This is a genomic window from Terriglobales bacterium, assembly GCA_035573675.1.
GTDB lineage: Bacteria > Acidobacteriota > Terriglobia > Terriglobales > Acidobacteriaceae > DATMAB01.
This window is the reverse complement of sequence record DATMAB010000011.1, coordinates 1-54,922: the sequence shown is the minus strand read 5'-3', so window position 1 is coordinate 54,922 and position 54,922 is coordinate 1. Positions and strand designations below refer to the sequence as shown.

Genomic DNA, 54,922 nt, shown 5'->3' with positions numbered 1-54,922 from the left:
TGGGGCAGGTCACGCGGGCAACTTTATTGCTGCTGTTTCTTCCACTCGTTGACTTCCTTGTGTGCATTCAGGCGCTTGAAGAACGTCGGATAAAACTCGCGCAGACTCTTTTTGCTCCGTTCGTATTGCTCCAGTTCGTCATAAAAGAAGCGCTCCATGGTATAACCGGCGCGATATTCCTGCATCATCGCGTTTCGCAGCTCCAGCCTTCTCTTATCGTCGCCCCTCAGGTATCGCAGCGAAATGGCTCGCACTAAGTTCTCGTCCAGGAATGACTGCAGGCTCTTGAGATCCTTGCCAGTTTTGGTCTGTTTGGACAGCTCGTAAAGCGGCCGAGCCTTTTCTTGCATGCGGGAGTATTGAGAAGAATAGCTTGAGGGATTCGTGATCGCGTGAATGAACTCATGTGGGTTGTAGCCGACGCTATATTGCGGACCTTCGACCGAGTGGAACGCGCCACCCCAGATGAAGGAGGTCGCTGTCTCGTAGGAGTCGAGGAGATTAGGAATGATGACCGCTTCTTTGGTCTCGCCGGAGCCGGCGAGTTCGGCCGTCGTTCGGACCCGGCAATAGTCCATTGCGCGCCGCGCTTCGCGATATACAGCATCTCGATATTCGTCGGCTGTGCGTTCATATTCGGGCCTCTGCTCGGCCCAGATCCGCTCCACTGGTACAGCTCCATAGAATTCGCGCAACATGACCGGAAGGTCGTCGATTTGCCGGAAAGGTTCCTGATTCTTGACTTCGTTCCATTCCGGACCGTACTCGAAGCTCGGAGGCGGCCCCATCGCAACGGCAGCGATGGCGTAGGTCCAATTCGCTGGAGACACTTGCCGCTCTCGAAAATAAGTCCGCATTCTTTCCCGAAGCGCTGCGGGAAGTGAGGCATCGACCTCCTTGCGCACAGCTACCCTCACCGGATGCATGTGCTCGGTATTTTCGAAGTCGTAGCCAGCAGCATTGAGGAACGCAAATACGATGAAGATGTTCTTATGAACATCTGCGTGAACGCGTTGTTTCAGGAATTGCTCGATCGGGATGGCAGCCTGGCCCGGTTGTTTCGAGGCCGCCGTTAGAGCACAAAGGCCGAGGAACAGCGGAACGAATAAAATGGCTCGGTTACGGGTCTTCGTAGTCGCCAAACTGACCTCCGCACACCGTGAAACTACCCACAGTAAATCCGGGGTGACAGTCCAGGCAGATCTTCCATCCTGCACGGGTGGCCCAGTCTTCCGCCGCAGGCTCGGCCCGCCGCCATCACGTCTTACTCCAGCCTCTTTTTCTGAATGATACTGTGCAAGATATCGTTTGACAATTTTGCAATAATTTGATATTCTCCGAAATGTCTGGTTAGCCGGATAGAATACCCGGTGGCGCTCGGCCCCGGAATTTCCCCAGGTTCTTTGAAAAACAAGGCTCGCGACCGAAACCGGTGGATTTCACTCGCAACCCGCCGGGCAGCGAGCTAAGTCCTTTATCCGAGAGACTTTGCCCCTAAGTCCTTTGGATCCCGAGACCCGCCGGGATCTCGGCCCGTAACCTGATGATTCCATTAGAGGGCTATAGGGGGAGGGGTAACGCGTTTGGGGTAAACTCCGACGCCAGTCCCTTCCTCGGAAGGCGCTATTGCCTTGTTCAGCCGCCCGGTGGAGCGAACAGCAGTTCGCGAAGGGAGCCCCCGGCGAAGGGTGCGGGGATGAACGTCAGCAACAGGATGAGCAGGCCAAAGCGGGCGAGCAGCTTGCGTCCTGGGGAGAGTTCGGGAACCGGCGGCACCGCGGGATGGCGCGTGCCGGTGATGAGCAGGATGAAGGCCCACATCAGCCACCCGGACCACCAGAAGTAGGCCATCGGCACCAGGGCTGCGGCCATCAGGCGGGAGAGGCTCCGGTGAAGCCTCGGCGACAGGGCGTAGACGATGTGGCCGCCATCGAGTTGGCCGCCGGGAATCAGGTTCAGCGCGGTGGCGAACATGCCCACCCAGGCGGCGATGGCGATGGGGTGGAAGTAAATGTCGCGCAGCATCGAAGATCCGCCCTGCAAATCGCCAAGAGGCAGCACCGCCCACAGCAGGTCGAAGATGGCGGGATATCCGAACTGCAGCTCGGACCGGCTCACCACGAGCGGGGCGTCGCGCGAGAGCATCATGCCCAGCGCCAGGGCCGGCACCGCGACCAGGAAGCCGGCGATGGGTCCGGCGATGCCGATATCAAAGAGCGCAGTTCGCGAGCGGATGGGCGAGCGGATCCGGATGAAGGCCCCAAAGGTCCCGATGAGCGTAGGCGCGGGAATGAAAAAGGGAAGCGTGGCGTAGACGCCGTTACGCACGCAGAAGGCGAAGTGGCCCATCTCGTGCGCCAGCAGGATGAGCAGCAGCGTGACCGAGAAAGGCGTTCCCAGCAACAGCCGCGACGGCTCGCTCAGCGCCCAGGCAACCGGGAAGAAGTCTTCTTCCTCATAGTAGGCCGGCCGGTTGTGAAGGAAATTGAACTCCAGGCGCGCTCCCACGACCAGCGTGGTGAAGACGGTGGCGAGGAAGAGCAGGATGTGCAGCCAGACGCGGCGGCGGGGCCGTGGCGGCGGAATGACAATGACCTCACGGGGAAAGAGTTCCGGGAGTGAGATCGTAGGCGGAAGCGGCTCAGACATTCGAACAGTCCGTGGAGGGACGGCAGCCGCCGGGCCTCAATCGATGGACTGCAGCTCCTTGCCGGGCTTGAAGCGCACCGCCTTGCCCGGCGGGATGCTGACTTCGGCGCCGGTGCGCGGATTGCGCCCGATCCCGGTCTTGCGCGGACGGACGCTGAAGACCCCGAAGCCGCGCAGCTCGATGCGCTCGCTGTTGGACAGCGCCTTCTTCATGGCATCGAAGACCGTTTCCACCGCCAGTTCCGCCTTGGTCTTGGTGATGCCCGTCTTGGCGACGACTTCGTTGATGATGTCGAGTTTGATCACGAGCGGCTCCCCGGCGCCCCAGAGGTGCGCTTGATCGTTTTCTACAGCGGTCGTCCTAAGGCGCGGATAGTAAAGGAGATAGCGGCCATTGTCAACGCCCGTTTTCACGCATAAGATGGCCGGGCGATCAGGAGAGCGAATGGCAATCAAGAGCGACCGCTGGATCCGCAAGATGGCGCTGGAGCAGGACATGATCAATCCCTTCGCCGAAAAGCAGGTGCGCGACGGGGTGGTGTCTTACGGCCTGTCGTCCTACGGCTACGATCTGCGCGTGGCGGACGAGTTCAAGATCTTCACCAACGTCATGTGCACGATGGTCGATCCGAAGAATTTCGACGAGCGCTCGTTCGTGACGGTGCGCGCCGATTGCGCCATCATCCCGCCCAACTCATTCGCGCTGGCGCGCTCGGTGGAGTATTTCAAGATACCGCGCGATATCCTGACCGTGTGCGTGGGCAAGAGCACTTACGCGCGCTGCGGCATCATCGTGAACGTCACCCCGTTCGAGCCGGAATGGGAAGGCTTCGTGACGCTGGAGATCTCCAATACCACGCCGCTGCCCGCCAAGATCTACGCCAACGAGGGACTGTGCCAGATCCTTTTCTTCCAGTCCGACGAAGTCTGCGAAGTGAGCTACAAGGACAAGAAAGGTAAGTACCAGGCACAAAGCGGCATCATGCTGCCCCGGTTGTGAGCCGCACTACCTGGGCTCGTTGTTCTCCGGGCCTTCCGACTGCTTGTACAGGTACTTGATGGCGGGCTTGTAGATGAGCAGGTTGGACTGGCCATTGCCGCGATGCAGCTTGATGCAACGCTTGTCGTACCACTCGATGACGCCCTGCAGCCGCTCGCCGTCACGCAGCACCACGACGATGGGCGTGCGCGTCTGCATCTGCTTCTGATAGTAGAAATTCTCCGCGTGGGTCTGCTCGGGCGGCGCCTTGCGCGGCCCGGGAGTGGAACGCGCGGCCGCCGCGGGACGCTCGTGGCGCGGGACGATGGGCAAGTCCCGGCGGGCAAGCGGCGGGCGGATGAGCCTGCGATTGGCGAACTCGGATTCGGCTGCGATGCGGGCCGCGGTGTGATCCACTGGGTCCTTGCTCATGGAACGCTCCAAATCCGGTGAACCGGCATTGGCTGCCTGAACCGGTCGCCGGAGGCTGGCCTGGAACACGACACCGCTATCGCTGGGCTGCAAGTCGGCAATGAAGGCGGAAGGTCGGGTTCCGGGAGTTTCGTCTACCGTAGCACAGCGCGGCGGAGGCTGACAATCGCCGCGACGCGGGACCTACTCACGCTCGAGGGCAGTGGCGAAGGCGTCGAGGGAAAGCGAGCGCAGCAGGTTGCGCCGCATGCCGGCCTCCACCTGGCCGAGCTCCTGGGCGGCTGCCTCGAGCCAGGGGAAATCCGCAGGTGCCGCCAGGCGCTCCAGCCGCACGGCGATATCGGTGTTGCGTACGAGATCCGGCGTGCCCGACTTGAGATAGAGCATGTCCTCCAGCAGGGAATAGAGGGTACGAACCAGTTGGACCGTTTTCTCGCGCCCATCGGCGCCGCCACGGTAGGAGTCCGTCACCTTGAAGAGCGCGCTATGGTCGTGGCTCTCGAGGGCGCAAGCCAGAAGGGCCAGGGCGTCGTTGCGGGCTTCCACGTAGGCAGCCAGGTTGAAGGTGCGGGCGCGGCCCACCGCGCCTTCCGAGAGCCGCGCCACCAGGGCTCGCTGCTTGCCCGTCCACTGGGGCTGCGCCCGGCTGAGGAACGTCTCCAACTCAGCCACCGACAGGGGCGCCAGCCGCACGGAAAAACAGCGCGACCGAAGCGTCGGCAACAACTCGCCGGGATTCTCCGCCAGCAGGATGAGCGTGGCGAATTCGGGCGGCTCTTCCAGGACTTTGAGCAGGGCGTTGGCGGCCTCGCGCATGAAGGCGGAGGACGTGAAGACGTACACGCGCTCCTTGCCCGCGGCTGGACGGAAGTACACGGTCTCGGTGACGCGGCGCACCTGGTCCACCTTGATCATCATCTGCGGCGGGTCGGGTGGGACGATGGTGACATCGGGGTGGGTCTGCAAGAGAAGGCGGGCCTCGCGCTTATCGGCTTCGCGCAAGCCCTCACGCGCCTCCACCGCTTCGGCGAAGCGGGCGTCGAAATCGTCGGCTTGGCCGATGCGCCGGCAGGAGGAGCACTGGCCGCAGAAATCAGGCAGGCCGCCGGCCTGCGGCGCGCGCTCGCAGTTCATGGCCTTGGCCAGCATCTGGGCGAGCATGTATTTCCCCGAGCCCGCCGGACCGTGAAGGATGATGCTGTGCGGGAAGCGATTGCGGGCGAGCATCTCGCGCAGCGTGCGTACCGTTTCCGCGTTGCCGTAAAAGTCCTGGAAGCCCATGTGGCTCACGCCGACTTGGCGGCCAGCAGGCGCTGGCGCACGGTCTGGACGATCTCCGCATGCACGGTTTCGACGGGACGCCGCGCATCCAGCAGGACCACGCGGCCGGCCTCACGCCGAGCGATGGCCAGATACGCGTCACGAACCCGCTGGAAGAAAGCGCGGCTCTCCTGCTCGAAGCGGTTCTCGTCGAGCGCGGTGGCGTCCGCGGCGGCATCCGCCACCCGGCGGTTGCGCCGGCGCGCGCGCTCCACGCTGGCGGCCACGTCGGAGTCCATCAGGATGGTGAGGTCAGGTTGCAGATCGCCGCAAAGGATGCGATGCAGGGCGAGCACCGGCTCGCTGCCCAGGCGGCGGCCGCCGCCCTGGTAGGCCTCGGTCGAGTCGGTAAAGCGGTCGCAGACGACGAAGCGGCCGGCTTCGAGCGCAGGGCGGATCACTTCCTCAACGTGCTGCGTGCGGGCGGCGAACATCAGCGTCATCTCCGCCCAGGCGGAAAGCCCGGCGGTGCGGGAGTCGAGCAGAACGCCGCGGATGCGCTCTCCGATGGCCGTGCCGCCCGGCTCGCGGGTTTCCACCACGTCATATCCCTCGGCGCGCAGGGCTTGCGCGAGCTTGGCCAGTTGCGTGCTCTTGCCGCAGCCGTCAAGCCCCTCAATGGTGATGAATTTTCCGCGCGCGCGTTTGCGGGCCACGCCGGAATCATAGCATTCAGGCGCGTGGAGGCCCGAACCACCGGAAGAGCCTACGGGCCTTCCGCTTCCAACGCGGACGCCTTGAAATAAGCAACTTTCCCCAAGCCGAAGAGAATAGTCCGGCGCCCGACTACCTTTGCGTCCGAAAGCCCGGCGCTGGACATCAGCGCGAGGATGCGGTCCTCCGAGTTGTCCTTCAGGCGCCCGTGCGAGTGAAACATACGGGGCAGGACACCGGCGCCGCTGCATTCCGGCGCGCTGAAGTCGAGCAGGTGAAGCTGGCCGCCGGGCCTGAGCACGCGGCGGATCTCGCGCAGCGTCCGCTGCTTCTGCTCCGTCTCCAGGTGATGGAACATGAGCGACGAGAATACGTGATCGAAAATGCCTGCGGCGTACGGCAGTGAATCCGAAAAGCCCTGATCCAGTTGGACCGAGACCAGCGAGCGATCCGCCTTGCGCCGGGCGCGAGCCAGCGCCTTCGGGTCCGGGTCGAGTCCGATGACCTCAACCTGAGGATGCTGTTGCTTCAGCAGAACCGCCAGGCTTCCCGTACCGCAGCCGATGTCGAGAACGCGCTGGCCCGGCTTCAAATCGGCCTGACCCAGCAGCGCCTTCCGAGCCTGATCGGCGCCGATCAGGATCGTGATGACATCGTAAAAGGGCAGGAACCAGTCATGTCCCGCAGCTGGAAGATAGGTTCGCCTACGTTCTTCCATAAGTACCGATTGTGTCATTTTTCTCCTCCGTCACGCCGTCATGGCGGGTTGGTTATGAATCTTCTTGCTGTCTCATCAGTCGCCGGACTGGCGGTGAAACACATCCCTCAGCAGGTCCGGCTTTACGGCATTCGGCTCGTCATGGCGAGCGCTTTCCCAGGCGCTTGCCTGAGCAATGGAAATCACGTGAAAGATCAGGAGCAGTGGCACGACGAATGTCGGAATCAGGCTCAAAGGGAGCACCGTCATGACCGCTGTCGAAGGTCCCAGCGGGCTGAGCAAACTGGCGGTTGTACCCAGGCTCACTGCCACCACGAGATCTACGATTCCAAGTACATGCCAAAGCACGAATGAATTGCGATGATCACGATGGGCGAGCTTCCATGCCACCAGGGGAGCTGTGACCCCGATGAACATGTCGCCGTAGCCCGCCGGCAGGGCAAACACGGCCGGAAGAATCCCGCGAGCTTCCAGAAGGATGAATACGAACCCGAAGATCCGCCAGGAGTGCGCCAGGGTCAAAGCACGCGGGTTCAGAGACAACGCAAAGTGCCGCATTCGTTCCGAGGCCGCGAACCACAAGAGAAAAGCGACGACCGGCGTGAGGGCGGTCAGCCCAACCACAAGTCCGACGCGGTTCGAATCGTTCTTGAACAGGTGCAAAGCCGAAGCGGACAGCACGGTGACGAACCAGCCCGCCAGTAGCCCCAACATGATTCTCCTGTAGCTCTTCATATCCAGTCTCCTCGAGCCGTGATCCGGTCCGCTGCTTCGTGCGATAGTTGCATCAGGCTCCGCCACCGTTGCTCCCCGAACTGGCGTCGCAGGCGCATCTGCACCTTCTCCCAAGGCGGCTCAGCGCGACGAAGCTGGCGTTTGCCGGCTTCGGTCAGGTACAGCCATCGCTGACGCCGGTCCTGGCCGCGGCGATCTGCGATCCATCCGCGCCGCGCCATCAACTCCAGCGTTCGAGTAAGGGTGGTACTGTCCATGGCCAGCATCTGGCCCAACCGTCCCTGCGACACCTCGCCAACCCGCGAGAGCACCTGGAGCACGGTGAACTGAGTGGCCCGTAACCCCAGGGGACGGAACGCGCGGTCATAAAGCTGCGTGAATGCGCGTGACGCGCGGCGCAGGCTGCTGCACATGCACGGAAGCATGGGTAAGGTCGATCGGCTCATACGAACATTAGATGCATATACATATGATGCGTTGCAGAAAGATGCAGTAGAAAAACACGTCGGGCGTGGCTACCAGAAGGTTCGCTGGGCGTCGCGCCTTGTTTACGGTCAGCAGTCGGGCGAAAGCTGGGCAGCGTCGAGCGCTGCTCCTAGGTCGTCGTCCTCCACCATGAAGGCCAGCGGCTCCTGGGCGCAATTCCAGACGGGAGCGAAGGAACGGCGATGCAGCGGAGAAGGCCCGACGCGTCGCAGACTGTCGAGATGCTGTGGCGTGCTGTATCCCTTGTTGGAGGCCAGGCCGTAGGCTGGGAACTGCGCGTCGAGTTCGCGCAGGATGCGGTCGCGCTCCACCTTGGCGAGGATGGAAGCCGCGGCGATGGAAGCGCAGCGGGCGTCGCCGTGGATGATGGAGGTCTGCGGGCAGTCGCAGTCGAGCCGCATGGCATCCACCAGCAGGAAATCCGGCGCAGGGGAGACTTGCAGAACGGCGTCGCGCATGGCGAGACGCGAAGCCTGATAGATGTTGATTTCGTCGATGCGGGCGGCATCCACAGCCGCCACGGCAAAGCCAAGGGCGCGACGCCGAATGCTTTCTGCCAGTTCCTCGCGGCGGTCTTCGGCAATCAGTTTGGAATCGCGCAGGCCGCGGATAGGACGGCGCGGGTCGAGGATGACCGCAGCCGCCACCACTGGACCAAACAGCGCGCCGCGTCCAGCTTCATCCACGCCCGCCACGAGTTGCGCGCCCGCAGTCCACGCCTGGCGCTCGAAACGCAGCGTGCAGCGCAGCTTCTTCAACATGCGAAGCTTGCGTGCGGCAGAAGAAAGTTCTCCTTCGGCGACGGAGGTCGTGCGGGGCCGCATTGAGCAGGAGTGTGGCGCGGATCGTTAAGGCGTGCAAGCAGAAAAAAGGGAAAGATTTCCTCAGGAGGGAGCTTCCACAGTGAAGGCGGGCAGGAAGCCCGCCCTCGGACCGGCGTTACTCGACTTCGCGCAGGCGGGCGGATTTGCCCTTGAGGTCGCGCAGATAGAAGAGCTTGGCGCGGCGGACCTTCGACGAGCGCACCACGTCAATGCGGTCGATGACCTTGGAGTTGAGCGGGAAAATGCGTTCCACGCCCTGGCCGAAGCTGACCTTGCGCACGGTGAAGCTGGCCTGCGGTCCGCGGCTGCGTGCGATCACGATGCCCTCGAAGGCCTGCAGGCGCTCCTTGTCGCCTTCCTTGATCCTCACCTGCACGCGCACGGTGTCGCCGGGAACAAAAGCCGGGAGGTCGGTGCGCTGCGTCTTGGCTACAAAGCGGTCCAGCACAGGATTGTTCGACATGTCGTTCCTTCCGTTCTCGAGGCAGCCGGTTACGGCCGCATCCTAAGATTTTTCAGCCCGGATCTCAGCCAGCAGATCGCGGTCCTCGTCGCTCAACGCCGCCGACTCCAGCAGTTCCGGCCGGTTGCGCCAGGTTTTCTCCAGCGCCTTGCGACGCCGCCAGCGGCGAATCTCTTCGTGGTGTCCGGAGATCAGGATCTCCGGCACCGCCCATCCCTGGTACTCCGCCGGCCGCGTGTAATGCGGGTAGTCCAGCAGCCCGCCTGAGCCACAGGTGGAACTCGGACCGGCGGAAGCCGCACGTTCGCCGGCAGTAAAGCTCTCCTGGCGCGCCGAGGCTTCGTTACCCAGCGCGCCGGGGAGCAGGCGCGTCACCGCGTCCATCACCACAGCGGCCGCCAGCTCGCCGCCGCTGAGCACATAGTCACCGACGGAAAGCTCGTAATCCGCCAGGTGCTCGGCCACGCGCTCGTCCACGCCCTCGTACCGGCCGCACAGAAGCACCACACGTTCCAGCCCGGCCAGCTTCGCGGCGACGGCCTGATGGAACAAGCGGCCCTGGGCCGAGAGCAGCACCACCGATTCTCTCACGCGGCCGGCCACACGCTCGGCTCGCGGCGCAATGCCTAGCGACTCGGCGCATTCGAACAGCGGCTCCGGCTTGAGCACCATGCCTTCGCCGCCGCCGAAGGGCCGGTCATCCACGGTGCGGTGCCGGTCGTGCGTGAAGTTCCGCAGGTCGTGGATCGCGATCTCCACCCGTCCGGCCTCGCGAGCCCGGCGCACGATGCCATAATCCAGCGGCCCGCGAAAAAAGTCCGGAAAGATGGTCAGGATATCGAACTTCATTATGCATCTTCCCGCACTTTTACCGCTTATTGCTCGCTTTCTCTCTCTTCCTGCGAGGGCGGTCTCTCCAGGTTCAGCAACCCCTCGGGCAGCGCCACCTCTAGACGCCGCGACTTGAGATCCATCGTCCGCACGTACTCGGCAGCAAACGGGATCAGGAATTCCTTATCCGCAGCTCGCACGACCAGGAGCGGCGCATCGCCGGCTCCGAACCGGATCTCGGCAATCGTGCCGATGGGCACGTTCCGGTCCACGTCGAACACGCTGCAGCCCATCAGGTCGCTGACGTAGGCTGCGCCGTCGGGCAGCGGAGTACGCTCTTCGAGCGGCACCTGCAGCTCGCAGCCTCTGAGCCGCTCCGCGTCACCGATGGAATCAACGCCGCGGAACTTCAGCACCAGGCGGCCCTTGTGCGGCCAGACCGCTTCGATCTCCAGCTCGCGCTGCGAACCATCGGGTGCGAGCACGTGCAGGCTCTTGCGCCCGGCCAGCCGCTCCGGGAAGTCGGTCCACAACTCGGCGGCGACTTCACCCTTCCTGCCCTGTGCGCGGACCACGCGGGCCACGGTGACGTAGGCGCGGCCTATTCCAGAATCTCCAGCGTGTAGCGCTTGTGCAGCTTCATACCAGCGGCGCCCAGGATGGTGCGCATGGAACGCGCCGTTCGCCCCTGCTTGCCGATCACCTTACCGAGGTCGTTGGGGGCGACCTTGAGCTCCAATACGATCACCTGCTCGCCGTCAACTTCGCGGACGGAGACCTGTTCGGGTTCGTCGACCAGAGCCTTGGCGATCTGTTCGACCAACACTCGCATGTCCCCACCAGGATCGCTCGTCATAGGCGACTCCTTGACAGCCGTGGGGCCGAACCCTGGTTGCATTGTGACGGTGAACTCACCCCGGGACGCTCACGCGTCGGAAAGGCGATCCTCACCAGGACAATCAGGCCGCGTTGCCCGCGCCCGCCGCAGCGGGCTGGGAATAAAGCTTGTTCACGGTGTCCGAGAGCCGGGCGCCCTTGGACACCCAGTGCGCGATCCGCTCGCGCTTCAGGTCCACGGTGGCCGGGCTGGTGCGGGGATTGTACGTTCCCACGATCTCCAGGAAGCGGCCATCGCGGCGGCGCGCTTTTTCAATCACCACCACCCGGTAATACGGTTGTTTACGCGCACCGGTGCGCGCCAGACGGATCATCAGCACAGAAAACTCTTTCCTTTCTAGCGATTGCCGAGCAGATGAAACAAACTTTAATTATCGCGTAGGGACCGACTTTTGGCAACTGCGCGTGCTCACGCGCGCAGCGCAGCCAGGACGGCCACAGGATCGGGCCGGCGGCGGAAGTCGGCCTCAGCCGCGGCATAGAGGACCGTGCCGTCGCGGTCCAGGACATAGGCGGCCGGCAGGGGCAACTCCCAACTGGAGTCGCCATTGCTGTTCAGAAGGTTGATGAAGGAGCGCTGGAAGACGGCCCGGAGGTCGTCCGGCAGGCGGTACACCAGGCCGAACTTCCGGGCAACGGCGTTGCCGGCATCGGACAGGACCGGGTAGCGCAACTCGTGCTGGTCCGCCAGGAAAAACGTCTGACGCACGGTTTGGGGCGAGATAGCCACCAATGCGGCTCCGGCGGCTTCGATTTCCGGCAGAAGCCGGTTGTAGGTTTCCAGCTCGGCGATGCAGTACGGGCACCAGCGTCCGCGGAAGAACTTGAGAACCAGGCGTCCGCGGGTCAGCAGGTCTTCCGAGCGAACGATTTTTCCGTCCTTGTCCGGGAGCGCGAAAGCGGGAGCCGTCGCGCCGATGGGCAGAATGCGTGCGGCGACGCCCGACAGTCGCAGCTCATCCACCGCGCGTTCGTGCACGGCGACCGTAGCGGCAGGAATCATGGAGTGGACGCGCGCCTTCAGGGCGTCGAGCCTCTCCTGCAGGCTTCCGCCCTCAACGGCTTCGTACTCCGGGTTGGCGCCGCGCCAGCGCATGAACATCGTTTCTCGTTTCCAGTTTCGCGTTTCTCGACAGAGCCGCCCCGACACCCGGGAAGGGCTGCAACCTACCACCGACGTGAGAGACGAGAAACCAGAAACGGGAAACGGTCTCTTACGTACCCGGCAGCTTCACGCCGGCCAGGCGCTTCTGCAGGAAGCCGGACTTGCCCATGCTCTTGAACATCTTGCGCATCTGGGCGTACTGGCGCAAAAGCTGGTTCACTTCCTGCACGCTGGTTCCGGAGCCGCGGGCGATGCGCCTGCGGCGGCTGCCGTTGATGACTTCGTGGTGGGCGCGCTCGTACGCGGTCATGGAGTTGATGATGGCCTCGACCCGCACGAGTTGCCGCTCTTCCACTTCGGCATTGCCTTTCAGCGCAGCGAATGGGCCGATTTTGGGCATGAGGTTCATCAGGCTTTCAAGCGAGCCCATCTTCTTCACCTGGCGGAGCTGTTCGCGGAAGTCCTCGAGCGTGAAGCCGTCGCCGCTCAGCGCCTTGACGGCCAGGTCCTGGGCCTTCTGCTTGTCGAGTTTCTCCTCCGCTTTTTCGATGAGCGAGAGGATGTCGCCCATGCCCAGGATGCGCGACACCATGCGGTCGGGGTGAAACGCCTCAAGCGCGTCGTACTTTTCCCCCACGCCCACGAACTTGATGGGCGCGCCGGTGACGCTGCGGATGGAGATGGCCGCGCCGCCGCGGGCGTCGCCATCCATCTTGGTGAGCACCACACCGGTGAGGGAAAGCTTCTTATGGAACTCGTCGGCGGAGCGCACGGCGTCCTGTCCGGTCATGGCGTCGGCCACGAACAGGATCTCCTGCGGGTTGAGCAGCCGCTTCAGCGACTGCATCTCTTCCATCAACTGATCGTCGATGTGCAGGCGCCCGGCGGTGTCCACGATGAGCACGTCGCAGCCGGAGAGCATGGCTTCGCGGCGAGCCTCGCGCGCCAGCCGCTCGACGGTCGCGGTGTTCTCCTCGCCGGGAGCGACCTTGCCTTCGTAGAGATGAGCGCCCACCGCCTGAGCCACGATTTTTAACTGCTCACGCGCCGCCGGACGATAGACGTCCACGCTCACCAGCAGCGGCCGGTGCCCGCTCTTCTTGAGCCAGGCGGCCAGCTTGGCCGAGGTTGTGGTCTTGCCCGAGCCTTGCAGGCCGGCCATCAGGATGACCGTGGGCGGCTGCGAGGCCAGCTTGAGCCGCGCCGTCTCGCGGCCCAGCAGTTCGACCATCTCGTCGCGCACCACCTTGACCACCTGGTCCGCGGGTGAGAGCGCGGTGAGCACCTCCTGTCCCAGGGCCTTGGCGCGCACCTGGTCGAGGAATTGCCCGACGACTTTGACGTTGACGTCAGCGGCCAGTAGCGCCAGGCGCAACTCGCGCAACGCTTCGCCGACGTTCTCTTCGGTCAGCGTGCCCTGTCCGCGCAGGTTCTTGAACGCGCGCTGGAGCTTCTCGGTGAGGTTCTCGAACATACGAAAGAATGCGGCGTGAGGGCTTTATTGTAGCAGGCGGAATCGGAGCGCCATCCGGGCGCACGAAGGGTCGAGGTGAGCCGTCCCGGCTATTGCTTGCCGCGCAGCTTCAGGATCAGGAACACGTTAATGCCGCGGGGCCCGCTGTTGGGCACCACGAACGCCAGCTCGTAGCCGTCATCCCAGGCCTCCGCCAGCGCCTGCTCAAGATGGACTTCGTCTCCGCGCGGGGAGATGACCCTGTACTGCGGTTTCTTGCCTGGCATCCCATCCTCCTCTGCTTTCTCGATTCGCGGCCGGCGGCCGGCCCACGCGGGGGCACATAACTCTACCCGGCTTTGGCCGCGGAGGCAAAGACTTCGCGCGCCGCCAGCACAGTGTTGCAGTGGATGGTCACCGTGTCCTGGACGTGCCGGGCATATCCGCCGGCGAAGGTGACCATCACCGGGATGCCTCTCGCGGCGGCCACACGAAACACCAGCTCATCGCGCTGCTTCAGCCCCTCGATGGTAAGCGCCAGGCCGCCCAGTTGGTCCTCGCGATAGGGATCGGCCCCGGCGATGTAACACAGCAGGTCGGGCGTGAACTGCCGCAGACCGGAACTGAGTGCGTGGTCGAGCCAGGCCAGGTACTGGTCGTCGGTGGTGCCGTCGGGCAAGTGGACATCGATGGATGATGCCGGCTTCCACGCCGGGTAGTTGTGCTCCTGGTGCAGGGAGATCGTAAACACGTCGGCCTCGGGGTGGTGCGCCGTGGTGCCGCGTCCCAGCGTGGCCGGCCCCGTGGAGGGCAACGGCGCCGAAGGATGCGCCGCGGACCCGAAGATGGCCGCGGTGCCGTTGCCGTGGTGGACGTCGCAATCCACCGTCATGGCACGCTCGATGGCGCCCTCTTTCTGCATGCGGCGGATGGCGACGGCCACGTCGTGGATCATGCAAAAGCCCTCGCCGTGTCCAGGGAAAGCATGGTGGAATCCACCGCCGATATTGAAAGCCACGCCGTCACGCAGCGCCAGCCGCGCTGCCAGGATGGAGCCGCCCGCGGCCAGCCAGAAGGCTGCCGCCAGTTCGCGCGAGTAGGGGATCTCCATCACCATCTCTTCGCGCGGCGAAAGCGTGCCGGTCTTGAGCTTCCGTACATATTCCGGCGTGTGCACCAGCAGGATGTCGTCGTCAGCGGCGGGCTGGGGCGTCACGAAGTCCTCTGGCTGGGCGATGCCGGTCCCCAGCAGCCGCCGGTGGATCAGCCGGTACTTCTCGGCCGGGAAGACGTGCGCCCCGATGGGCAGGAAATAGTCGTCGCTGTAGACCAGCTTGAAAGGCAGCATTGATGTGACGCGACCACCCGGCCGCGCGGCCTCCAGATTGTAGCGGCTGGACGGGATCTCGTGGCCCGCAACTTCCGGCAGCAGGCCGTGTTCAAAAGCATGAGGGTCGCCGGCCTCGAGCCGCGGCCCACCAAGGAGACGGGCAGCAATGAAAAGCAAGTGGATGAAACTGGCGGCCATCGCGATGGTGGTAGCGCTGGCGGGCGGAACGTTCGTCTATGCCAAGGCCCGGCATGGCCGGCACGGAGGCGGCGGCTTCCTCAGCGAGCGCATGTTCGCCCACATGGAAGCGCGGCTGAACCTTACCCCGGAACAGTCGCAGCAGGTGCGCAGCATCTTCGAAGCCCAGCGGGCCAAGATGAAAGAGCAATTCCAGGGCGGACGCGCCGATCGCGACGCGCTCATGAAGGCGATTTTCTCCGACAATCCCAACCAGGCGGAGATCCAGAAACAGCTTGCCGCACTGCAACAGCAGCACGCGCAAATGCTGCAGAGCATGGTCTCGACCGGCCTGCAGGTGAACCAGGTGTTCACCCCGGAGCAGCGCGCCGAGTTCCTGAAGGCGATGGAGGAGCATCGCCAGGCCGGCGAGCGCTTCCGCGAGCGCATGAAGCAGCGCAAGGCGGAACGCGAAGGGCAGACGCCGCAGCAGTAACCTGGAAGCCGAAAACCGCCGCCCGATCCGGGCGGCGGTTTTTGCATTCCTGATTCGCTGTTTGCGGCTCGCAGGTTCTGCACGGCTGGACCCAGGGTCGCGACCTCAATTACCAAAATTCCAGATTTCCAAGTTACCCAATTACCAACTCGCCCAGTCTCTCTACCGCCGTCCCTTCTTCTCCTTCCCCACCGCTCCGACTGGCGCCACCCTTCGTATCGGCACGATGGCTCCGCGCTCCGGGTCGGCCATCGGCCGGCTGAGCATCTCTTTCTTCACGAAGTTCACGAACTCCTGCATCTGGCGCTGCATCTCTTCCATGCGCGCGCGCATTTCCAGAATGATAGCGATGCCGGCGATGTTGACCCCCAATTCGCGCGCCAGCGAAAGGATGAACTCCAGCCGCTCCAGATCCTGGTCGGTGTAGAGGCGGGTGTTGCCTTCGGAGCGCGACGGCCGCAGCAGTCCCTCGCGCTCATACAGCCGCAGCGTCTGCGGATGGATGCCGTACATCTCGGCCACGGCCGAGATCATGTAGGCCCCTTGCTTCTTGCGCTTCGGCATGGGGTTACACCTTGCTCCACAGCTCCGCCCGCGGATCCTCCGGGTTGAGCTTCTGCAACTCGCGCAGGATCTCCTTCGAGCGCTCGTCACGCGGCATGGGGACGACGATCTGCACTTCGACGATCTCGTCGCCGCGCGCCCCTTCGCGCGTGGCCGAGGGCACGCCTTTTTCGCGCAGCCGCAGGCGCTGTCCCGAGCGCGTGCCGGGCGGAATCTTGAGCAGCGCGCGGCCGTCGATGGTGGGCACTTCGATTTTCGCCCCCAGGGCGGCCTCCATGGCGGTGACCGGGACGGTGATATGGATGTCGTCGCCCTCGCGGCGAAACACGGGGTGCTCGCCCGTGCGCACGATGATGTAAAGGTCTCCGGGCGGGCCGCCGCGCAGCCCGGCGTTGCCCTTGCCGGCCAGACGGATGCGCTGCCCCTCGCGCGTTCCCGGCTTGATGCGCACTTCGAGCGGCTCGGTACGATGCAGCACGCCCTCGCCGCCGCAGGCCGGGCACTGGCTGCGGGTCTTGCCCGAGCCGCCGCAGCGCTGGCACGCCAGCTTGAATTTCATGCGCCCGCTGGTCTGCGTGACCTGGCCGGAGCCGTTGCATTCCGGACAGGTCTGGGCGCCGCTGTCGATCGCGCCGCTTCCTTTGCATCGGGCGCAGGTTTCCGTGCGGGCGATGTTCAGCCGCATCACCGCGCCGCGAATCGCCTGCCAGAAGCCCACGTTGACCTGGTATTCCAGGTCGGTCCCCGGTTCCGGTCCGGCTTCTTCCGCGCCGAAGCCGCGCCCGCCGAAAATTCCCGAAAAGATGTCGCGAAAGCTGGTGCCGCCGGCTTTCCGGCCGGGTTCGGTGAAGTCGGAGAAGTCGAAACCGCCGAAGTCGAAGTGCACGCTCGGTCCGGCCTGCCCGCCGAAACCCGCGCCCGGCCCGTAACCGCCTCGTGCCGCTGCTTCGGCTGCCGCCGCGTCAATGTTGTCGGAATAAAAGCCCAGCCGGTCGTAGATCTTGCGCTTCTTTGGGTCGCTCAGGACGTCGTTGGCTTCGGAGATCTGCTTGAACTTCTCTTCCGCCGCCTTGTTCCCGGGATTCAGGTCGGGATGATATTTGCGGGCGAGTTTGCGGAAGGCCTTGCGGATGTCCTCGGCCGAAGCGGTGCGCTTCACGCCGAGAATCCCGTAGTAGTCCTTGGTGGCAGTGGCCATTTTGGTCCGTTCTAGCCTCTAGCTCAGATTCCAATGCCCGATAAGATACGGGGCGCCTCCAGGCGCCCCGTGCTGAAGGCTGATGGCTGAGCACCAGATCCTTCGCTTCGCTCAGGATGATCGCGCCGGGGCCCCGACGCCCCGGTAAGCGCGATTACTTCTTTTCCTCCACGTCCACGTACTCGGCGTCGATGACTTCCCCGTCTTTCTTGCCGGCGGCGCCATTGGTGGCCCCGGGTTGAGCGCCAGGCTGCGCGCCCGGCGGCGGCTGGGCCGCCTTGTACATCTGCTCCGCCAGCTTGTGGGAAGCCTGCGTCAGGCGTTGGCTGGCGGCGTCGAGCGCCGCCCGGTCGCTGCCGTCGAGGGCTTTCTTGGCCTCGGCCAGCGCCGCTTCCACGTTCTCCTTCTCGGAGCCGGAGATCTTCTCCCCGTGCTCCTTCAGCATGCGCTCCACGTTGTAGACCATGGCGTCCAGATGGTTGCGCGCCTCGATCTCCTCGCGTTTGGCGCGGTCCTCGGCGGCGTGCGCCTCGGCCTCCTTGGCCATGCGCTCCACTTCTTCCTTGCTCAGGCCGGAAGAGGACGTGATGGTGATTTTCTGGTCCTTGCCCGTGGCCATGTCCTTGGCGGTCACGTTCAGGATGCCGTTGGCGTCGATGTCGAAGGTCACCTCGATCTGCGGCACCCCGCGCGGAGCCGGCGGGATCCCCGTCAGGTGGAACTTGCCCAGCGTGCGGTTGTCCTTGGCCAGCGGGCGCTCGCCCTGAAGCACGTGGATCTCCACCGAACTCTGGTTGTCGGCCGCGGTGGAGAAGATCTCCGTCTTCTTGGTCGGGATGGTGGTGTTGCGCGGGATCATCGGAGTAGCCACGCCCCCTTCCCACGGCCGGTGCGGGTTGTGCGTCTCAATCGCCAGCGTGAGCGGTGTGACGTCGAGCAGCAGCAGGTCCTTCACGTCGCCCGCCAGCACTCCGGCCTGTACCGCCGCGCCCACCGCCACGACTTCGTCCGGATTCACACCCTTGTGCGGCTCGCGGCCGAACAACTCCCTAACGAGCTGCTGAATGCGCGGCATACGCGTCTGCCCGCCCACCAGCACCACTTCGTCGATTTTCCCGGCATCGATGCCGGCGTCCTTCAGCGCCTGTTGGCACGGGCCCACGGAGCGATGGATGATGTCTTCCACCATCTGCTCCAGCTTGGCCCGCGTCAGCTTCTTCACCAGGTGCTTGGGGCCGCTGGCGTCGGCCGTGATGAACGGCAGGTTGATCTCTGTCTCCATGGTGGTGGAGAGCTCGATCTTGGCTTTCTCGGCGGCATCGCGCAGCCGTTGCAGCGCCATCTCATTGCCCTTGGCGCGCAGGTCGAGACCCTCTTCCTTCTTGAACTCCTCCACCAGCCAGTCCACGATGCGCTGGTCAATGTTGTCGCCCCCCAGGTGCGTGTCGCCGTTGGTGGCTTTCACCTCGATGACGCCTTCGCCCACTTCCAGGATGGAGATGTCGAAGGTGCCGCCGCCGAAGTCGTAGACGGCGATGGTCTCGTCCTTCTTCTTGTCCAGGCCATAGGCCATGGCGGCGGCCGTAGGCTCGTTGACGATGCGCTTCACCTCCAGGCCCGCGATGCGCCCGGCGTCCTTGGTCGCCTGCCGCTGGGCGTCATTGAAGTAGGCCGGCACGGTGATGACTGCCTCGGTGACCTTCTCGCCCAGGTAATCTTCCGCCGCCTTGCGCAGCTTCTGCAGGATGAGCGCGGAAATCTCCGGCGGCGTGTATCTCTTGCCCGCCGCTTCCACCGCCACATGGTCGCCCTCCTTCACCACCTTGAAGGGGACCATCTTCATCTCTTCGGTGACTTCGTCGTAGCGCCGCCCCATGAAGCGCTTGATGGAGTAGATCGTGTTCTCGGGATTGGTGATGGCCTGGCGCTTTGCCACCTGTCCGACCAGCCGCTCACCGGTCTTGGTGAACGCCACCACCGATGGGGTGGTCCGCCCGCCTTCCTCGTTGGCGATGACCTTGGGTTCGCTGCCCTCCATCACGGCCACCACGGAGTTGGTAGTCCCCAGGTCGATTCCTATGATCTTGCCCATGTTCTCAAGCCTCCGTGCAGTTCAACGGCGCCACTTGGCTCACCGTGCCCTGCGTCGCACAAACAAGTTTGCATTCATAATAGAATGTGAGCGAGATATTGTCAAGTTCTTGTAAGCGATTGATAAATAGTGCTTTATAGTTATGAACAGCATGAACCTGCTTGAGCACAGCCATGCTTCACTAGTCGCGAATCCTCTAGCGGGCCGGCGTCTTCCGCGCTACACTTTGCGGCCGTTCCCAAGGAGGCGACCCGATGGACACGGCGAAAGAAGGGCGCATCTGGCAGGCGGCGGGCGCGGCAGCAGTGGTGGGAGGCGCGGCCTTCCTGGTCCGCGTGGTTCTGCTCTACGGCATGGCCTATGCCGATCCTTCCGCTCTTTCTCTGGGCTTGGCGGCCTCGTTCATCATACTCGCGGGAGTGGCCGCGTTCATCGGGGGCCGCATTTTGGCCGCGATGGCGGGCGGCATCGGCTCGCGCGAACTTTCTCTGTGGGGCGTGCTCGCCCTGGCCGGCTTAATCAGCGGCACGGCGACCGTGCTCTTTTCCTACCGGGAATCGCTGCGCGGCACCATTCCTACGCTGGACGATCTGGCCCTGGGGCTGGCCGGCTCCTTTGCCGTCATGGTGGGAGTGATGGTCATGCTGGGACAGCGCATCATGAAACACGCCACGCGCCGCTAGCGGCGTTTGCGCGGCCCTTCGACTTCGCTCAGGGGAGGCTAAGGGCTGTGCGCCGCGCGCCGAAATCCTGAGTGACGCGAAAAATCTTCTACTCGACGGTTACGGACTTGGCCAGATTGCGCGGCTGGTCGACATCGCATCCGCGCCGCACGGCGATGTGATACGCCAGCAACTGCAGCGGCACGACTTCCAGGATGGGTGAAAGCAGTTCCGGCGCCGGCGGCACGTAGAAGACGTGATCCACGGCTTCACGGATTTCCTCGTCGCCTTCGGTGGCGATGGCGATCACGGTGCCCGAGCGCGCCTTCACTTCCTTCACGTTGGACATGGTCTTTTCGTAGCGCAGCACGGAGTCGGGATCGTTGCGGTCGCAGGTGGCGATGATCACCACCGGCAGGTTCTCGTCGATGAGCGCGTTCGGGCCGTGCTTCATCTCGCCCGCCGGATAACCCTCGGCGTGGATATAGGAGATCTCCTTGAGTTTGAGCGCTCCTTCCAGCGCGATCGGGTAGTGTACGCCGCGGCCCAGGAACAGGAAGTCCTGCGCGCGCATGTACTCCTTGGCCAGGTCTTCGATCTCTTCGTCGCGCGCCAGGATGGCTTCCAGCTTACCCGGCATGCGCGTGAGCTCGGTCAACAGCGCCCGCGCCTGCTCGGTCGAGATCGTGCCGCGGGTCTCGGCCAGGTAGACGGCGAACAGGAACATGGCGGCCAGTTGCGCGGTGAAGGCCTTGCTGGAGGCCACGCCGATCTCCGGCCCCGCGTGGGTGTAGATGGTGCCGGCCGCCTCCCGGGTCACCATGGAGCCCACCACGTTGCAGATGGCCAGCGTCTTTGAGCCCTTGGCTTTGGCTTCGCGTTGCGCTGCGATGGTGTCCGCGGTCTCGCCCGACTGCGTGATGAGGATGGTGACCGTGTCCGGGCCGGTCAGCGGGTCGCGGTAGCGGTACTCGCTGGCATAGTCCACTTCCACCGGGACGCGCGCCAGGCGCTCAACCATGAACTTGCCCGCCAGCGCGGCGTGCCAGCTTGTCCCGCAGGCCGCGATATGCACCTTCTTGACGGCTCGGAACTCGGCCGGGGTGATTTCCATCTCTTCTAGGAACACCTTGCCGGTATCGAGCGAAACGCGCCCCAGGGTGGTATCGCGCACGGCCCGTGGCTGCTCATAGATCTCCTTGAGCATGAAGTGCTTGAAGCCGCCCTTCTCGGCCATGATGGGGTCCCAGGTGATGTGCTGCACCTGGCGCACAATGGGCCGCCCGGAGAAGTCGCTCAACTGCACGCCCGCCGGCGTGATCACCGCCAGGTCACCGTCGGCGAGGAAGAACACGTCGCGCGTGTGGTAGAGGATGGCGGGCACGTCCGAGGCCACAAAGTACTCGTCCTTGCCCAGCCCGATCACGGCCGGCGGCCCGTTGCGCGCGGCCACGATCTTGTTGGGCTCGTCGGCGGTGATCACGGCCAGCGCGAACACGCCCTGCAGTTCGTTCACCGCCCTGCGCACCGCTTCCTCGAATGCCGGCCGGTGGCCGTTGTGCGGCTTCAGATGTTTCTCCACCAGGTGGGCGATGACCTCGGTATCGGTCTCGGTGACGAACTTGTGCTGCTCTTCGATGAGCTTCTTCTTGAGCGAGAGGTAGTTCTCGATGATGCCGTTGTGCACCACGACGATGCGACCCGAGCAATCGCGGTGCGGATGGGCGTTCTCTTCGGTGGGGCGGCCATGCGTGGCCCAGCGCGTGTGCCCGATGCCGTAGCTGCCGTCCAGCGGCTTCAGCCGGATGGCTTCTTCCAGGTTCCGCAGCTTGCCTTCGGCGCGCCGCACCTCGAGCCCCGGTCCGTTGCCGGCCACGGCGATGCCCGCCGAGTCATATCCGCGATACTCCAGGCGCTTCAGCCCCTCGAGGATGACGGGCACGACGCGCTTTTTGCCGACGTATCCGACGATGCCGCACATAAGTCAGTTCCCAGTTGCCGGTTGCCTGTTGCCCGTTGGTCGCTGGAAAGCGCCAGCGTCGCGGGGAAGTCCAAGAGCCTTGGATGCAAGGGCCGCTCGAGCGACCCAGTTTATCCGCGTTCCTCCGCGTGAATCCGCGGCCAGAGTCTTAGTCTTCAATCCTGTAACTGAACTCCTCGATCACTGGGTTGGTCAGCACCTCGCGCGCCATGCGCTCCACCTCGGCCTGCGCCGCGTCTTTCGTCAGTCCGCCGTCGAGGGCAATCTCAAAGAACTTCCCCTGGCGGACGTCGCCCACTCCCTTGTATCCCATCTTCTTCAGCGCGCCATGGATGGTCTTGCCCTGGGGGTCGAGCACCGTCTTCTTCAGCGAAACGTACACGTAGGCCTTCATGAGTCTGTCCGATTATAAGCCCGAAACCGTGGCGTCCATCGCGGAGAGAATCACTCGCTGGATCGAGGTATGAAGGAAGCGAATCCGCGTCCATCCGCGGCGAAATCGCTACAGCCGGAACAGTTCCCGCAGGCGCTTGGTTTGAGCGCGGCTCACCGGGATCTCCGACTGTTTCTTGTCGTCCATACGGAGCTGGTAGCTGCTCTTGAACCAGGGCACCACTTCCCGGATGCGGTTGATGTTCACCACGTAGGAGCGGTGCGCGCGCCAGAACATGTTGGCGTCGAGCGAAGAGAGCAGTTCTTCCAGGGTGCGACAGTTCGACTGGCCTTCGGCGGCCGAGGTCACCACCGTGATCACGCCATCTTCGATGGAGGCGTAGCAGATGTCCTTCTGATCCACCAGGAACAGGCGGCCTGCAGCTTTGATCAGGATGCGGTTAGGCTGCGGCTTCTGGCCTTCGAGCATTTTCACCAGGGCGTCCAGACGTTCAGCCGGGGCGCCCGCCGACTCGCGCAAACGCCTGGCCTTCTGTACGGACTGCGTCACCCGCTTCTTGTCGAAGGGCTTCAGCAGGTAGTCGACCGCATTCACTTCGAAAGCCTTGACGGCATACTGGTCGTAGGCGGTGGCAAAGACGATCTGCGGCAACGGCAACCGCCGGTCCAGCAGCTTCTTGATCACGCCGAAGCCGTCCAGGCCGGGCATTTGCACATCCAGGAAGACCAGGTCGGGCGTGTGCTCCTTGATCAGGTTCACCGCCTCCAGGCCGTTCTTGCCCTGGGCCACGACTTCGACGTCACCCACCGACTTCAGCAGGTAGGCCAGCTCGTCGCGCGCGAGCTGTTCGTCGTCCACGATGAGTGCGGAAAGCGGCATGGGCTATCGGATGCTTTGAGAAAAACGTCTCAACGAGTATAAGAACGCCGGTTTGGCAGCGTCAAACGCGGCGCCGAGGGAGTTTACCGCTTGAAGCCGTTCGGTTTCAGACCACGTTCTCCAGCGCCAGCGCCATGCCCATGCCGCCGGAGACGCAGAGCGTCGCCATGCCTCGCTTCGCTTTACGGCGCAGCATCTCGTGCAACAGCGTCACCGTGATGCGCGCGCCCGTGCACCCGATGGGATGTCCCAGCGCGATGGCCCCGCCGTTCACGTTCAGTTTCTCCGGGTCGAAGTGCAGTTCGCGGTCGCAGGCCAGTACCTGCGCCGCAAAGGCTTCGTTCAGCTCGAGGAGGTCGAACGCGGCGTAATCCAGCCCGAACTTTTCCTTCATCTTGCGCAGCGCCGGCACCGGCCCGATGCCCATGAGGCGCGGATCGACGCCGGCACTGGTTGCCGCCATCACCCGTGCCAGAGGCTTGAGGTTGTGCCGCTTCACGAACGATTCGCCCGCTACCACCAATGCGGCGGCTCCATCGGTAATTCCGGACGAGTTCCCCGCGGTGATGGTGCCGGTCTTCGAGAACACCGGCGGCAGTTTGGCCATCTTCTCCAGCGTCGCGCCCAGGAAGGGATGCTCGTCGCGCGCAAAGGTCTGCGGGCCTTTCTTGCCTTCGAGCTCGACGCCAACGATCTCCGAAGCGAACCGCCCCGCCTCGATGGCCGCCTGCGCGCGCTGCTGCGACCGCAGCGCGTACTGGTCCTGTTCTTCGCGCGGAATCTTGTACTGCTCGGCCAGCACTTCGGCGGTTTCGCCCATCACCATCCTGGCCATGGGGCAGAAAAAACCGTCGCGGTACATGCCGTCCACCAGTTCCTGATGTCCCAGCCGGTAGCCCCAGCGCGCGCCATCCAGATAGTAGGGAAGGCGTGACATGGATTCCGTGCCCCCCGTGAGCACGCATTCCAGGTTTCCGGCCCTGATTTCTTCGAACGCCAGCGCCACCGACTTCATGCCGGAGGCGCAGGCCTGGTTCACGGTGAAGGCGGGAACTTCCTGCGGCAGGCCGGCCCGGATGGAGATTTGCCGCGCCACGTTCGGACCGCCGCCCGCCTGGCGGGCGTTGCCGAAGATGGTCTCGTCCACCTGATCGGCTTGGACTCCAGCGCGCTCCAGTGCCGCCCGGGCTGCGACTGCGCCCATGTCAGCCGCGGACTTGGTTGCCAGCGACCCGCCGAACTTTCCGATCGCCGTGCGCACCGCCGAGAGGAGATAGACGGATTCCACATCGCCCTCTGAAACTTCCAGTCTAGCACCGGCCCGGGGTCAGCCCGGCGGAGCGACGACCCCCGGTACAATCCGATTCTCCCCAATGGCGAACGATTTCTCAGCTTCCTGGTGGCAGCGGACGAACTTCGTCGACCGCCTCTACTTTGCCTGGTACAGCGGACTGGGGCTGATTATTTTGCTGCTGCGCCACCGCGTTTCGGCCTGGCCCGCGTTTCTGGCGGTCCACGTTGCCTGCGTGCTGGTCATCGCAGGGCTGGTGGCGGGCGCGTCCCGCTCACGCCTGTGGCGGTTCCTGCACCACTGGTACCCGCTGCTGATGTTCATTGTGTGCTTCGAAGAAGTGGCCCGCCTCTCCTTCCTGTTCGTGGATTCCTGGCAGGACCGATATCTGCTTGATCTGGAGGCCTGGCTTTTTCCCGTTCCTCCCACTGTCTGGCTGGGGCAGTTCGCCACGCCCTGGCTGACGGAGGTCCTGGAGGTGGGATATTTCTCCTACTTCCTGCTGCTGATGATCGTCGGCGGCGTGCTCTACCATCGCCGCGACATGCCGGCTTTCCGGCGCGCCATGTCCGCCAGCGTCGTGAGCTACATGCTGTGCTACCTGTTCTTCCTCGGCTTCCCCACCGAGGGCCCGGCGCACACGCTCCGTCATCTGCACACCGTACCCCTCGAGGGTGGCCCATTTCATTTCCTGGTCAACCTCATCCAGAAGCACGGAGGCGTGCACGGCAACGCCTTTCCCAGCTCGCACGTGGCCGCCGCCGTAGTCGCGTTGATTTATGCCTGGCGCTACGCTCCGCGCCTGGGCGTGGCGCTTGCGCCGCTGGTGGTGCTGCTTTGCATCGGGGCTGTGTATGACCGCTACCACTATGTTTCCGATATCGTGGGCGGCATCCTGATCGCATTGCTGGCGGAGGCGTCATTGCGATGCTGCTGCGGCGGCAGGGGTGGCGGCGGCTCATCTTGAATTGAGTGATTGGGCGATTTGGTAGTGTGCAAATTGTTTGGCGCGTTGCCGGTGGTGCGCAATTTCCCAATCGCCAAATTTCCCAATTACTCAATCGCCCAGGGCATCCTCTACACTCATCCTGATGGAGATCATCTTCGGCATCCATGCCGTGACTGAGGCCCTGAAGGCCCGCGGCCGCGCATTCGAGTACGTCGCGGTCTCCGGGCGCAACGATGCTCGCGTCGAGAAGCTGATTGCGGAATGCCGTGCGCTGCAGGTCCCGGTGCGCTTCCTGCCGCGCCACCAGCTTGACCGCATGACGCACGGCGGCGCGCACCAGGGCGTGGTGGCGGTGGCGGCGGCGCGGCGCTATGACGCCCCGGAGGCCATCCTGGCCCATCGCCGCGGACATCACGCTTTCGTCCTGGTGCTCGACGGCATCGAAGACCCGCACAACCTGGGTGCCATCCTACGTACGGCTGATGCCGCCGGCGCCGACGGCGTCCTCATTCCCGAGCGCCGTGCCGTGGGGGTTACCGCCACGGTGGCCAAGGTTTCCGCCGGCGCCAGCGAGCACCTGCCCATCGCGCGCGTCACCAACCTGGGCCGTGCGCTCGAGGAATTAAAGGCACGCAATGTGTGGATCGTCGGCCTCGACGAGCGCGCCCCACAGTCCTACGAATCGCTCGACTACAACATGGACTGCGCGCTGGTGCTCGGCGCCGAAGGCAAGGGCATGCACGAGCAGATCCGCCGCCGCTGTGACTTCCTGGTCTCCATTCCCATGCTGGGCAAGGTGCCCTCGCTGAATGTCTCCGTCGCCGCTGCCGTGGTCATGTACGAACTCGTCCGCCAACGCCGGCTCAACCAACCGGAGGTGTCATCCTGAGCGAGGCGCTACTGCTTTTCGCCGAGCGAAGGATCTGGGCGCGCCGATTCGCGCCGGTGCGCGAAAGGCGCCCGTCCTTACTTGCCTTCTGTTTGCTGTGCTCTCTCGCGACTCCATCTTCCGCCCTCGACCGCGCCGCCTTCACCATCACCGCCTGGGACTTGAAGCTCCGCATCACGCCGGCGCAGGAAGCGCTCTCCGCCAACGGAACCGTGACGCTGCGCAACGACAGCCCGTCGTCGCAGCGCGTGGTCGCGCTCCAGGTCTCTTCTTCGCTCGGGTGGACCTCGGTCACGGCGGAAGGAAAGCCGCTGCCGATGGTCGGGCAGCCCTACGTCTCCGACCTCGACCACACCGGGTCGCTTTCGGAGGTCCTGGTCACGCTGCCGCAGGAGGTGGCGCCGGGGAACAGCGTCACGCTGGAGGTCGCCTACGAAGGCACGGTGGTGCTCGATGCCGCACGGCTCACACGCGCGGGCGCGCCTGAAGCGGATGCCAAACGCAACGACTGGGATCGCATCAGCGCTACCTTTACCTGCCTACGGGGCGTCGGCTACGTCGCCTGGTATCCCGTGACCCTCGAGAGCATTTCGCTGAGCGACCCGACGGAGTTCTTCGACTCGCTCGACGCCTGGAAGGCGCGCCACGCCGCGTCCGTCCTGCGCCTGACGGTGACGCTCGACGTTCCTTCCTACTATGCCTGGCAGGTGGTGACCAACGGCCGCGCCGTCGGCGGAAATCCCGCGGCGCGCAGCTTCGACTTCGTGTTCGAGCCCGTGGGCCTTTCGCCGCCCACCCTGGCCGCCGGCGACTTCCGCGCGCTGCTGCAGTCCGTGATTCGTGTCTATCACTTCCCCGGACACGAAACTCTCGCGCAGCAGTATGTGGATGCCGCCCAGGCCTTGCAGCCGCTGGCCTTCGAGTGGTTCGGCCAGCCGCGCCGCCGCTTCGAGATGGTTGAGCTGGCCGAGGTTGCTGCCGAGTCCTCCACCCGCGTGCAGCCGCCCACTCCGCTCGACGTGGTTCCGTGGGAGAGCGGCTCAGTGCTGTTCACGCCGCTCAAGCCGCTCTCCCGCGAGTCCCTCGAAGTCACCCTGATGCACCCGCTGGCGCACGCCGCCCTGGATTCTCCCCGGCCGTGGATCCGCGAAGGGGCTGCGCACTTCGCCCAGGCGCTGGCCCGCGAGCAGCAAGCACGACGCTCCGCGGCGCTCGAATACCTGGAACGGCAGCTCCCCCTGCTGGTGGAAATGGAGAACGCCCTGGCCCGGCTTCCGCCTGAAGCTCCTCGTCCCTCGCTCATCACCACCAGCGACGAGATCTTCTACCGCGCCAAAGCCGCGTACGTGTTCTGGATGCTGCGGGAGATGCTCGGCGACGCCCCTCTGCAGCGCGCTCTGCATGCCTATCGCGCCGAGGACGACCGCACGCCGGCTTACTTCCAGCAGTTGCTCGAAAAAGAAAGCGGACGGAGTCTGGAGTGGTTCTTCGACGACTGGGTCTATCGCGACCGCGGCCTCCCCGACTTCCGCGTGGTCTCGACTTACCCGCGTCCCATCGTCGGCGGCGGATACTCCGTGACGGTCACGGTGGAGAACCTGGGCGGCGCGGCGGCGGAAGTCTCGGTCACACTGCGCGCCGAGGGCGGCGAGGCCACCCAGCGCCTGCGCGTCCCCGCGCGGGACAAGGCCAGCATCCGCATCACCGTGCCCACCAAGCCGCGCGACGTGCTGGTGAACGACTCCAGCGTCCCCGAATCCGACCGCACCAACAACCTGGCTGCCATTGCGCTACCATAGCCGCTTTCCCAGAACTGAGAACTGAGGACCGAGAACTCGCCCATGCCCTACATCCAGTTCCTCGGCGCAGCCGGCACGGTCACCGGTTCCAAGCACCTTATCAACACCGCCGACCGCGGCGGCAAGCGCGGCTTCCAGGTGCTGATCGACTGCGGCCTGTTTCAAGGACACAAGCAGTGGCGCGAGCGCAATTGGCAGGACACGCCCATCCCCGCGCGCCTCATCGACGCCGTCATTCTCACCCACGCCCACATGGATCACGCCGGATGGGTGCCGCGCCTTATCCAGGAAGGTTTTCGCGGACCTATCTTCGCCACGCCGCCCACCGTGGACTTGTGCGGCGTGCTGCTGCCGGACTCCGGCCATCTGCAGGAGGAGGAGGCCGAATACGCGAACAAGAAGAAGACCTCGAAGCACTCGCCTGCTCTGCCGCTCTACACCGAGCAGCAGGCGCTGGACAGCCTGGCGTATCTCAAGCAGGTGGACTTCGGCGAAGAGCGCCGGCTCTCACCCGATGTCAGTTTCCGCTACCTGCACGCCGCGCACATCCTGGGCTCGGCCATGGTGGAGGTAAAGCTGGAAACGCCCGGCGGCCGGCGCACGCTGCTGTTCAGCGGCGACGTCGGCCGCGTACGCGACACGCACATCGCACCCGGCAAGGTCATCTCTACCGGCCCCGACGACATCGAGCGCGCCGACGTGCTGGTCATCGAATCCACCTACGGCAACCGCCGCCATCCCACCACCGACCCGCGCCCGGAGCTGGCGCGCCTCGTCCAGGATGTCGCCCGGCGCGGCGGCAGCGTGGTGGTTCCCGCATTCGCCGTCGAGCGCACGCAGAAATTCCTTTTCCTGCTCAAGGACATGATGGAGTCGGGCGAAATCCCGCGCCTGCCCGTCTTCGCCGACAGCCCTATGGCCATCCAGGCCATGAAAATCTTCGTCGAGCATCAGCAGGAATTCACCGAGCCGACGCGGCGGCTCATCGACCGCTACGGCTCGCCGCTCGTCTGGGAGGGCTTCACGTTCGCTTCTACGCCCGAAGAATCCAAGCGCATCAACAAGCTGCGGTATCCGGTGATCGTCGTCTCCTCCAGCGGCATGGTCACGGGCGGCCGCGTGCTTCATCACCTGGCGCTGCGGCTACCCGACCCGCGGAACCTGGTGCTGTTCGTCGGCTTCCAGGCGCCGGGCACGCGCGGCGCCACCATCAAGAGCGGCGCGGCGACGGTGCGCATCTTCGGGGAAGAAGTCCCTATCCGCGCCCAGGTGGCGGCGCTCGAGCAGTTCAGCGACCACGCCGACACGCCGGAGATGCTCGAGTGGCTCTCCAGCCTGAAGCGCCCGCCCGGCGTCACCTACCTGGTGCACGGCGAGCCCGACGCTTCCGCCGCCATGCGGGACGCCATCACGACCGCGCTCAAGTGGCGCGTCGAAATCGCCGAGTGGATGCAGAAGGTGGAAGTGAGTTAGTGCACGGTTCTCACTCAATTGCGAACACAGCCCGAACAGTTGCCTTCCTGCTCACCTTCTCGGGGAAAAGTCTGAGCGCAACCTTTGAAGCGAAAGCGTAGGCCCTATCCCTCCGAAGCCAGAACTGTTGGACGAATCGATCCTCCTCAGTGTTGCTTGCGTACACCAGTTCACCTAGTTTCGCTCCGAGCTCTCGAGCCATCTTCTCCGCGAGCCCTCTAGCCTTGGCGAGTGCCTTGCCATTTGCTTCGGCCTCCAGGCCAGCGGGATCCGTCACGCCCCACTCGATTTCATCGATTTCGTTAGCTCCCGCCTGAACGGCTCCCTCGAGCACGGCCTGTGCCTCCGGCGCAAGCACTTTCACAGTCCACCCTTGGCGTGCTTGGTAACGGACTGCCGTACGCGCGCCTGCGGGACGCTCGTCTTCTGGAACGAGTGCAAGCTTGATAGAGCTGGTTTCGATATCTGCCACAGGCACAGCGGCACTCTGAAGGGCACCCAGAACTCTGGCAGAAATCCTTACGTTCTCGTTGTACGCCTCATCGCTCGTCGCTGCATAGTTGAGAACCGCAAACTTCAGACGTGCTGCCTCGGCGTCAACCGTTAACGTTTCATCTACCGTTACTGCAATCGTCTTGTTGGTCCGATTCACCTCGATGTTCTGTCCCCAAAGCTGCCCACTAAGCAAACACGTAACCAGGATCCCCAGAGCCCGTCGCGTGCACATAGCTTTCTCCTTTCGAGTCTAGGTGTTTGTGAACCTCACCAACTCCTCGAGCTTCCGCCTCGCTCTTCCCGAATCGACCGCCTCCGCCGCCAGTGGCAGTCCCTCACGAATCGTAGCAGCGCGCTCCGCGACCATCAGCGTCGCCGCCGCGTTCAGCAGCACCACGTCTCGCCGCGGCGATTTCTCTCCGCTTAGAACCTCGCGGATGATGCGCGCGTTGTCCGCCGCATCCCCACCGCTGATCTCGGCAAGCGAAGCCCGCTGCAGCCCGAACTCCTCCGGCGTGACTTCGTACCTCTGCACCTGGCCGCGCGCAACTTCGGCCACCTGCGTCGGCCCGGTGATGGTGATTTCGTCCAGGCCGTCGCTCCCGTGTACCACCAGCCCGCGGCGCAAACCGAGCATGGCCAGCGCCTCAGCCAGTTTTTCCACCAGCGCATCGGAATAGACGCCGACCACCTGCACTTCGGCGCCCGCCGGGTTGGTCAGCGGCCCCAGCAGGTTGAAGACGGTACGCATGCGTAGTTCGCGCCGCACCGGCTGTACGTGCTTCATGGCCGTGTGTAATGCGGGTGCATAGAGGAACGCGATGCCCACCTCCTCCAGGCAGGCTGCCAGACGCTCCGGCGGCAGCTCCAGCTTCACGCCCAGCGCTTCCATCACGTCCGCCGAGCCGCATCGCGAACTGATGCTGCGGTTGCCGTGCTTGGCCACCCGCACCCCGGCGCCCGCCGCCACCAGTGCCGCGGCGGTGGAGATGTTGAACGTGCCGGTGGCATCGCCGCCCGTGCCGCATGTATCCACCAGCGGCATGCGGTCAGGGAGCCTGGAGGCCAGCGCCCCCGCGATGGTATCGCCCCAATCGGCGCCGATAGGCTCGGCGATCCGCCGGCGGGCTCGCGTCGCCACCTCCAGCGGCGTGGCCGCCGCGCGCATGGCCTCGGCGAAGCCCACGAGTTCCTCGACTGTCTCGCCCTTCTCGTTCAGCCCTACCAGCAGCGCCCTGATCTGATCGTGCGTGGCCGTGCCCGCCAGCACTTCCGCCATCAGCGCGCGCGCTTCGCCTCTCGAGACAGACTCGCGCCGGCCGATCCGCTCCAGGGCCTCGACGATCATGGGCGGCCACGTTAACGCAACCGCTGCCACGCCTTCAAATTTCGTGTACCCTCTTGTCGATTCCTTCCGCCATGGCGGCTTCCGGCAGCCCCTCGAAAACCCGCGCTCGCTTTGTTCGCGACGCCTGGCTCGCGGCCGCCGCGGTTGCCGCGCTGATCCTGACGCTCGCCTACGCCGGAGCATTCGACCGCCTGGAAGCCATCACCTACGACCTGCGTGTTCGTTCCGCCGCCGATCCCGCGCGCGCCGATCCCTCCATCGTCATCATCGACGTGGATAACGCCAGCTTCGACGCCCTCACCGAGCAGCTCGGCCGCTGGCCCTGGACCCGCCGCGTCTGGACCACCACCCTTCGCTACGTCTCCAAGGGCAAGCCTCGCGTCGTCGCCTTCGACATCATCTTCGCCGGGGCGACCGAGAATCAGCCCGAGATTGACGCGCAACTCGCCGCAGCCATCGAAGCCGCGGCCAACGTCGTGACGTCATTCAACTTCAGCCGGGCTTCCGTGGATCGCTCGGACCAGGAAGCCGAAGCCCGCAAGCTCAAAGTGCTGGAGCGCGAAGCGCGTCCAGCAGGCGAAGGCTACTTGCTGGATCGCGCCCAATACACCGCCAACGTGCCGCTGGAAGAGATCGGCGCTGCTGCCGCAGGTCTGGGCTGCATCAACTCCGTGCCGGACGCCGACGCCACCCTCCGACGTACGCCGCCCGCCTTTCGCTTCGGCGAGCGCACGTATCCTTCTTTTGCTCTCCGCACGGCGGAGCTGGCCGCTGGCGGCGCGACCCTGCCCCAAGTTCCGCTGGACGGGCAGGGCAACTTGCTGCTCCTCTGGCATGGGCCCGCCGCCGATCCCGACGGCAAAGGCCCGGCGCGCGCCGCCTATCGGCGCATTCCCATCTGGCAGATCGTCTGCTCCATCTACCCGGACCAGTGTCCTCCGGAGGTAGAGAGGTTTTCGTCCGACTTCTTCAACAACAAGATTGTGATCGTCGGGGCCAGCGCCGCCGGTTCCTATGACGTGCGTCCGACGCCCTTCGCCGAGCAGGACCCCGGATTCTTCGTGCACGCTACGGCCATCGATAACCTGCTGCGCGGCGACGGAATCCGTTTGTCCCCGCGATGGTTGCTGCCCCTCGCTGTGGCCCTGCTGGTCGCCGTTGGCACCATGCTCTCCATCCGCATTGCGTCGGGTCTTTGGGGTGCGGCAGCGGCGGTCGGCGTCCTCGCCCTGTGGACCCTGGCCGCCTGGCTGGCTTTCAGCCGCGGGCACCTGTGGCTTCCGCTCATCGCGCCCGTCGCGGCTCTCGCGCTTTCCTACATTTCCGCCTCGACCATCCGCTACGCCACCGTGGGGCGCGAACTGCGCCGCACTCGCGGCACGCTCGACCGCTACATCTCCCCCCAGCTCGTCGACTACGTGCTCGAGAACCTCGAGACGGTGCAACTCGGCGGCCAGAAGCGCGAGCTCACCATCCTGTTCTCCGACGTGCGCAACTTCACCACGCTGACCGAAAAGTCCGATCCCACCGAGCTCATCACCCTGCTGAACGAATACCTGGAGGCCATGACCGAGATCATCTTCAAGCACGACGGCGTGGTGGATAAGTTCATCGGCGACGGCATCATGGCCTACTGGGGCGCGTTCACGCCCGGCAAGAACCATGCGCTGCTGGCGTCCCGCGCGTCTCTCGAGATGCTGGAGCGCTTGGAAGAACTCAACCGCAACTGGGCTGCCCAGGGGCGCAACTCCATCGCCATCGGCATCGGCCTGAACACGGGCGAGGTGGTTTTTGGTAACGTTGGCAGCGGCCGCAAGGTAGAATTCACCGTCATCGGCGACCCGGTGAACCTGGCCGCGCGCCTCGAAGGACAGAACAAGGATTTCGGGACTTCGATTATCATCTCCGAGTTCACGCGCGAGCGCCTGGGCGACCTGGCGCGCGTGCGGCCCCTGGGCGGCGTGAAGGTCAAGGGCAAGACCGTCGAGACGCAGATTTACGAGCTGCAGGGTCTCGCCCCGGAGGCCGCCGCCGCCGACTAGGAAGGTGGGCCAGCGGAAAGCTTCAGAGGACAAACGCGAACCATGTCCAACCGCTCCACATACCTGATTGCAACCCTCGCCGTCCTTTGTCTGCTGGCGTATGCCGCCGCTCTGCCCATGCCCCAAGGCAAGGGACAAGCCAAAGGCCAGTCGCAGAAGCCCGGCCAGCAGGAAAAGGGCAAGCCGGAGGAAGGCAAGGGAAAAGAGGGCACCGAGAGCAAGGAAGAAGAGCCGCTCTTCAAGGGAAAGCTCGGCCTCAAGTCCTCCAGCCAGACCAAGGACCAGGCCACCCTGGGCTTCAACGGCATCGATCCCAACGGGCAGGTGAACAAAGAGATGATGGCGGCCGCTCCCAGCGGGGAAGACGTCCGCAAGGCCAAGCAGCTCTCCACTTACTCGGTCGATACCGGTGAGCTCGACTACTTCCGCGAAGAAGGCCAGCTCAAGCCTCCGCCCGGCAAGCAGGGTCGGAACCGCCCGCGCGGCGAGGAGGTCATCGCATCGCGGCAGGACGCCGCCACACAAGAGGAGAAGAGGCCATGACGCGCCGGCTCAACCGCGCATTCTGCGTACTGCTCCTGCTGAACGCCTGCCTGCCCGCGCTCGCGCAATTTCCGCGCATTCCGAGCGGCGTCACTAAGGCCACGGAGAGGGCCAGGAAGGCGCAGGACATCAATCAACCCTGGACCATGGAACAGGAGATCGCCTTCGGCGAAGCCACCGCCGCCAAAGTCATCAACGTCTTCGGGCTCTACGAGAACGAGGAAATGGTGAAGTACGTCAACCTGGTGGGCAACACCGTGGCGCGTAACGCGCCCCGCCGCATGACCTACCACTTTGCCGTCCTCGATCGCGACATCCTCAGCGCCTTCGCCCTGCCCGGCGGCTTCGTCTTCATCACCCGCGGCGCCCTGGCCAACATGAAAAGCGAAGCCGAGCTCGCCGGAGTCCTCGCCCACGAAGTCGCGCACGTCGACGGCCGCCATCTCGAAAAGCAGATTCGCGCCAAGAAGACTACGCAGTGGCTCACGCAGGAAGGTACCGCGTTCATCCCCGGTCCTTCCGAGCTGCGCCAGCTCGCGCAGGAGATGTTCACCGAAGTGGTCACCACGCGCTACTCGCAGGACAAGGAAGACGAAGCCGACCGCAAGGGTACGCAGCTCGCCGCCTTGGCCGGCTACCGTCCAAGCGGTCTGCGGGATTTCCTGGTGGTGCTGGCCGCCGCACAGCAGAACCCGGCCAACCAGCAGCGCCTCGGTCTCTGGGGTGGCTCCACCCATCCGCCCTTCGCTGAACGCATCGCGCGCCTGGAGAGGATCCTGCCCGAATTCGGCGACACCGGCCAGACGCTCGAAGAGCGCTTCACGGCCAACGTCAACTTCGGAGGAACGACGCCACCGGGTGGAAACTAAGACGTCTTGACTCAGCCAGCGCGACTCCCGATACCACGTTCTCTTTTCTTTTCTGCAGCGGCGCCACCAGATCCTCCACGCTGCTTGCGAATTCCGACCACACACGCGCCATTTCCGCAGCCCGCTTTCTGCCCAAGGGGGTAAGCCGGTAATACTTCCGCGGGTGTCCCGCTTCGGCCTCCACCCATTCGGAATCGAGCAGTCCTTCCGCCTTAAGCCGGCTGAGCAGGGGATACACGGTGCCTTCGGCCACCACCAGGCCCGAACCGTTTTCCAGACGCCTTAGAATCTCCAAACCGTAAAGCTTGCCGCCCCACAGACTGGCCAGGATGGCCAGTTCCAGGCACCCCTTGCGCAGTTGCACCTCCCACTTCCCGGTTGCATCGGTCCGGGCACGCTCGGCAGCCGCCATGGAGATACTATGTAATACGATGTATATGGTTGTCCAGTGTTACATGTGCCACAAGGATTGGTGGACGGTGCCCCCACGTTCGCGCCCCGCTTCTGGGCGCGTACGTGGGTACACGTCCTCGAGAGGCGCCCTTGCGGCTCCCGTTGTCGCCGCCGGGTAGGTGACGCGTTTGCCCATTCCCGCGCGTCCCTTTACAATCACTGTTTTCGCGCAGGCCGCCGCGTGCCGTCTGTGCGCGCGTTCCACCGATCGCATCCATGAAAATCCACGAGTACCAGGGCAAGGCGATCCTCGCGAAGCACGGCGTGGCCGTGCCACGCGGCGAGGTCGCCGTCACCCAGGATGAAGCCTTCGTCGCCGCCAAGAACCTGATGGCAACCGGCGCCGAGGCGGTCGTGGTCAAGGCGCAGATCCACGCCGGCGGCCGCGGCAAGGGCGGCGGCGTCAAGGTGGCCCGTTCTCCGGAAGAAGCCGCGGAGGTCGCGGGCCGCATCCTCGGCATGCGGCTCATCACGCATCAGACCGGGCCCGAGGGCCGCATCGTCAAGCGTCTGCTCATCGAAGAGACCTTGCCCATCGAACGCGAACTCTATCTTGGCATTGTGATTGACCGCGCGGCGGCGCGGCCCGTGTTCATGGCTTCCGCTTCCGGCGGCATGGAGATCGAGCAGGTGGCGGCGGAGAATCCCGCGGCGATTCTCAAAGAGCACATCGACACCGGCATGGGATTGCAGCCGTTCCAGGCGCGGCGACTCGCTTTCGGCCTCGGGCTCAAGCCGGAGCAGCTCCATGACGCCGTGCGCTTCCTCACCGGCTTGTGGCGCGCCTTCGAGGCCACCGACGCTTCGCTGGCGGAGATCAATCCGTTCGTGGTCACGAAAGACGGCCGCCTCCTCGCGCTCGACGCCAAGTTCAACTTCGACGACAACGCCCTGTTCCGCCACAAGGACCTGAAGGAACTGCGCGACACCGACGAGGAAGACCCGCTCGAAGTCGAAGCCTCGAAGTACGGCCTGAACTACATCAAGCTCGACGGCAACGTCGGCTGCATGGTGAACGGCGCAGGCCTCGCCATGGCCACCATGGACATCATCAAGTACGCCGGCGGCGCTCCCGCCAATTTCCTCGACGTGGGCGGCGGCGCCAACGCCGAGCAGGTCACCCACGCCTTCGAGATCCTGCTGAGCGACAAGAACGTGCGCGCCGTGCTCATCAATATTTTCGGCGGCATCCTGCGCGTGGATACCCTGGCCACCGGCGTCGTCGAAGCCGCCAAGAAAACCAGGATTGCGCTGCCGGTAGTGCTGCGCCTCGAAGGCACCAACGTCGAAGAAGGCCGCAAGATCCTGCAGCAGTCCGGCCTGAACTTCATCGTCGCCGAAACCATGAAAGATGCCGCGGAGAAAGTCGTTGCGGCCGCACGAGCGTAGGGTATGGATTTTTCGGAGAGCGGAAAGCGGATAGCAGAGAGCGCATGAGCATTCTCGTCGACAAGTCGACGCGCCTGATCGTGCAGGGCCTCACCGGCCGCGAAGGCACGTTCCACGCCAAGGCCTGCGCCGCCTACGGCACGCAGGTGGTCGGCGGCGTGACGCCCGGCAAGGGCGGCACCACGCACGAGGGCTGGCCGGTGTTCAACACCGTGGCCGAGGCGGTGGAGAAGACCGGGGCGAACGTCAGCGTCATCTTCGTGCCGCCCCCGTTCGCTGCCGATGCCATCATGGAAGCGGCCGACGCCGGCCTGCCGCTCATCGTCTGCATCACCGAGGGCATCCCCACGCTCGACATGGTGCGCGCCTGGGACTTCCTCAAGACGCGGCGCTCACGGCTCATCGGGCCCAACTGCCCCGGCATCATCTCGCCCGGCAAATGCAAGATCGGCATCATGCCGGGACACATCCACCGCGAAGGCTCGGTCGGCATCGTGTCGCGCTCCGGCACGCTGACCTATGAGGCCGTGCATCAGCTCACGCTGCGCGGCATCGGGCAGTCCACCGCCATCGGCATCGGCGGCGATCCCATCATCGGCACCAACTTCGTGGACGCCCTACGCCTGTTCAACGAAGACCCGCAGACGGAGGCCATGGTGATGATCGGCGAGATCGGCGGCAACGCCGAGGAGCAGGCCGCCGAGTTCATCCGCCGGGAAGTGAAGAAGCCGGTGGTGTCGTTCGTCGCCGGGCAGACGGCGCCGCCCGGCCGCCGCATGGGGCACGCCGGCGCCATCATCTCCGGCGGCCACGGCACGGCGGCGGAGAAGATGAAGGCGCTGGAGGCGGCGGGCATCCGCGTGGCCCGCTCCCCCGCCGACATCGGCCAGGCGGTGGCGGAAGCGGTGGGCGCCGGGGCGCGCCGCTAGTTGCACATTGTTCCACGTAGAACATTTTCTATATCTTTTAGATTTAGCCTCGTGACTTCAAGGAGTTAGCGACCGCATGAAGACGCTGGAACGCACGCTTTCCATCATCAAGCCCGACGCCGTAGGGAAAAACGCGGTGGGCGACATTCTGGGCACGCTCGAGGCCCGGGGCTTCCGCATCATCGGCATGAAGATGATTGAAATCACCAAGGAGCAGGCCGAGGGCTTCTACGCGGTGCACGCGGGCAAGCCCTTCTACGATTCGCTGACCCGGTTCATGTCCAGCGGGCCCATCGTGGTGCTGGCGCTGGAGAAGGAGAACGCCATCGCCGACCTGCGCGAGATCATGGGCGCTACCAACCCGGCCCACGCCAAGGAAGGCACCATCCGCAAGAAATGGGCGGCGAACATCGAGCACAACGCCATCCACGGCTCCGACGCCGAGGACACGGCCCGCTTCGAGCTGAGCTACTTCTTCGCGGGATACGAGCTGGCGCGATAGTTCTTTCGCCGCGGATCAACGCGGACGGACGCGGATCATTCGAGAGGTAAGTCACCATGCCGCACGTTGAGATCACTTTCCTGAAGGGCCGCACGCTCGAGCAAAAGCGCAAGTTAGTGGCGCGCGTGACCGATGCGCTGGTGGAAGAGGCGGGCGCGGCGCGCGAGGCGGTGTCGGTGGCGATCGTCGAAGTGGAGAAGGAAGATTTTGCGCGTGGTGGCGTGCTGATCGCGGACCGCAAGTAGATTCATAACAAAGCTCGCCACCCTTCGGCTTCACTCAGGGCAGGCTTCAGGCACGAAGGGCGCACCAAGGAGCGTCTAGAGCGGCGAATAGAGGTTGGCTTCCGTGCGGTCGGCGAGCTTGGGCAGTTCGCCGCGGGCAATCTCGAGAAAATGCCGGGTGGTGCGATGGGCCTCGAGTGCGGCGTCGTCCTTATATTGTTCGTAGACCAGGAAGCGGGCGGGGTCATCGCGGTGGCGCTGCGCGACATAGAGCAGGCAGCCGGGTTCCTTGCGTGACTCTTCCTGCAGGGCGCGGAACAGCCGCGCGACCTCTTCCTCTTTGCCGGGTTTGGCGGTCCAGGCGACGACCAGGATGACCATGGGTTCCTATGCGCGCCGGGCGGTCTTCGGCGCGCCGCCGGGCGTTTCCAGGAAGCCTTCAGCGAAGATGGTCTGCTCGCGCTCGGGGCCGGTGGAGACCATGCCGAGGCGCGCCCCGCTTTCTTTCTCCAGGAATTCCAGGTAGGCGCGGGCCTGAGCCGGGAGCTTTTCCATACTGCGCGCACCCGAGGTCGGCTTCTGCCATCCGGGAAGCGTTTTGTACACGCACTCGATCTTTTCGAAGCCCGCGGCTTGGGAAGGCACTTCCGCGGTCTTCTTGCCATTGATCTTGTAGCCGACGCACACGGGGATCTCCGCCAGGTCGTCCAGCACATCGAGCTTGGTGACGACCAGCGATTCGATTCCGTTGATCATGACGGCGTAGCGCAGCAGCGGCAGGTCGATCCAGCCGCAGCGGCGGGGACGGCCGGTGACGGCGCCGTATTCGTTGCCGCGGCTGCGCAGACGGTCGCCGGCCTCGCCCGCGAGTTCGGTAGGAAAGGGGCCGCCGCCCACGCGCGTGCAGTAGGCCTTGGTCACGCCGATGACGGTGGAGATGGCGGTGGGCGCGACCCCGGTGCCGATGACCGCGCCGCCCGAGGTGGCGCTCGACGAAGTGACGAACGGATAGGTGCCGTGGTCGATATCGAGCATGGTGCCTTGCGCGCCCTCGAAGAGCACGGCCTTGCCGTCGCGGATGGCGGTGTTCAGCAGCATGGTGGTATCGGCGACGAAGGGCGCGATCTGCTGCGCGGCGGCGGCGTACTCGGCATACATCTTGTCGGGATCGAGCGGCTCGGAGTTGAAGAGCGCATGCGCGATCATGTTCTTTTCCTGGCATGCGTTCTCGATGTGCGTCTTGAGCAGGGCGGAGTCGAGCAGGTCGGCGACGCGCAGGCCGCGACGGCCCGCCTTGTCCTCATACGACGGCCCGATGCCGCGCGAGGTGGTGCCGATCTTCACGCGCCCGGGAGCGTTCTCCGAAGCCAGCTCCATCATGCGGTGGTAGGGCAGGATGACGTGCGCGCGGCTGGAGACGAACAGGTTGCCGTCCACCTGGACGCCGGCCTCGCGCAGCGCGGCCACTTCGCGCAGAAACGCGATGGGATCGAGCACCACGCCGTTGCCGATGACGCCCTTGCAGCCGGGCCGCAGTATGCCGCAGGGCACCAGTTGCAGGATGAACTTCCTGCCGCGGATGAGGACGGTGTGGCCAGCATTGTGGCCTCCGGCGTAACGGGCCACGACGTCGAAGCGCTCGGAGAGCACGTCGACGATCTTGCCTTTACCCTCATCGCCCCACTGGGCGCCGACGATGACCGCGGTTCTTCCTCTGCTCATAACGCGAGTTGCCAGTCGGAATCCGCACACATCTTGCCCGTCAGGTCGAGCGGAATCTTGGGATGCAAGGGGAAAGACGGGAACGTCGTGTGCCGAGGAATGATAAACCATGGGCCTGTGAGCGGCCAAGAGAATCCGAGGGATTTTCGGATTGTCGAATTTACGAATTGAAAGCGCCCAGTGAACGTGGGCCTGGTGGGACGATTCCCAGCGGCTTACGTTCGCGCGGGCAAGGTGCCCGCGCGGACAGCCGGCGAGCCGCCGGCGCTACGTAGGGCGAGCACATGAGAGAATCGATGACTGACGCGTGAGCGGCGAGTGGCGAGTTGTGCGTACTGGCAACCAGCAACTGACCACTGGCCACTGACAACTGACCACTGTTCTTCCATGCCTGAGCTTCCGGAAGTCGAGACCATTGCGCGCGGGCTGGCGCAGCGCGTGACCGGCGACGCCATCGAATCGGTGTGGCTCGGCGAAAAGCCGGAACCGTTGAAATCACCGGCCCGGCGGATTGTGGAGACGTTGCGCGACGCGCGCATCGCGGGCGTGCGGCGGGTGGGGAAGCACATTGTCTTCGAGCTACGCCGGCAGGAAACCAGCCCTCAGTCGTCAGCCCTCGGTCGCAAGCAAGGGCAACGTCAAAGGCGAGAGCAAGAGCCAAGGCAAAGGGAAACGTCGCATAAGCAGTTCATCGTGCATCTGGGGATGACCGGCAAGCTGCTGGTGGTGCCGGCGGAGGCCGAAGTGGAGCGGCACACGCACGCCATCGTGCGGCTGGTCTCGGGGCGCGAGTTGCGCTTCGTAGATCCGCGGCGGTTCGGGCGGCTGGCGGTGGCGGAACGCTTCGACGGGACGGGCGTCGAGCCGCTGGACATCGGCTTCGAGCTGTTCGCCGGACTGTTCCGCGGGCGGCGCACGCCCATCAAGAACGCGCTCCTGAATCAGAAACTGCTGCGGGGCGTGGGCAACATCTACGCCGACGAGTCGCTGTTCCGCGCCGGGCTGCGCCCGCGGAGGCGGGCGGCGCGGCTCACGCGCGACGACCTGCGGCGGCTGTACGAGGCGCTGCAGCAGGTGCTGAACGAGGCCATTGCAGCCGGGGGCTCGTCCATCTCCGACTACGTGGACTCGGAGGGCGATCCCGGTTCGTTCCAGTTCGAGCACCGCGTCTACGGGCGTGAGGGCGAACCGTGCTTCGTGTGCACGACGCCGATCAAGCGGGTGGTGCTGGCGGGGAGAAGCGCGCATTATTGCCCGGAATGCCAGAGGTGATTGTCGGATTTACGAATTGTCGCATTGTCGAATCGATAAGACCGTTCCCGCCAATCGAGGAATTACTTTTCAGGCCTTAAAGAGGTGTTGGAGAACTGGTATGCCGCCCCTACGAGGCTCGTTCATCTTCCACTCTCTCCCCAGCACTTCTGTGCTGGGCTAACGAATGCCGCCCTTGCGGGCTGGAAAATGACAGCTTTGGGCCACCTCGAAAGCCCGAAGGTTTTCTCACGCACGCTCTTGAGGCGATGGTCAATTCGGCAATTCGGCAATTCCGCAATTCCACAATTCTCTCCCGTCATCGTGGTAGTCTCCTTCGTCACATGTCTTCCTTCGCCATCGGCGTGGATTTGGGCGGGACGAACCTGCGCATTGCCGCGGTGTCCGAAGACGGCCGTGTGCTGGAGAAGATGGCGACCGGCACGGAGGTGGCGCGCGGTCGCGATTCGGTGCTCGACGAGATGTGCGGCGCCATCAGCCGGCTGACGGCGGAGGTCGGCAGCGGGAAGAGGCTGGTTGGGATCGGCATCGGGGTGCCTGGCATCATCGATCTGGAGACCGGCATGTTGTACGAGTCGCCGAATCTGCCGGGCTGGCACGACTACCCGGTGCGCGACGAGATCGAACGGCGCCTGACGACGCGCGTGGTGCTGGAGAACGACGCCAACTGCGCCGCGCTGGGTGAAGCCTGGATGGGCGCCGCCCGCGGCTTCCCCGACATGTGCATGATCACGCTGGGCACCGGCGTAGGCGGCGGGATCGTGCTGGGCGGTCGCATCTGGCACGGCATGACGGGCATGGCCGGCGAACTGGGCCACATCACGGTGGTGCCGGACGGTGTCCCCTGCGGTTGCGGCAACCGCGGCTGCATCGAGCAGTATGCCTCGGCCAGCGCCGTGGAGCGCATGGCACGGGAAGTGCTCGGAGAGGCGCGCGGCAAAACCGGGAAGGCGCAGCGGACCGCCCGGGCGGTGTTCGAGCAGGCACAGCACGGAGACAAGCAGGCACAGGGGATTTTCGACACCGTAGGCCGCATGCTGGGCGTGCTGATCGGGGACCTGGTGAACGCGCTCAACCTGCCCATGTACGTGATCGGCGGCGGCGTGGCGGGCGCATGGGAAGCTTTCTCGCCCGCGATGTTCGAGGAAGTGAAGAAGCGTTCATTCGTGTATGCGGCAACGGCGCCGGAGGGCGGGAAAACGCGGCGGCGGACCGAGATCCGCCGGGCGGAGTTGGGGAGCGACGCCGGATTGATCGGAGCGGCGCGTTTGCCGATGCTTCCGGCGGAATACGAGCAGCATATGCAGGGGAGGTAAACCCGTTCAACGCAGAGACCGGGGAGGGATGCTTCGCCTGTGCCGTGCCTACGGCACTCGGGTGCTGGGTTGCCTCTTACCCGGCACTTACGTGCTGGGCTATCGAGTTGCCGTCGCTTCGCGACTGGAGCCGGGGAAGCTCGCAATTTCAGTGCCAGGAACAAGAGGGAAGGTCCCTTGGGCCCGCTCGGTCCGCGTCGCTCCCGCGCGGGCCCTGGGGATGACAATTCATTGGGGGCCGCCCCATGGCGCGGCTGAAGCCGCGCCCTTTCAAAGCAGGATGCAACAGAGCCAGACGGCTTCTAGAAGCTAGAAGCTGTAATTTTCCTCCGCGTTCTCTGCGATCCCGGCGGTGAGAACTACCGAACCGGCGCGCGCTCCATCACCTTCTTGAGCGCGGAAACGAACTTTTCATTCATCTCCGGGGTGCCGATGGTGACGCGCAAGGCGGTGGGCGCGCCCCAAACCGTGAGCGGGCGCACGATGACGCCTTCCGCCTGCAGGCGGCGGGCGAGCGCGGCAGCGTCTTCGCCGGGATCGAAGTAGATGAAGTTGGCGGTGGTGGGGACGAAGCGGATGCCGAGCTCGCGGAACTTCTGGCCGAGCCAGGCGGCGCCGCTGGCGTTCATCTCCAGGGAGCGACGGATGTGGGCTTCATCGTCCAGCGCGGCCAGCGCGCCGGCTTCGGCCACCGCGGAAACAGAAAACGCAGTGCGCAGGCGGGAGAGGTATTCGATGAGGCGGGGCGGACCAAAGCCGTAACCGACACGAGCGCCGGCCAGGCCGTGGGCCTTGGAGAAGGTGCGCAGCACCATCAGGTTGCGTCCGCCACGCACGTAGTCCAGCGAGTGCGAATATTCGATGCCGCGCGAGCGCGCGTAATCCGTGGCGTAGTCACAGTAGGCTTCGTCGAGGATCACCAGGACGTCGTCAGGCACGCGCGCCAGGAAAGCGTCGGTGGCGGCGGCATCGAACAGCGTGCCCGTGGGATTGTTGGGATTGGCCAGGAAGATGAGGCGCGTGTCGCGGGTGATGGCGCGGGCGATGGCCTCGAGGTCGAAGGCATGGTCGCGCATGGGCACCTGGATCAGCGTGCCGCCGGCGGCGCGCACCGCAATGGGATAGACGATGAAGGAGCGCTCGCTGGTGACGGCGTTGCGTCCGGGCGCGAGCAGGGCGCGCGCCAGCAGGTCAATGAGGGCGGTGGAGCCATCCGCAACGATGACCTGCTCGACGGCCACATCATGGCGCAGGGCCAGGCGGAAGCGAAGCTCGGAGGCGTCGTTATCCGGGTAGTAGTTCACTTCCGCCAGCGCGCGGCGCATCGCTTCTACGGCGCGCGGCGAAGGGCCCAGCGGGTTTTCGTTGGACGACAGCTTGATGCAGGCCACGCCGCTTTCGCGTTCCGCCTGCCGGATGGGCTTGCCGGGGATGTATTGCGCCAGGGCGCGGATGTGCTCGGGGAGAAAGTCTTCGATGGAGGCCATGGGCTCAGTCTTTTGTATCACGAGCGCGGGGCGCTTGGAACCGGCCGGAGGCGGCGGCGCGCAGGCGGGCGACCTCAGCGGGCGTGAGCGGACGCACCGCTCCCGGGGGGACATCCAGCTCGAGCGGGCCGTATTTGACGCGGCGGATCTTCTCCACGTGATGGCCGATGGCCTCGAACATGCGGCGGATCTGCCGGTTGCGTCCTTCGATGAGCGTGACCTCGAACCAGGGATTGGGCGCGTCATGCAGCAGCTTGATGCGCGCCGGCGCGGTGGTGACCGCAGGCAGCCTGCGGCCGGAGCGCACCGGGTCGTGCGCGCCTCCTATGCGCACACCGGAGCGCAGGCGGGCGAGGGCTTCCTCGCCGGGCTTCTTGCTGACCTTGACCAGATAGGTCTTGGGGACGTGGGAAGCCGTCCGCGTCAGGAGGTTGGCGAGTTCACCGTCGTTGGTGAGGAGCAGCAGGCCTTCGCTCGAGTAGTCGAGGCGGCCGACGGGGAAGACGCGCACGCCGGCGCCGCGCACCAGGTCGAGCACCGTGGGACGGCCCTCGGGGTCGCTGGCCGTAGTGACGTAGCCCCGCGGTTTGTTCAGCAACAGATAGACGTGGCGCTGGGCGGCACGCAGCAGCTTGCCATTCACACGGATGTGGTCACGTTCCGGGTCGGCCCTAGCGCCCAGTTCGGTCACGACCTTTCCGTTCACCTGCACGCGGCCCTGCGTGATCAGTTCCTCAGCCTTGCGGCGTGAAGCTACGCCGGCGGCGGCGATGATTTTCTGCAGGCGGATAGCGGGCATCGAGGTTGGTTTTACCACACCGGATGAGGTCACGCAGGAAAGCAAACCTAGATCCTTCGCTCGGGTTTCCTGCGCTGGCGAGTTCGCGCGGGATCCCTCCGTCGCTCAGGATGACGGCCCTCCTTGTCCTTGTAATGTGAGCTCTTTATGAATCTGGCGTGGTGGTGCTTTCGGCGGGCGCTTCCTCCGCATCGGGGACGCCGGTGGCGTCGGCGACGGCGGAGGGAGTAGCGAACAAATCCGCCTGCACGGCCTGGCCGGTGACTTCTTCGAACTCCTTGAGGCTGGGGAGTTCGCTCACGTCCTGGAGGCCGAAGCGCAACAGGAACTCCTTGGTGGTGCGATAGAGGATAGGGCGGCCGACCACCGCCTTCCGCCCAGCGGTGGTGATGAGCTTGCGGTCGAGCAGCGTGGCAATGACGCCGGAAGAGTCCACGCCGCGGATCTCGTTGATCTCGGGTACGGTGACGGGTTGCTTGTAGGCGATGACGGAAAGTGTTTCGAGCGCCGGTAGCGAGAGGCGCACCGGCGGCTTCAGGTTCTTGACGAAGGCGCGCACCACGTCATGGTGCTCAGGCCGGGTGGACATCTTGTAGCCGCCCGCGACCTGGCGGATCTCCATGCCGCGATCGGCGGCGGCGTACTCGGCCATCAACTCCTCGACCGCGCGGCGGATCTCGGCGCGGAGAGCGGCCGCGTCCGGCGCGGCGCGGGCGGTCGGCTGGTCCTTGAGCACGGCGACCATCTGGTCCAGGGTCACCGGTTCTTCGGCGGCGTAAATGATGGCTTCGATTTCGGATTTCAGGCTCAATCGGTTCTCCCTGCCGAAAACCCAGGTCCTTCGCTCCGGTTTCCCGCGCTGGTGAATGCGCGCGGGAGCCCTCCTGCGCTCAGGATGACGGCAGTTTGGTTTTCCTTACCATGCATGCTTTCCAAATCCGTGTTCCTCCGCGTTGATCCGCGGCACGCTCTTTACCTCCAATCGTCGCGCACGGCGGCGCCGTCGCTGAGCACGGTGTCGAACATCTCGTGCTTCTTCACGTAGATCTCGCCGAAAGTGCGGTCCTGGCGCAGCAGGATGGCCTGCAGGCGGACCAGTTCCAAGAGCGCCAGGAACGCGCAGACCAGAGCCTTGCGCGAGCGCAGCGGCTGCAGCAGGCTGGTAAGGCGCAGGGCGCGGTCTTCGAGCAGCAGGCGGCGGCGCAGGTAGTCGATCATCTGCGAGACCGTGACCGCGTCCTCGTCCACTTCCAGCACGGGGCGATTGCGGGCGCGTTCGAGGATGGTCTGAAACGTGCGCACCAGGTCCACGACGTCGGCGGCCAGTTCCGGCTCCGTGCCCTCGGCTTCCTCGAAGTCCTTCTGCGCCGGGTTCGACCAGGTGGCGCTTTCGATCTGCTGCTTCTGCAGAAGCATCTGCGCCGCGGTCTTGAACTTTTCATGCTCGAGCAGGCGATAGACCAGCTCGGCGCGCGGGTCTTCCTGCTCCTCCGGGGGCGCGTTGGGATCGCGCGGCAGCAGCATCCGCGACTTGATGTGGATGAGCATGGCCGCCATGTAGATGAACTCCGCAGCCACGTTCACGTCGAGCTGCTTCATCTGCTCGACGTAGGCGAGATACTGCGCGGTGATCTGCGCGATGGGGATGTCATAGATGTTGATGTCCTGCTTGCGGATGAGGTCGAGCAGCAGGTCGAGCGGGCCGTCGTACACCTGCCCGATGGTCACCGCGAACGGGAAATCGCTGGCTTCGGCGGGCGGGCGGGGCGTGGATTCGGGCGGCTCGGGCATCCGGTTCATTGTAGGGTGATTCGTGGCCGGCGTGCCGGCATTATTTGCCCGCTGTCTTGCCGGAATCCGGAGGTTCGTACTCCGGCGACATGCCCATGGCGGCGCGCACCTGCTGCATGGTGGCCTCGGCGGCGCGCGCGGCGCGGGTGGAACCTTCCTCCAGGATGTCCCAGGCGAGGCGCGGCTTTTCTTCGTATTTGCGGCGGCGCTCCTGCATGGGCGCCAGCACCTGCACGAGCGCGTCCGCGGCCCACGCCTTGCACTCGATGCAGCCGATGCCCGCGGAGCGGCAGCCTTCGTAGACCTTGGCCAGGGTCTCCTGCGAGCTGAACAGCTTGTGCAGATCGCCCACCGGGCAGACGTCGGGATTGCCGGGATCGCTGCGGCGCACCCGCGCCGGATCGGTGACCATGGTCTTGAGCTTGGCGCGCAGCGAATCTTCCGGCTCAGTCATCAGGATGACGTTGTCGTAGGACTTCGACATCTTGCGGCCGTCGGTGCCGGGCAGCTTGGGTGAGGGCGTGAACAGCGTCTGGGGCTCGGGGAACGACCAGCCGCGCTTGCCGCCGTAGAAAGCGTTGAAGCGGCGCGCGACCTCGCGCGTGAGCTCGATGTGCGGCGCCTGGTCTTCGCCCACGGGCACGTAGTCGGCCTGGTAGATGAGGATGTCGGCGGACTGCAGCAGCGGGTAGCCGAGGAAGCCGTAGGTCGAGAGGTCCTTGTCGCGGATGTTCTCCCGCTGCTCCTTGTAGGTCGGGACGCGCTCCAGCCAGCCCAGCGGGGTAATCATGGAGAACAGCAGGTGCAGCTCGGCGTGCTGCGGCACGTGCGACTGGATGAACATGGTGCACTGCTTGGGATCGAGGCCGGCGGCCAGCCAGTCCAGCAGCACCTCCACCGAATTGCGCTTCACCTGGGAGGTATCGGCGTAGTCGGTCGTGAGCGCATGCCAGTCGGCCACGAAAAAGAAGCAGTCGTAATCCTTCTGCAGGCGGACCCAGTTATCCAGCGCGCCCACAAAGTTGCCCAGGTGCAGCTTGCCGGTGGGACGCATGCCGCTGAGCACGCGGGGACGCTTGCGGTTCTTGTTGGCCGGTGTCATACGAGCAGGAGCAGGAGCGCGTCAAAGAAGCGCAGCACGGGTCGCAACAGCGTGAACACGATCCTTCCGCCGACCAGGAACAGCAGCACCAGGCCGACCCAGCCGAGGGCGTCGTAGATCTGGCGCAGCGAATCGGGCAGGAGGTGGCGGAGCACGTGGCTGCCATCCAGCGGCGGGATGGGGATGAGGTTGAACACCGCCAGCAGCAGGTTGATCAGCATCGCCTGGTAGAGCAGCACGACGACCGGCACCCACAGCGACGTCTGCGCCACTGAAATGGGGAAGTCGCCGGCCAGTCCGCGCACCAGGTTGCGGCCGTCGGCGGAAAGGAACCCGATGCCGGCCATCATGGTCACCGCGCCGGCGGCCACCAGGACATTGCTGATGGGGCCGGCGACCGAGGTGAGGATGTCATCCCGCACCTCGTTCTTGAAGTTGAGCGGGTTCACGGGCGTAGGCTTGGCCCAGCCGATGACGGGCAGGCCGGTCAGCAGGGCGATTCCGGGGAGAATCACCGTACCCACCGGGTCGATATGTTTCAACGGGTTGAGGGTCACGCGTCCCAGCATGTAGGCGGTCGGATCACCGCACTTCCAGGCCGTGAAGGCATGCGCCGACTCATGAAAGCTGATGGCGAACAGGAACACGATGATCTGGAAGACGATGCCGACTTGCTCAAGATTCATGATGGCCAAGTGAGGATACCACGCAGCCTGGGGATGAGCGGACGGCCCGACGGACCGATCCTCACGTCTTGCCCGCCGCTTTGCGCACCTCCTCAGGGGCGATGGACTTCACCTTGATGGTCTTGGCGGGGATGCCGGCGGTGACGTGGTACGGATCGACATCCTTGGCGGCGACCCCGAGCGAGCCCACGATGCCGTGCTCGCCCACGCGCACGCCGCTCAGGACGGTGGCGTGGTAGGTGATGCGGGCGCGCGGTCCGATCTCGGTGCGGTGGTTGGTGACGATCATGCCGTCATTCAGGTCATGGGCGTGCGAATACACGTTGGCGTAGTCGGAGATGGAGCATCCCTGATGAATGACGATCTCGCCGCGGTCGTCGAGCAGCACGTACTTGTGGATGGTGCAGTTGTCCTCCACGGTGAGGTTATAGCCGAACGAGACCTCGACGCCGTGGAAGATCTTCACGTTCTTGCCGCAGTGCTTGAAGACGTGGCGCGCCAGCATGGCGCGCACGCGGAAGCCCAGCCAGTGGTTCAGGCCCACGGGGGAGCGGTCGAACATCATCCAGAACCAGATGAGCGGCTTGCGCTCGGCGTACCTGGCCGCGTCCACGTCGCCGTAGTACTCCGGCTCCAGCGTGGCGTTGCGCGGATCGAACGAATGCACCAGGGCCTGCTGGGCCAGCGGCGCTCCGGGGTCCGGCGGCTCGTAGGGCCGGCCCAGGTAAAGCTGGTGCAGCGCGTCGCGGACAACCTGGCTGCGATGCTGGTGGTCCCGGTTGATGAACTCGGCGTCCAGCCGCTCGATCCACTCGAGGAAGAGCTTCTCGGCATCCGGCGTGGGATGGAGGTCGCGGTACTCGAAGCGAGGCATGGCGTTTCTCCCAAAACCTCAAGAATAACAAAGTGCGGGAGGGCGCCGGATTGGGTTGCCTTAGCTGGGAAGGCACAGGCGACAGGCGATAAGCAGGCTACTGGAGGCGGGGCCGAAGTCCAAACCCGCTAGGGCAGCACAGCAGCCCGGGTGGCGGGCACGGGCAGCGGAGCCACGCGCGGCGCGGCCAGCGTGCCGGTGACCGCGAAGCCGTGGGCCTCGTCCCGGACGAGCCGCAGGTCGAGCTGGCGCGCCAATGACGCCGTGCCGGTCACCGTGTAGGTACCGCCGGCGGTTTCGAGCTGGGCTTCGGGGAACGTGAGAATGCCGTCGCGTAATGCCAGCTTTCCTGTGAATCGCCGCAGCCGCATGGGAGCCGGGGAGGCGGGCAGAAGCAGCCGCGCCATCGCGCCGTCACGCCAGTCGAACTCCACTTCTCCGGACGCGGATTGCACCAGCGCGGGCGCGGCGCTGCCGGCCGTGGTCAGCTCGTAACGGGCCGAGACGTGCCCGGTCGCCCAGGGGTCGTGCATCAGGCGGCCTACCTGCTCGAGTGCGATTCCGGTGAGTCGGCCCGCCGCCGAGTAGAGCGGCTGGGGTCCGGTGAAGTCGGCGTGCCAGACGCCCTCGTGGCGCCCGCCCAGCAGTTCGCCACGCAGTTCCTCGAGCTCGAGCCGGCCCCCGGCCAGGCGAGCGGTCACGCTCACGCGTTGCGCAGCCACCGACTTGATCAGCACGCGGCCCGCCGTGATGCGGCCCTGGGCACTCAGATCGGAAAAGACGCTCGGTTCTTCCCGCTGTCCGCCGAACTGGAACCAGCGCCTCTGATGGACCTGCGGGTTCAACAGGCGGTTCAATTCGTCGAAAGCGATGTCGGGAGCGTGGAGCGTGAAGCGCACCGGGCAGCCGGGTTCACAGTTGCGGCTGCGGCTGGCTTCGCCGGTCAGGCTCAGACGCGCCGCTGGGACGGAAAGCGCGAGATGCCGCAGTTCCACCGTCTCAGGCGAGAGCCGCAGGTCGGCCGCAGACACTTCCACGGGTTCAGCGATCCCGCTCAGCCGCAGGGTGACGCGGCGCACCTGCGCCGTTCCCGTCACCGTGGCAGGTGCGAACTCCGCCCACGGCCCGGCGGCTGCCAGGTCCACGCGCGCCGATCCGCTGGCATCGAGCAGGGGGGCCTCCACCCCGAAGGCACGGGCCACGCGTGTGAGCCGCGTAATGTCGGCCATGCCCCGCACACTCACCCGGTATCCGGACGCGGAGAAGAATCCTGCCACCTCGACCGGCGCTCCCCCGCCGAGATTCATGAGCAGCGGCTGCAGGCTGAGCCGCGGTTCGGAAACAATGTCGGTGCGCGCAGCCCGCGTGCGGAGGGTGGGTTTCGGCGGCGCCGGGTTCTCCACCAGGAAACGCACATCCGGAACGGAGAGTTCGGGGTCGAGCAGCGCGGAGCGCACCCGCAGTCCGGCTATGGAGCCCCCGCCGGCCCACGACGGCAGGCCGGATTCCTCCGAAGAGCGCAGGGTGAAAGCGGCGTTCAGTTCGCCGGCGGCCGCGAAATCACCCGGCAAGTCGCGTTTGGCGCGGCGCAGGACCTGCGCCAGGGAAGCGGCGGGCACTCCGCGGGCGGCGAGACTCAGGTCGTAGCGGCGCTCACCGAAGAGCCCGCCCACCATGCCGCGCACGGCGATGTCGCCCTCTCCCACCGGGGCCAGGCAGTCCACGTCGCTGAGCGTATCGGAAGCGCCGCGGTATGCGGCCGAACAGCGCACACGCCCGCGCAGCCCCTCGCCGGCTACGATGTCATAGCGGCGGAAGTCGCGCAGTTCGGCTTCCGCGCCCAGGCGCAGATGGTTGGGCGTTCCGGCGAAAGAGGCGCGCGCGTCGAGGGCGCCGCGCCAGCCGCGGTCCCGCCCCCAGATGAGTGCCGAGAGCTGGCCCAGTTGCGCTTTTTCCAGCCGGACGGAAAGACGCAGCGGACGCTCACCCGGCGCAGCGGCGCGTCCTAACGTGCCCGCAATGCGAAGCTCGCCGGTGTCGCCCAGGTTCATATCGGTGCGCACCGGGCGCGCCTCCAAGCGCATGCCCCACTCCTTTTCGGATTCCAGCCACAGGGCGAAGTCGGCGTCGGCCAGGGCCAGCGCTTTTTTTTCCTGTCCGAGCTTGAAGTTGATGCGGCCGTTCTCCGCCTCGATGTAGGGGAAGCGCGGCCGGCTCTCGGGCCTAGGCAGCGCCGTGGGCGCCGAAGGGGTTTCGGCGGCGCGCGCCATCAGCGCTTCCAGGTTCCAGCGGCCCTCGGGCGAACGCACCAGGTTGAGGCTGGGCGAATCCAGGCTGAGCTGGGCGATTTCCAGGCGCCCGCGCCAGAGCGAGGTCAGGCGCAGCGCGGCCGTGACCTCATCAGCGCGCAGCATGGGCTCCGCGCTGAACGCCGGGTCGTCGCCGATCACCAGATTGCGCAGGTCGAAGCCCGGGCGCGGCAGCAGGTGCAGGCGGATCTCATCCACCCGGACGGAGCGGCCCAGCGCCGCTTCCATCGCCGCCACCAGCCGTCCCTTGAAGCGGTTGGCGTTGACGTAGGGGGGCAGCAGCAATGCGGCCAGGGCTGTCGCGGCCAGGCCGAGCGCCAGCCGCCGTCGCTTGCTTTGGCCGGGCATCAGCGCACCACGTGGAAAGTCCGCCGCCAGCGCGTCTGGTCGAAGAAATGGATGACGACGTGGAACAGGTAGCGCAGACGCTCGCCGGGAGCCGTCTTCAGGTACTGGCCGGGCGGCGTCTCAAAGGACCAATAGATGATCATGGGCCGGCCGATGACGTGCTCGCGCGGCACAAAGCCCCAGAAGCGGCTGTCGTAGCTGGCGTCCCGGTTGTCGCCCATCATGAAATAGTGGTCCTCGGGCACCACCAGTTCGCCGCCGTCGATGTGCGAAGGCATCTCCAGGTACCACTCCGGCGTGGTGGCGCCGCTGGGCATGGAGACCGACGGAAAGTCGTCCCGGTAAGGACGATAATCGCCGTGGCGGACGACGTACGGCTCATCCTGCCGGACACCGTTCAAGTAGACCACGCCGTTCTGCAGGCGGATGCGGTCGCCCGGCAGGCCGATCACGCGCTTCACCACGTAGAGCCCGGATTCAGCCGGCGACAGGAACACCACGATGTCACGGCGCCGCAGCTCCCGGTAGGGCAACAACGGTCCCACCCACCGGGTGGGCGGCGCGTACGCCAGCCGGTCCACAAACACGTGGTCGCCGATGAGCAAAGTTTCCTCCATGGAGCTGGAAGGTATCTCGAAGGCCTGGAAAATAAAGGTGATGATGAACAGGCCGGTGACCAGCACGACCGCCATCGAACCGGCGAACTCCATGGGGGTTTCGCCCCGCTTTTCTTCCTTCTGCTTCTTGCTCAATGTGCCTGTATTCTCCGCCCGCTGCAGGAGTGCTCGCCGCCCCTAACGAACGATGCGGAAGGTCCGTTCCCAGCGGGTGTTCTGGAAGAGGTGAGCGAGCCCGTACGCAAGACGAGACAGTGTACCATCGGGCACCGCGGCCAGTTCCTGGCCGTTGTCGTTCACCGACCAGTAGATGAGAAGGGGGCGGCCCACGATGTTCTCCCGCGGCACGAATCCCCAGTAGCGGCTGTCCAGGCTCTCGTCCCGATTGTCGCCCAGCACGAAGTACTTGCCCGGAGGCACCACGATGCCGCCGTTGCGGATCCGCCCGCGCATCTCCTGGAACCAGCCGGCATCGATGCTGGAGGTGAAGAAGTCCGTGGCCGGGAAGTTGTCGCGGAAGCTGTCGCGCCCGCGCAGCTTGTGCAGCACGTAGTCCTCGGGCACCGGCTGGCCGTTCACCAGCAGCCGCTTGTTGTGCAGCCGCACCTCGTCGCCGGGCACGGCGACCACCCGCTTGACAAAGTGCTCCGTCGGCCGCACCGGATAGCGGAACACGATGATGTCGCCGCGCTTCACCGGCCGGTACGGAAGGATGTTTCCCCACAGACCGCCCTGGGCGAAATGCACCTTGTCCACCAGCAGGTAGTCTCCGATCAGCAGCGTGTTTTCCATGGACTCGGAAGGGATCTGGAAGGCCTGCACTAGGAAGGTGATGATGAAGATGGCGATCACCACCGTCTCGGCCAGCGACTGCACCGAACCCGGCCATCCGCTGGCCCTGGATTCTTCGTGAGTGTGCGGTTGCTCGCTCATCGGGAACTCGTGCCCGCGCGCCGGGTTGGGCTGGCTTGTGCCGCTGCGGCCAGGTGCTCCAGCGCCAGGCGGGCGGCGCGCTGTTCCGCCGTCTTCTTGCTCGGTCCTTCCGCCTGGAAGGCGGTTGCCGCGCCGCGCCCGCCGGATTGGATGCGGACCTCCACCGTGAAGACTTTGCGATGGTCGGGTCCGGTTTCCTCCACCAGCACGTAGCGAGGGTGCGGCCGACCCTGGGCCTGCAGGAACTCCTGCAGAGCGGACTTGTGATCCGTGGGCGGCAGGCCAGCCCCGGTTTCGCGCTCCAGGCGCGCCAGGGCCGGCAACACGACCCGCTGCACCACGAACTCTTCGGCCTTGGCCAGGCCGGCATCCAGGTACATCGCCGCCAGCACCGCTTCCAGGGCGTCGGCCAGGAGGGCGGCTTTGTGGCGCCCGCCGCTCTTCTCCTCGCCTCGCCCCAGCCGCAAGTAGCGGCCCAAATCCAGGTCGTTGGCTACGTGGACCAGTTGCTGGGCGCTCACCATGTGAGCGCGCATCTTGGAGAGCTCTCCCTCATGGAAGCCAGGAAAGCGCCGGTACAGCTCCTGGGTGGTCAGAAAACCGAGAACCGCATCGCCCAGGAATTCCAGTTGCTCATTGTCGGGCGCGCCCATGGAAGGAGCGCGCGACTCCGCCTCGTGCGCGTAGGAGGCGTGGGTGAGCGCCTGCTCCAGCAGTTCGCGGCGCCGGAAGCGATGCCCCAGCGCCGACTCCAGCGCCGTGATTTCCCCTGCTTTCATGGCCAACCCGGGTCGGCCGTTGCCCTTACTTCGTGCCGATCAATTGCGTCAGCCGCGCTTGTTCCTGCTTGGCCATCTCGTGCACCTGGCCGCCGCCCTGCGCTTGGGCGATCTCCACCGCGCGGCTGGCCGCCTTCAGGCCCTCGGCGTACTTCTTCTGACGGTCGAGAGCGAGCGCCAGCCGCAGCCAGGTGAGCGCGTCGGGGTTGGCCTGGTTGACCTCGGTCGCCTTGCGGAAGTGCTGCTCGGCGGCGGCATCGTTCTTGCGGATGGTCTCGGCCACGCCCATCGCCTCATGAGCCACGCCCAGCAGAACGCCTTTCATCATCTGGTACTGTTCCTCGGTGGCGTTCGGCGCAAGCACCAGGCCGGT

At 65.1% G+C, this 54,922-nt stretch carries 59 protein-coding genes; 16 read left to right on the top strand and 43 right to left on the bottom strand.

Annotated features, from left to right (window positions below; all coding sequences use genetic code 11):
• Positions 1 to 23 precede the first annotated feature (23 nt).
• The 3 genes from VNK82_03915 to VNK82_03905 form a co-directional block, all read right to left on the bottom strand.
• On the bottom strand, positions 24 to 1,142 hold the full coding sequence (locus VNK82_03915) for a hypothetical protein (protein ID HXE90092.1): 1,119 nt from the start codon (positions 1,140 to 1,142) through the stop codon (positions 24 to 26).
• Positions 1,143 to 1,635: 493 nt separating this feature from the next.
• Positions 1,636 to 2,649 (bottom strand): site-2 protease family protein, encoded by a 1,014-nt coding sequence (locus VNK82_03910; GenBank protein HXE90091.1) that lies wholly within the window; start codon positions 2,647 to 2,649, stop codon positions 1,636 to 1,638.
• Between the two features lie 36 nt (positions 2,650 to 2,685).
• Positions 2,686 to 2,955, bottom strand: coding sequence for an HU family DNA-binding protein (locus tag VNK82_03905; GenBank protein ID HXE90090.1), 270 nt, complete (start codon positions 2,953 to 2,955; stop codon positions 2,686 to 2,688).
• 139 nt (positions 2,956 to 3,094) lie between these two features.
• Here VNK82_03905 and dcd point away from each other — a divergent pair, with 139 nt between their 5' ends.
• Positions 3,095 to 3,649, top strand: a complete 555-nt coding sequence (gene dcd, locus VNK82_03900; protein HXE90089.1) for a dCTP deaminase — start codon at positions 3,095 to 3,097, stop codon at positions 3,647 to 3,649.
• Positions 3,650 to 3,655: 6 nt separating this feature from the next.
• Here dcd and VNK82_03895 read toward each other — a convergent pair whose 3' ends face one another.
• From VNK82_03895 to VNK82_03820, 16 genes are all read right to left on the bottom strand, one after another.
• Positions 3,656 to 4,060 carry an RNA chaperone Hfq gene (locus VNK82_03895; protein HXE90088.1) on the bottom strand — a complete coding sequence of 135 codons (405 nt, stop codon included), beginning with the start codon at positions 4,058 to 4,060 and terminating at the stop codon, positions 3,656 to 3,658.
• A 183-nt stretch (positions 4,061 to 4,243) separates the two neighbouring features.
• A complete protein-coding gene (locus VNK82_03890) occupies positions 4,244 to 5,341 on the bottom strand; it encodes a hypothetical protein (protein ID HXE90087.1) in 1,098 nt (365 codons plus the stop codon).
• A gap of 5 nt (positions 5,342 to 5,346) precedes the next feature.
• Positions 5,347 to 6,036 carry a dTMP kinase gene (gene tmk / locus VNK82_03885; protein HXE90086.1) on the bottom strand — a complete coding sequence of 230 codons (690 nt, stop codon included), beginning with the start codon at positions 6,034 to 6,036 and terminating at the stop codon, positions 5,347 to 5,349.
• Between the two features lie 50 nt (positions 6,037 to 6,086).
• Entirely contained in the window at positions 6,087 to 6,770 is a 684-nt protein-coding gene (locus tag VNK82_03880) for a class I SAM-dependent methyltransferase (protein HXE90085.1), read from the bottom strand.
• A gap of 57 nt (positions 6,771 to 6,827) precedes the next feature.
• On the bottom strand, positions 6,828 to 7,487 hold the full coding sequence (locus VNK82_03875; protein ID HXE90084.1) for a hypothetical protein: 660 nt from the start codon (positions 7,485 to 7,487) through the stop codon (positions 6,828 to 6,830).
• Positions 7,484 to 7,933, bottom strand: coding sequence for a MarR family winged helix-turn-helix transcriptional regulator (locus tag VNK82_03870; protein HXE90083.1), 450 nt, complete (start codon positions 7,931 to 7,933; stop codon positions 7,484 to 7,486). Before VNK82_03870 ends, VNK82_03875 begins: the two co-directional genes overlap by 4 nt.
• 108 nt (positions 7,934 to 8,041) lie before the next feature.
• Positions 8,042 to 8,734 (bottom strand): ribonuclease HII, encoded by a 693-nt coding sequence (locus VNK82_03865; protein ID HXE90082.1) that lies wholly within the window; start codon positions 8,732 to 8,734, stop codon positions 8,042 to 8,044.
• Between the two features lie 178 nt (positions 8,735 to 8,912).
• Positions 8,913 to 9,260: a 50S ribosomal protein L19 gene (gene rplS, locus VNK82_03860; protein HXE90081.1), complete on the bottom strand. Its 348-nt coding sequence runs from the start codon at positions 9,258 to 9,260 to the stop codon at positions 8,913 to 8,915.
• Positions 9,261 to 9,302: 42 nt separating this feature from the next.
• Complete coding sequence (trmD, locus tag VNK82_03855) at positions 9,303 to 10,109, bottom strand: tRNA (guanosine(37)-N1)-methyltransferase TrmD (protein HXE90080.1); 807 nt, start codon at positions 10,107 to 10,109, stop codon at positions 9,303 to 9,305.
• Between the two features lie 26 nt (positions 10,110 to 10,135).
• Positions 10,136 to 10,675, bottom strand: coding sequence for a ribosome maturation factor RimM (gene rimM, locus VNK82_03850; GenBank protein ID HXE90079.1), 540 nt, complete (start codon positions 10,673 to 10,675; stop codon positions 10,136 to 10,138).
• Between the two features lie 17 nt (positions 10,676 to 10,692).
• The gene (locus tag VNK82_03845; GenBank protein HXE90078.1) at positions 10,693 to 10,947 is read right to left on the bottom strand and encodes a KH domain-containing protein; all 255 of its coding nucleotides are present in this window, start codon (positions 10,945 to 10,947) and stop codon (positions 10,693 to 10,695) included.
• Between the two features lie 103 nt (positions 10,948 to 11,050).
• Positions 11,051 to 11,302 (bottom strand): 30S ribosomal protein S16, encoded by a 252-nt coding sequence (gene rpsP, locus VNK82_03840; protein ID HXE90077.1) that lies wholly within the window; start codon positions 11,300 to 11,302, stop codon positions 11,051 to 11,053.
• Positions 11,303 to 11,397: 95 nt separating this feature from the next.
• Positions 11,398 to 12,090 (bottom strand): peroxiredoxin-like family protein, encoded by a 693-nt coding sequence (locus tag VNK82_03835; GenBank protein ID HXE90076.1) that lies wholly within the window; start codon positions 12,088 to 12,090, stop codon positions 11,398 to 11,400.
• Between the two features lie 112 nt (positions 12,091 to 12,202).
• Positions 12,203 to 13,567: a signal recognition particle protein gene (gene ffh, locus VNK82_03830; GenBank protein HXE90075.1), complete on the bottom strand. Its 1,365-nt coding sequence runs from the start codon at positions 13,565 to 13,567 to the stop codon at positions 12,203 to 12,205.
• An 89-nt stretch (positions 13,568 to 13,656) separates the two neighbouring features.
• Positions 13,657 to 13,833: a hypothetical protein gene (locus VNK82_03825; GenBank protein ID HXE90074.1), complete on the bottom strand. Its 177-nt coding sequence runs from the start codon at positions 13,831 to 13,833 to the stop codon at positions 13,657 to 13,659.
• Positions 13,834 to 13,895: 62 nt separating this feature from the next.
• Entirely contained in the window at positions 13,896 to 14,894 is a 999-nt protein-coding gene (locus tag VNK82_03820) for a histone deacetylase (protein ID HXE90073.1), read from the bottom strand.
• 148 nt (positions 14,895 to 15,042) lie between these two features.
• Between VNK82_03820 and VNK82_03815 the strand changes: the two genes are divergently transcribed.
• Positions 15,043 to 15,549 carry a periplasmic heavy metal sensor gene (locus VNK82_03815; GenBank protein ID HXE90072.1) on the top strand — a complete coding sequence of 169 codons (507 nt, stop codon included), beginning with the start codon at positions 15,043 to 15,045 and terminating at the stop codon, positions 15,547 to 15,549.
• 162 nt (positions 15,550 to 15,711) lie between these two features.
• Here VNK82_03815 and VNK82_03810 read toward each other — a convergent pair whose 3' ends face one another.
• The 3 genes from VNK82_03810 to dnaK form a co-directional block, all read right to left on the bottom strand.
• Complete coding sequence (locus tag VNK82_03810) at positions 15,712 to 16,113, bottom strand: helix-turn-helix transcriptional regulator (protein ID HXE90071.1); 402 nt, start codon at positions 16,111 to 16,113, stop codon at positions 15,712 to 15,714.
• 4 nt (positions 16,114 to 16,117) lie between these two features.
• Entirely contained in the window at positions 16,118 to 17,311 is a 1,194-nt protein-coding gene (locus VNK82_03805; GenBank protein HXE90070.1) for a J domain-containing protein, read from the bottom strand.
• Positions 17,312 to 17,465: 154 nt separating this feature from the next.
• Positions 17,466 to 19,403, bottom strand: coding sequence for a molecular chaperone DnaK (dnaK, locus tag VNK82_03800; protein ID HXE90069.1), 1,938 nt, complete (start codon positions 19,401 to 19,403; stop codon positions 17,466 to 17,468).
• Positions 19,404 to 19,657: 254 nt separating this feature from the next.
• On the opposite strand from dnaK, the gene VNK82_03795 reads away from it, so the two are divergent.
• On the top strand, positions 19,658 to 20,086 hold the full coding sequence (locus VNK82_03795; GenBank protein ID HXE90068.1) for a hypothetical protein: 429 nt from the start codon (positions 19,658 to 19,660) through the stop codon (positions 20,084 to 20,086).
• An 88-nt stretch (positions 20,087 to 20,174) separates the two neighbouring features.
• Here VNK82_03795 and glmS read toward each other — a convergent pair whose 3' ends face one another.
• The 4 genes from glmS to VNK82_03775 all read right to left on the bottom strand — a co-directional run bounded on the left by glmS (position 20,175) and on the right by VNK82_03775 (position 24,607).
• On the bottom strand, positions 20,175 to 22,046 hold the full coding sequence (gene glmS, locus VNK82_03790; GenBank protein HXE90067.1) for a glutamine--fructose-6-phosphate transaminase (isomerizing): 1,872 nt from the start codon (positions 22,044 to 22,046) through the stop codon (positions 20,175 to 20,177).
• Between the two features lie 148 nt (positions 22,047 to 22,194).
• Entirely contained in the window at positions 22,195 to 22,440 is a 246-nt protein-coding gene (gene purS / locus VNK82_03785; GenBank protein ID HXE90066.1) for a phosphoribosylformylglycinamidine synthase subunit PurS, read from the bottom strand.
• 108 nt (positions 22,441 to 22,548) lie between these two features.
• Positions 22,549 to 23,319: a LytTR family DNA-binding domain-containing protein gene (locus VNK82_03780; GenBank protein ID HXE90065.1), complete on the bottom strand. Its 771-nt coding sequence runs from the start codon at positions 23,317 to 23,319 to the stop codon at positions 22,549 to 22,551.
• Between the two features lie 106 nt (positions 23,320 to 23,425).
• Entirely contained in the window at positions 23,426 to 24,607 is a 1,182-nt protein-coding gene (locus VNK82_03775) for an acetyl-CoA C-acetyltransferase (protein HXE90064.1), read from the bottom strand.
• An 85-nt stretch (positions 24,608 to 24,692) separates the two neighbouring features.
• Here VNK82_03775 and VNK82_03770 point away from each other — a divergent pair, with 85 nt between their 5' ends.
• The 4 genes from VNK82_03770 to VNK82_03755 all read left to right on the top strand — a co-directional run bounded on the left by VNK82_03770 (position 24,693) and on the right by VNK82_03755 (position 29,720).
• The gene (locus tag VNK82_03770) at positions 24,693 to 25,577 is read left to right on the top strand and encodes a phosphatase PAP2 family protein (protein ID HXE90063.1); all 885 of its coding nucleotides are present in this window, start codon (positions 24,693 to 24,695) and stop codon (positions 25,575 to 25,577) included.
• A 124-nt stretch (positions 25,578 to 25,701) separates the two neighbouring features.
• Positions 25,702 to 26,448: a 23S rRNA (guanosine(2251)-2'-O)-methyltransferase RlmB gene (rlmB, locus tag VNK82_03765; GenBank protein HXE90062.1), complete on the top strand. Its 747-nt coding sequence runs from the start codon at positions 25,702 to 25,704 to the stop codon at positions 26,446 to 26,448.
• A 92-nt stretch (positions 26,449 to 26,540) separates the two neighbouring features.
• On the top strand, positions 26,541 to 28,247 hold the full coding sequence (locus tag VNK82_03760; protein ID HXE90061.1) for a hypothetical protein: 1,707 nt from the start codon (positions 26,541 to 26,543) through the stop codon (positions 28,245 to 28,247).
• Between the two features lie 42 nt (positions 28,248 to 28,289).
• Entirely contained in the window at positions 28,290 to 29,720 is a 1,431-nt protein-coding gene (locus VNK82_03755; GenBank protein ID HXE90060.1) for an MBL fold metallo-hydrolase, read from the top strand.
• A 10-nt stretch (positions 29,721 to 29,730) separates the two neighbouring features.
• Here the strand turns inward: VNK82_03755 and VNK82_03750 are convergent, their stop codons facing one another.
• Together VNK82_03750 and trpD are read right to left on the bottom strand one after the other, a co-directional pair.
• Positions 29,731 to 30,372 (bottom strand): SIMPL domain-containing protein, encoded by a 642-nt coding sequence (locus tag VNK82_03750; protein HXE90059.1) that lies wholly within the window; start codon positions 30,370 to 30,372, stop codon positions 29,731 to 29,733.
• A 93-nt stretch (positions 30,373 to 30,465) separates the two neighbouring features.
• Positions 30,466 to 31,563, bottom strand: coding sequence for an anthranilate phosphoribosyltransferase (gene trpD / locus VNK82_03745; GenBank protein HXE90058.1), 1,098 nt, complete (start codon positions 31,561 to 31,563; stop codon positions 30,466 to 30,468).
• 53 nt (positions 31,564 to 31,616) lie between these two features.
• On the opposite strand from trpD, the gene VNK82_03740 reads away from it, so the two are divergent.
• The 3 genes from VNK82_03740 to VNK82_03730 are packed head-to-tail and all read left to right on the top strand — an operon-like array spanning position 31,617 to position 35,017.
• A complete protein-coding gene (locus VNK82_03740) occupies positions 31,617 to 33,605 on the top strand; it encodes an adenylate/guanylate cyclase domain-containing protein (GenBank protein HXE90057.1) in 1,989 nt (662 codons plus the stop codon).
• A gap of 42 nt (positions 33,606 to 33,647) precedes the next feature.
• Entirely contained in the window at positions 33,648 to 34,148 is a 501-nt protein-coding gene (locus VNK82_03735) for a hypothetical protein (protein HXE90056.1), read from the top strand.
• Positions 34,145 to 35,017 (top strand): M48 family metalloprotease, encoded by an 873-nt coding sequence (locus VNK82_03730; GenBank protein ID HXE90055.1) that lies wholly within the window; start codon positions 34,145 to 34,147, stop codon positions 35,015 to 35,017. Before VNK82_03735 ends, VNK82_03730 begins: the two co-directional genes overlap by 4 nt.
• Here the strand turns inward: VNK82_03730 and VNK82_03725 are convergent.
• Complete coding sequence (locus tag VNK82_03725; protein HXE90054.1) at positions 34,980 to 35,429, bottom strand: PadR family transcriptional regulator; 450 nt, start codon at positions 35,427 to 35,429, stop codon at positions 34,980 to 34,982. The genes VNK82_03730 and VNK82_03725 overlap by 38 nt on opposite strands.
• A 257-nt stretch (positions 35,430 to 35,686) precedes the next feature.
• Between VNK82_03725 and sucC the strand changes: the two genes are divergently transcribed.
• The 4 genes from sucC to VNK82_03705 all read left to right on the top strand — a co-directional run bounded on the left by sucC (position 35,687) and on the right by VNK82_03705 (position 38,535).
• Positions 35,687 to 36,859, top strand: coding sequence for an ADP-forming succinate--CoA ligase subunit beta (gene sucC / locus VNK82_03720; protein ID HXE90053.1), 1,173 nt, complete (start codon positions 35,687 to 35,689; stop codon positions 36,857 to 36,859).
• A gap of 44 nt (positions 36,860 to 36,903) precedes the next feature.
• Complete coding sequence (gene sucD / locus VNK82_03715; GenBank protein ID HXE90052.1) at positions 36,904 to 37,788, top strand: succinate--CoA ligase subunit alpha; 885 nt, start codon at positions 36,904 to 36,906, stop codon at positions 37,786 to 37,788.
• Positions 37,789 to 37,864: 76 nt separating this feature from the next.
• Positions 37,865 to 38,290, top strand: a complete 426-nt coding sequence (gene ndk / locus VNK82_03710; GenBank protein ID HXE90051.1) for a nucleoside-diphosphate kinase — start codon at positions 37,865 to 37,867, stop codon at positions 38,288 to 38,290.
• Between the two features lie 56 nt (positions 38,291 to 38,346).
• Positions 38,347 to 38,535: a 2-hydroxymuconate tautomerase gene (locus tag VNK82_03705; GenBank protein HXE90050.1), complete on the top strand. Its 189-nt coding sequence runs from the start codon at positions 38,347 to 38,349 to the stop codon at positions 38,533 to 38,535.
• A 75-nt stretch (positions 38,536 to 38,610) separates the two neighbouring features.
• Here VNK82_03705 and VNK82_03700 read toward each other — a convergent pair whose 3' ends face one another.
• Both VNK82_03700 and VNK82_03695 read right to left on the bottom strand, forming a co-directional pair.
• Positions 38,611 to 38,895 carry a putative quinol monooxygenase gene (locus tag VNK82_03700; GenBank protein ID HXE90049.1) on the bottom strand — a complete coding sequence of 95 codons (285 nt, stop codon included), beginning with the start codon at positions 38,893 to 38,895 and terminating at the stop codon, positions 38,611 to 38,613.
• 6 nt (positions 38,896 to 38,901) lie between these two features.
• The gene (locus tag VNK82_03695; GenBank protein ID HXE90048.1) at positions 38,902 to 40,236 is read right to left on the bottom strand and encodes an adenylosuccinate synthase; all 1,335 of its coding nucleotides are present in this window, start codon (positions 40,234 to 40,236) and stop codon (positions 38,902 to 38,904) included.
• Between the two features lie 387 nt (positions 40,237 to 40,623).
• Between VNK82_03695 and mutM the strand changes: the two genes are divergently transcribed.
• Complete coding sequence (gene mutM / locus VNK82_03690; protein HXE90047.1) at positions 40,624 to 41,508, top strand: bifunctional DNA-formamidopyrimidine glycosylase/DNA-(apurinic or apyrimidinic site) lyase; 885 nt, start codon at positions 40,624 to 40,626, stop codon at positions 41,506 to 41,508.
• A 323-nt stretch (positions 41,509 to 41,831) separates the two neighbouring features.
• The gene (locus VNK82_03685; GenBank protein HXE90046.1) at positions 41,832 to 42,824 is read left to right on the top strand and encodes an ROK family protein; all 993 of its coding nucleotides are present in this window, start codon (positions 41,832 to 41,834) and stop codon (positions 42,822 to 42,824) included.
• 359 nt (positions 42,825 to 43,183) lie between these two features.
• On the opposite strand, the gene hisC is transcribed toward VNK82_03685, so the two are convergent.
• The 12 genes from hisC to VNK82_03625 form a co-directional block, all read right to left on the bottom strand.
• Entirely contained in the window at positions 43,184 to 44,311 is a 1,128-nt protein-coding gene (gene hisC, locus VNK82_03680; GenBank protein HXE90045.1) for a histidinol-phosphate transaminase, read from the bottom strand.
• Between the two features lie 4 nt (positions 44,312 to 44,315).
• Positions 44,316 to 45,110, bottom strand: coding sequence for a pseudouridine synthase (locus tag VNK82_03675; GenBank protein HXE90044.1), 795 nt, complete (start codon positions 45,108 to 45,110; stop codon positions 44,316 to 44,318).
• 145 nt (positions 45,111 to 45,255) lie between these two features.
• The gene (scpB, locus tag VNK82_03670; protein ID HXE90043.1) at positions 45,256 to 45,921 is read right to left on the bottom strand and encodes an SMC-Scp complex subunit ScpB; all 666 of its coding nucleotides are present in this window, start codon (positions 45,919 to 45,921) and stop codon (positions 45,256 to 45,258) included.
• A gap of 161 nt (positions 45,922 to 46,082) precedes the next feature.
• Positions 46,083 to 46,901, bottom strand: coding sequence for a segregation/condensation protein A (locus VNK82_03665; GenBank protein ID HXE90042.1), 819 nt, complete (start codon positions 46,899 to 46,901; stop codon positions 46,083 to 46,085).
• A gap of 40 nt (positions 46,902 to 46,941) precedes the next feature.
• Positions 46,942 to 48,003 carry a tryptophan--tRNA ligase gene (trpS, locus tag VNK82_03660; GenBank protein ID HXE90041.1) on the bottom strand — a complete coding sequence of 354 codons (1,062 nt, stop codon included), beginning with the start codon at positions 48,001 to 48,003 and terminating at the stop codon, positions 46,942 to 46,944.
• On the bottom strand, positions 48,000 to 48,689 hold the full coding sequence (locus VNK82_03655) for a site-2 protease family protein (protein HXE90040.1): 690 nt from the start codon (positions 48,687 to 48,689) through the stop codon (positions 48,000 to 48,002). Before VNK82_03655 ends, trpS begins: the two co-directional genes overlap by 4 nt.
• A gap of 61 nt (positions 48,690 to 48,750) precedes the next feature.
• Complete coding sequence (locus VNK82_03650) at positions 48,751 to 49,563, bottom strand: acyltransferase (GenBank protein HXE90039.1); 813 nt, start codon at positions 49,561 to 49,563, stop codon at positions 48,751 to 48,753.
• Between the two features lie 128 nt (positions 49,564 to 49,691).
• Positions 49,692 to 52,220 (bottom strand): AsmA family protein, encoded by a 2,529-nt coding sequence (locus tag VNK82_03645; GenBank protein HXE90038.1) that lies wholly within the window; start codon positions 52,218 to 52,220, stop codon positions 49,692 to 49,694.
• Positions 52,220 to 52,972 (bottom strand): signal peptidase I, encoded by a 753-nt coding sequence (gene lepB, locus VNK82_03640; GenBank protein ID HXE90037.1) that lies wholly within the window; start codon positions 52,970 to 52,972, stop codon positions 52,220 to 52,222. Before lepB (VNK82_03640) ends, VNK82_03645 begins: the two co-directional genes overlap by 1 nt.
• A 42-nt stretch (positions 52,973 to 53,014) precedes the next feature.
• Positions 53,015 to 53,770, bottom strand: a complete 756-nt coding sequence (gene lepB / locus VNK82_03635) for a signal peptidase I (protein ID HXE90036.1) — start codon at positions 53,768 to 53,770, stop codon at positions 53,015 to 53,017.
• Positions 53,767 to 54,549, bottom strand: a complete 783-nt coding sequence (gene rnc, locus VNK82_03630) for a ribonuclease III (GenBank protein HXE90035.1) — start codon at positions 54,547 to 54,549, stop codon at positions 53,767 to 53,769. Before rnc ends, lepB (VNK82_03635) begins: the two co-directional genes overlap by 4 nt.
• A 25-nt stretch (positions 54,550 to 54,574) precedes the next feature.
• The coding region (locus tag VNK82_03625; protein HXE90034.1) for a hypothetical protein at positions 54,575 to 54,922 on the bottom strand (348 nt) is incomplete at its 5' end.

What these genes read in the sequence shown, in the direction of transcription:
- VNK82_03910 (HXE90091.1), bottom strand. Translation starts at nt 2,649, where the DNA reads ATGTCTGAGCCGCTTCCGCCTACGATCTCACTCCCGGAACTCTTTCCC.
- dcd (HXE90089.1), top strand. Translation starts at nt 3,095, where the DNA reads ATGGCAATCAAGAGCGACCGCTGGATCCGCAAGATGGCGCTGGAGCAG.
- VNK82_03895 (HXE90088.1), bottom strand. Translation starts at nt 4,060, where the DNA reads ATGAGCAAGGACCCAGTGGATCACACCGCGGCCCGCATCGCAGCCGAA.
- VNK82_03890 (HXE90087.1), bottom strand. Translation starts at nt 5,341, where the DNA reads ATGGGCTTCCAGGACTTTTACGGCAACGCGGAAACGGTACGCACGCTG.
- VNK82_03880 (HXE90085.1), bottom strand. Translation starts at nt 6,770, where the DNA reads ATGACACAATCGGTACTTATGGAAGAACGTAGGCGAACCTATCTTCCA.
- VNK82_03875 (HXE90084.1), bottom strand. Translation starts at nt 7,487, where the DNA reads ATGAAGAGCTACAGGAGAATCATGTTGGGGCTACTGGCGGGCTGGTTC.
- VNK82_03870 (HXE90083.1), bottom strand. Translation starts at nt 7,933, where the DNA reads ATGAGCCGATCGACCTTACCCATGCTTCCGTGCATGTGCAGCAGCCTG.
- VNK82_03865 (HXE90082.1), bottom strand. Translation starts at nt 8,734, where the DNA reads ATGTTGAAGAAGCTGCGCTGCACGCTGCGTTTCGAGCGCCAGGCGTGG.
- rplS (HXE90081.1), bottom strand. Translation starts at nt 9,260, where the DNA reads ATGTCGAACAATCCTGTGCTGGACCGCTTTGTAGCCAAGACGCAGCGC.
- trmD (HXE90080.1), bottom strand. Translation starts at nt 10,109, where the DNA reads ATGAAGTTCGATATCCTGACCATCTTTCCGGACTTTTTTCGCGGGCCG.
- VNK82_03845 (HXE90078.1), bottom strand. Translation starts at nt 10,947, where the DNA reads ATGACGAGCGATCCTGGTGGGGACATGCGAGTGTTGGTCGAACAGATC.
- rpsP (HXE90077.1), bottom strand. Translation starts at nt 11,302, where the DNA reads ATGATCCGTCTGGCGCGCACCGGTGCGCGTAAACAACCGTATTACCGG.
- VNK82_03835 (HXE90076.1), bottom strand. Translation starts at nt 12,090, where the DNA reads ATGTTCATGCGCTGGCGCGGCGCCAACCCGGAGTACGAAGCCGTTGAG.
- ffh (HXE90075.1), bottom strand. Translation starts at nt 13,567, where the DNA reads ATGTTCGAGAACCTCACCGAGAAGCTCCAGCGCGCGTTCAAGAACCTG.
- VNK82_03825 (HXE90074.1), bottom strand. Translation starts at nt 13,833, where the DNA reads ATGCCAGGCAAGAAACCGCAGTACAGGGTCATCTCCCCGCGCGGAGAC.
- VNK82_03820 (HXE90073.1), bottom strand. Translation starts at nt 14,894, where the DNA reads ATGCTGCCTTTCAAGCTGGTCTACAGCGACGACTATTTCCTGCCCATC.
- VNK82_03815 (HXE90072.1), top strand. Translation starts at nt 15,043, where the DNA reads ATGAAAAGCAAGTGGATGAAACTGGCGGCCATCGCGATGGTGGTAGCG.
- VNK82_03810 (HXE90071.1), bottom strand. Translation starts at nt 16,113, where the DNA reads ATGCCGAAGCGCAAGAAGCAAGGGGCCTACATGATCTCGGCCGTGGCC.
- VNK82_03805 (HXE90070.1), bottom strand. Translation starts at nt 17,311, where the DNA reads ATGGCCACTGCCACCAAGGACTACTACGGGATTCTCGGCGTGAAGCGC.
- dnaK (HXE90069.1), bottom strand. Translation starts at nt 19,403, where the DNA reads ATGGGCAAGATCATAGGAATCGACCTGGGGACTACCAACTCCGTGGTG.
- VNK82_03795 (HXE90068.1), top strand. Translation starts at nt 19,658, where the DNA reads ATGGACACGGCGAAAGAAGGGCGCATCTGGCAGGCGGCGGGCGCGGCA.
- glmS (HXE90067.1), bottom strand. Translation starts at nt 22,046, where the DNA reads ATGTGCGGCATCGTCGGATACGTCGGCAAAAAGCGCGTCGTGCCCGTC.
- purS (HXE90066.1), bottom strand. Translation starts at nt 22,440, where the DNA reads ATGAAGGCCTACGTGTACGTTTCGCTGAAGAAGACGGTGCTCGACCCC.
- VNK82_03780 (HXE90065.1), bottom strand. Translation starts at nt 23,319, where the DNA reads ATGCCGCTTTCCGCACTCATCGTGGACGACGAACAGCTCGCGCGCGAC.
- VNK82_03770 (HXE90063.1), top strand. Translation starts at nt 24,693, where the DNA reads ATGGCGAACGATTTCTCAGCTTCCTGGTGGCAGCGGACGAACTTCGTC.
- rlmB (HXE90062.1), top strand. Translation starts at nt 25,702, where the DNA reads ATGGAGATCATCTTCGGCATCCATGCCGTGACTGAGGCCCTGAAGGCC.
- VNK82_03755 (HXE90060.1), top strand. Translation starts at nt 28,290, where the DNA reads ATGCCCTACATCCAGTTCCTCGGCGCAGCCGGCACGGTCACCGGTTCC.
- trpD (HXE90058.1), bottom strand. Translation starts at nt 31,563, where the DNA reads ATGATCGTCGAGGCCCTGGAGCGGATCGGCCGGCGCGAGTCTGTCTCG.
- VNK82_03735 (HXE90056.1), top strand. Translation starts at nt 33,648, where the DNA reads ATGTCCAACCGCTCCACATACCTGATTGCAACCCTCGCCGTCCTTTGT.
- VNK82_03730 (HXE90055.1), top strand. Translation starts at nt 34,145, where the DNA reads ATGACGCGCCGGCTCAACCGCGCATTCTGCGTACTGCTCCTGCTGAAC.
- VNK82_03725 (HXE90054.1), bottom strand. Translation starts at nt 35,429, where the DNA reads ATGGCGGCTGCCGAGCGTGCCCGGACCGATGCAACCGGGAAGTGGGAG.
- sucC (HXE90053.1), top strand. Translation starts at nt 35,687, where the DNA reads ATGAAAATCCACGAGTACCAGGGCAAGGCGATCCTCGCGAAGCACGGC.
- sucD (HXE90052.1), top strand. Translation starts at nt 36,904, where the DNA reads ATGAGCATTCTCGTCGACAAGTCGACGCGCCTGATCGTGCAGGGCCTC.
- ndk (HXE90051.1), top strand. Translation starts at nt 37,865, where the DNA reads ATGAAGACGCTGGAACGCACGCTTTCCATCATCAAGCCCGACGCCGTA.
- VNK82_03705 (HXE90050.1), top strand. Translation starts at nt 38,347, where the DNA reads ATGCCGCACGTTGAGATCACTTTCCTGAAGGGCCGCACGCTCGAGCAA.
- VNK82_03700 (HXE90049.1), bottom strand. Translation starts at nt 38,895, where the DNA reads ATGGTCATCCTGGTCGTCGCCTGGACCGCCAAACCCGGCAAAGAGGAA.
- VNK82_03695 (HXE90048.1), bottom strand. Translation starts at nt 40,236, where the DNA reads ATGAGCAGAGGAAGAACCGCGGTCATCGTCGGCGCCCAGTGGGGCGAT.
- mutM (HXE90047.1), top strand. Translation starts at nt 40,624, where the DNA reads ATGCCTGAGCTTCCGGAAGTCGAGACCATTGCGCGCGGGCTGGCGCAG.
- VNK82_03685 (HXE90046.1), top strand. Translation starts at nt 41,832, where the DNA reads ATGTCTTCCTTCGCCATCGGCGTGGATTTGGGCGGGACGAACCTGCGC.
- hisC (HXE90045.1), bottom strand. Translation starts at nt 44,311, where the DNA reads ATGGCCTCCATCGAAGACTTTCTCCCCGAGCACATCCGCGCCCTGGCG.
- VNK82_03675 (HXE90044.1), bottom strand. Translation starts at nt 45,110, where the DNA reads ATGCCCGCTATCCGCCTGCAGAAAATCATCGCCGCCGCCGGCGTAGCT.
- VNK82_03665 (HXE90042.1), bottom strand. Translation starts at nt 46,901, where the DNA reads ATGCCCGAGCCGCCCGAATCCACGCCCCGCCCGCCCGCCGAAGCCAGC.
- trpS (HXE90041.1), bottom strand. Translation starts at nt 48,003, where the DNA reads ATGACACCGGCCAACAAGAACCGCAAGCGTCCCCGCGTGCTCAGCGGC.
- VNK82_03655 (HXE90040.1), bottom strand. Translation starts at nt 48,689, where the DNA reads ATGAATCTTGAGCAAGTCGGCATCGTCTTCCAGATCATCGTGTTCCTG.
- VNK82_03650 (HXE90039.1), bottom strand. Translation starts at nt 49,563, where the DNA reads ATGCCTCGCTTCGAGTACCGCGACCTCCATCCCACGCCGGATGCCGAG.
- VNK82_03645 (HXE90038.1), bottom strand. Translation starts at nt 52,220, where the DNA reads ATGCCCGGCCAAAGCAAGCGACGGCGGCTGGCGCTCGGCCTGGCCGCG.
- lepB (HXE90036.1), bottom strand. Translation starts at nt 53,770, where the DNA reads ATGAGCGAGCAACCGCACACTCACGAAGAATCCAGGGCCAGCGGATGG.
- rnc (HXE90035.1), bottom strand. Translation starts at nt 54,549, where the DNA reads ATGAAAGCAGGGGAAATCACGGCGCTGGAGTCGGCGCTGGGGCATCGC.